We start from the raw sequence: 55,609 nt of genomic DNA, 5'->3' as shown, positions 1-55,609 counted from the left end.
ACGACGCTCGGCCAGTGTCAGTCAAGGCAGCGCGCGGCGACCAACGCCGGAGGCGCGACGCCGATTGGACTCGATAAACCTACTGAACTGGAGTATCGGAGTTGGCAGCGACATGGCGCCGGGGGCGGAGCCTGCCCGGCGCCGCCCCCGACGAGGGAGAAGTATTGCAGCCTTCAGTGTTGCTAAGTTGAGCCCGATACGTATCCAGCTAGGGGCAATAGTTTAGCTATTTAGTTTGCCATTAGCTCTATGTCAATTGGCTTGATCAGTCGGTGAATGGTCCCCAGGCGTGCCGTTTGAGTGCCGCCGGCTTCTTGCCCAATTTTCCGGCCCGCACCATGACGGCCAGGCTGTCCAGGATGATCCGGCTGCTCATCAATGCCGTCTGCTCCGCCCAGTCGTAAGGCGGTGAGCACTCCACCACCTCGATGCCGTCGAGGCCGGGCTCGGAGATCATCCGAATCAGGTTCAGCGCTTCGCGCGGCAGCAGGCCACCTGGCTCCGGCCAGCCGGTGCCGGGCACGAATCCGGCGTCGATCACGTCGATGTCGAAGGACAGGTAGACCGCCTTGGCGTCTTTCCATGCCGTTTCCAGCGCGATTTCGGCGACCTTTTCGAGTCCGACGCGTTCGATGTCACCGACCGTGATGACGGTGCTGCCGCGCTGGCGGCCCACCTGGACACCGGCGCGCGGGGCCTGCCAGCCGCCGATCCCGACCTGCACCAGATTGGTGGCCGGGGCGTTCTTGATGTTGGTCGCGTGGAACCACGGCGTGGTGTGCATCCGCTCGTCGAGATCGGTCTCCTGGGTGTCGACGTGCCGGTCGAAGTGAATGATGCCGACGTTGCCGTCCAGGTAAGGCGCCAGGCCCCGCACGGTCGGGAAGCCGATCGAGTGGTCACCGCCGAGCACGACGGGGAACACACCCCGGGAAACCACATGGGCCATGGCCTGGCTGATCTGATCGAACGACTTCTCGATGTTGGCGGGAATGGTCAGCACGTCGCCGATGTCGACGATGTTGAGCTGTTCGCGCAGGTCTACACCGAGTTCGTAGCAGTAGGTACCGAACAGATTGGTAGACCGACGAATTCCGGTAGGCCCGAAACGAGTTCCGGGACGGTAGGTGGTCCCGGCATCCAGCGGCGCTCCGAAGACGGCCACCTCGGCATCGGCGACGTCATTCACGTCCTCGAGGAACGGCGCCTTGAGGAAGGTGCCGCGTTCGCCGGCGAAGTGCGGCAATTCGCCGCGCGCGAAGGTCGACAGCGTGCGGTCGTTGATGGTCGGGGCGGCTTCCAGCCCGTGGGAGAGACAGCGGTCGATTTCCTCGCGCAGCCGTCGGGTGGGCAGCTCGGCTTCGGCCTCCTGCGCCCACTTGCCCTCGCGGTTGGGGATGTCGGCCTGTCCAGCGAACGGATTGAACACAGGTACTTCCTCTCGTCGATTCACGGCGGAGGATGCCCTGGTTACCGGCCTTCAATCAGGTTATCTACCAGGTTGTTTCGGTGAGCCGGCGCGCCAGGCATCCAGTACTCACCGTCTTGTCGCTGTCCGGGTACGGCGAACTCGTCCGGGCGGCCCCGGGTGGCGCGCCTGGCTTTCAAGTTACCGACCAGCGCGCCGACCGCAAGCCAGATCGGCCTGAGTCTGGTTGGAGGTCGCTGTGAGTTTCCTTGGCGCTTCCGTGGCAATGCGCCGCTCCGGGATGCCCGCACCGGCCCCCGCGTGGCAGTATCGGCGAACATGCGTCTGACGCCGCACGAGCAGGAGCGACTGCTGTTGTCCTACGCCGCCGAACTGGCCCGTCGTCGACGGGCGCGGGGGCTGCGGCTGAATCACCCCGAGGCAGTTGCTGTGGTCACCGACCACATTCTGGAAGGAGCACGCGACGGCCGCACGGTGGCCGAACTGATGGCCAGCGGCCGCGATGTGCTCAGCCGCGACGACGTGATGGAGGGAGTACCCGAGATGCTCGATGACGTCCAGGTGGAAGCGACGTTCCCGGACGGCACCAAACTGGTCACCGTCCACCACCCGATCACATGATTCCCGGCGAGATCCTTTATGGCACCGGGGATATCGACATCAACCAGGGCGCGCGGCGCATCGAGATCGAGATCGTCAACACCGGTGACCGCCCGGTCCAGGTGGGCAGCCACGTCCACCTGCCCCAGGCCAACGCGGCGTTGTCCTTCGACCGCGCAACGGCGTTCGGCCACCGGCTGGACGTCCCGGCGGCCACCGCGGTGCGCTTCGAGCCCGGAGTACCGCAACGCGTCTCGCTGGTGCCGGTGGGCGGCCGGCGCGAGGTGCACGGGCTGACGCTGGATCCCCCTGGCCGGTTGGACCCGGCATGACGAGACTGTCCAGGGAGCGCTACGCGCAGTTGTTCGGGCCGACGACCGGGGACCGGATCAGGCTGGCCGACACCGACCTGTTGGTGGAGATCACCGAAGATCGCAGCGGGGGACCGGGGTTGGCCGGCGACGAGGCAGTGTTCGGCGGCGGCAAGGTGCTGCGGGAGTCGATGGGCCAGGGCCGGACCACTCGGGCTCAGGGCGCACCCGATACCGTCATCACCGGCGCGGTGATCATCGACTACTGGGGAATCATCAAGGCCGACATTGGGATTCGCGACGGACACATCGTCGGCATCGGAAAGGCCGGCAACCCGGACATCATGGCAGGCGTCCACCGGGACCTGGTGGTCGGGCCGTCCACCGAGATCATCGGCGGCAACGGCCGAATCGTCACCGCGGGCGCGATCGACTGCCACGTGCACCTGATCTGCCCGCAACTGATGGCTGAGGCGCTCGGCTCCGGCATCACCACGATCATCGGCGGCGGGACCGGCCCGGCCGAGGGCAGCAAGGCCACCACCGTGACACCGGGATACTGGCATCTGGCCACGATGCTCGAGGCGCTCGACGGCTGGCCGGTGAACTTTGCGCTGCTGGGCAAAGGCAACACCGTCAACCCGGAGGGGTTGTGGGAGCAATTACGCGGCGGCGCATCGGGTTTCAAGCTGCACGAGGACTGGGGTTCCACCCCGGCGGCCATCGACGCGTGCCTGACCGTCGCCGACGCCGCGGGAGTGCAGGTCGCGCTGCACACCGACACGCTCAACGAGATGGGGTTCGTCGAGAACACGCTGGCGGCCATCGCCGGCCGGTCGATCCACACCTACCACACCGAGGGGGCCGGCGGCGGGCACGCGCCGGACATCATGACGGTTGCGGCGCATCCGAACGTGTTGCCCAGCTCCACCAACCCGACCCGGCCGCACACCGTCAACACCCTCGACGAGCACCTCGACATGCTGATGGTGTGCCATCACCTCAATCCCGCGGTGCCCGAGGATCTGGCGTTCGCGGAGAGCCGGATCCGGCCCTCGACGATGGCGGCCGAGGACCTGCTGCACGATCTGGGCGCAATCTCCATGATCGGCAGCGATTCCCAGGCGATGGGCCGCATCGGCGAGGTAGTGCTGCGGACATGGCAGACCGCGCACGTGATGAAGCGCCGCCGCGGCGCGCTGCCGGGCGACGGCGCCGCCGATAACCTGCGGGCGCGGCGCTACGTCGCCAAATACACCATCTGCCCGGCGGTGGCGCACGGCATGGACCACCTCGTCGGCTCGGTGGAAGTCGGCAAGTTGGCGGACCTGGTGCTCTGGGAGCCGGCGTTCTTCGGGGTGCGCCCGCACGCGGTGGTCAAGGGCGGGGTAATCGCCTGGGCCGCAATGGGTGACGCGAACGCGTCCATCCCGACGCCGCAACCGGTTTTGCCGCGTCCGATGTTCGGCGCGGCCCCGGTCACCGCGGCCGCATCGTCGGTCCACTTCGTCGCGCCGGCTGCCATCGAAGCCGGGCTGGCCGACCGGCTCAGGGTCAACCGGCCACTGGTGCCGGTGGCCGATGTGCGCGCGGTCGGGAAGGCCGACCTGCCGCTCAACGACGCGATGCCGGGCATCGAGGTGGACCCGGACACGTTCACCGTCCGCATCGACGGCGAGGTGTGGCAGCCCGAGCCACCCGCCGAACTTCCGATGGCGCAACGGTATTTCCTGTTCTGATGGCATCACTCGCGACGCTCCTCGCACTCGCCGACTCCCGGCTGCCCACCGGAGCACACGTGCACTCCGGGGGCCTGGAAGAGGCGGTCACCCGCGGGCTGGCGACCGATCTGCGCACCCTGGAGGCCTTCCTCACCAGGCGGATCCGCACCCACGGTTTGGTCACCGCGTCGCTGGCCGTCGCGGTCCAGCGCGGCGAGCTGTCACCCGAGGACGGCGACCGCGAAACCGACGCCCGCACCCCGTCTCCCGCGGCCCGGGAGGCTTCCCGCAAGCAGGGACGCGGCTTGGCCCGGCTGGCACGATTGGTCTGGCCCGACCCCGGCTGGGACCGGCTCGGCCGGCAACCGCACCTCGCGGTCGCCGCAGGACGGGTCGGTGCGCTGTGCGACCTGCCCGCCGAGCACAACGCGCTGCACATCATCTACACGACGATGACCGGGTCGGCGACCGCCGCGCAGCGACTACTGGCCCTCGACCCGGCCGAAGTGGCCGCGCTGACGATCCGGCTGTCCGCTCTGTGCGAGCACACCGCGACCGAGGCGACCCGTGGACTGGCCGAACTCTCCGACCCATTGCTGGACACGCTGGCACAACAGCACGCGCAACGCGAGCGACCCCTGTTCGCCTCCTGAAAGGTCAACCATGCCAACGCATTCCCACACCCACAGCCACACCGACCGGCCCAGAAGGGTCCGCCGTCCCGGCGAGCCGCTGCGCATCGGCATCGGCGGGCCGGTCGGCTCGGGAAAGACCGCACTCGTGGCGGCGCTATGCCGCCAGCTGCGCGAGGAACTGTCCGTGGCGGTGCTGACCAACGACATCTACACCACCGAGGATGCCGACTTCCTGCGCCGGCACGCCGTACTGCCCGACGACCGCATCGCGGCGGTGCAGACAGGAGGCTGCCCGCACACCGCCATCCGCGACGACATCACCGCCAACCTCGACGCGATCGACGACTTGCAGGCTGCCCACGAATCGCTGGACCTGATTCTGGTGGAGTCCGGCGGGGACAACCTGACGGCCACCTTCTCCTCGGGCCTGGTCGACGTGCAGATCTTCGTCATCGACGTGGCCGGCGGCGACAAGGTGCCGCGCAAGGGGGGACCCGGCGTCACCTACTCGGATCTGTTGGTGGTCAACAAAACTGACCTGGCGCCGCTGGTAGGCGCCGACCTCGCGGTGATGGCCCGCGACGCCGACGCAGTGCGGGCCGGACGTCCCACGGTTCTGCAGTCGTTGACCGACGACCCGGCGGCCGGCCAGGTGCTGACCTGGGTTCGCGACCAACTGGCGGCCGCCCGCTGATGCGGTCACGGGTGTTGCTGGTCGCGTCACGGGATCGCTTACCGCGCCTGCAATGGCAGGGTGGCATCCAGGCCAGGTGCACGAATGCCCATACGGTGCACCTGATTTCGACAGCCGCCATCCCGCTGGGCGGCGACACCATCGACATCCGGGTGATCGTCGAGAACGGTGCCCGGCTCCGGTTGCGCAGCGCCGCCGCCACCGTGGCGCTGCCCGGCGCGGAGACCGACACCTCGCACGCATGCTGGGAGATCGACGTGGCAGGGGAGCTCGACGTGGACCTGCAGCCCACCGTCGTCGCCGCCACGGCCCGGCACCTGTCGGCGGTGACCCTGCGCCTGCACGAGGAGGGCCGGGTGCGCTTCAAAGAGCGGGTGCAGATCGGCAGATGCAACGAGGACCGGGGCTTCTGGTCCGGATCCATCCACGCCGACCGGCATTCCCAACCCATGCTGCGCCACCGGGTGGAACTCGGCGCGGGTTCGCTGACCGACGACGCGCTGGCCGCGCCCCGCGCGATGACCAGCGAATTACGCTATCCCGCAACCGACTCCACCGTAGACGCAAGTTCGACGGTATTGGCGCTGGCGAGCGGCGGAACACTGACCACCTGGCAGGCCGACCGCCTGACCGGCTAGCTGGCTTTTCGTGCGACGGCCCCGGAACTGTGCGCCTCGGCGGCCGCCTCGGCAAGTTGTTCCAGGCGCGTTCGCGCGAACGCCTGCTGGTCGGTGATGGTCAGCTGGCCGCGCCGGGTGCTCAGGAAGGTCACGATCCACGACAGCAACGTGGCGACCTTGGTCTTGAAACCGACGAGGTAGACCAGGTGCAGCACCAGCCACATCAGCCACGCGATGAACCCGCTGAATTCGAGCGGACCGATCTTGGCGACCGCGGAGAACCGCGACACCGTAGCCATCGAGCCTTTGTCGAAGTACTGGAACGGCTCCCGCTCGGCCGGGTCAGCGCCCTTGAGTTCGGCCTTGATGTTGTTGGCGACGTACTTGCCACCCTGGATGGCGCCCTGCGCGACGCCGGGCACGCCTTCGACCGCGGCCATGTCGCCGACCACAAAGACGTTGGGATGGCCCGGGATGGACAGGTCGGGGAGCACCTGCACCCGGCCGGCCCGGTCCAGTTCGACGTCGGACTGCTCGGCGAGGTCGCGGCCCAGCCGGCTGGCAGCCACGCCGGCCGACCACACCTTGCACGCCGACTCGATCCGCCGCTCGGTGCCGTCGGCGTCCTTGACCGTGATGCCGTTGCGATCTACGTCGGTGACCATCGCACCCAGTTGGATCTCCACGCCCAGCTTCTCCAGCCGCGCGGCGGCCCGCTCACCCAGCTTCTCACCGAACGGCGGCAACACGGCCGGCGCGGCATCGAGCAGGATCACCCGTGCCCGCGTCGAATCAATATGCCGGAAGGCGCCTTTCAGGGTGTGCTCGGCCAATTCGGCGATCTGCCCGGCCATTTCGACACCGGTGGGACCGGCGCCGACGACGGTGAAGGTGAGCAGCTTGGCTCGTCGTTCCGGGTCGCTGGACCGTTCCGCCTGTTCGAAAGCGCTCAGGATCCGGCCGCGCAGTTCCAGGGCGTCGTCGATGGTCTTCATGCCGGGGGCGAATTCGGCGAACTGGTCGTTGCCGAAGTAGGACTGGCCGGCTCCGGCCGCGACGATCAGGCTGTCGTACGGACTCTCGTAGGTGTGGCCGAGCAACTCCGAGACGACGACTTTGCGAGCCAGGTCGATGTGCGTGACATTGCCCAGCAGCACCTGAACATTGCGCTGCTTGCGCAGGATGACACGGGTGGTCGGCGCGATCTCGCCCTCGGAAATGATCCCGGTGGCCACCTGATACAGCAAAGGCTGGAACAGGTGGTGCGTGGTGCGGGCGATCAACTTGATGTCGACGTCGGCATGCTTGAGCTTCTTTGCCGCGGTGAGTCCGCCGAAACCCGATCCGATGATCACGACACGATGCCGTTGACGCGGTTCAGCTGTGGGTTCTTGTTGGGGGCTCATCTCTCGCTGCTCCTGACGGGATCTCCTTGGACGGGCGACTGCAGTTAGCTAATACCCAAAGCCTAGTCAACCCACCCGCACAAACCCAACCACGAGCCTGTGTAATTAGCCACACTCAGCGAATTGCGTTCTGTGGCCTGGCTTTCGCTAGCCGCCGAGCACGGGGCGCAGCGCCTCGGCGACGCTGGTGATGACCCCCGGGATGTGACCGCCGGGAATGTTGATGATGGCGCCATCGAGGCCGGCGGAGAGTACTTTGGCCTCCACCTGGTCGGCTATCGCGGCGGGGCTGCCGATCGCCATGCGGGCCGTCAGATTCTCAGGCAGTTGTTCGGGTTTCGCGTTCTCGTCAACCATCGCCGTCAGCATCATGCTGGTCTCCAGCGTGGCCGGGTCCCGGCCCACCTCCGCGCAGCGCGCCTTGACGGCGTCCATCTTCCGGGGCAGTTCGTCGAACGCCGCGACGATGTTCAGATGGTCGGCGTAACGCGCGGCGATACCGAACGTCTTCTTCTCGCCCCCACCCCCGATCAGCACCGGAATGCGTTCCCGGTAACGCGGTTCGGCCATCGCCGACTCGGCGGAGTACCACTGCCCGGAGAACGTCGGCCGCTCGCCCCTGATCATCGGGTCGATGATCTGCATGGCCTCCTCGAGCCGGTTGAAACGGTCGGTGAAGGTGCCGAACTCGAATCCCAGTTGCCGGTGTTCGAGTTCGAACCAGCCGGCCCCGATACCCAGCACCGCACGGCCGGCGCTGACCACATCCAGGGTGGTGATCACCTTGGCCAGCAGAGTCGGGTTGCGATAGGTGTTGCCGGTCACCAGCGTGCCGAGTTGCATCCGCTCGGTTGCGGTGGCCAGCGCGCCCAGCGCCGTATACGCCTCCAGCATCGGCTGATCCGGGGTGCCCAGCATCGGCAGTTGGTAGAAGTGGTCCATCACGAAAAGCGAGTCGTAGCCGGCTGCTTCGGCTTCACGCGCTTGCGCGATGACGGTGGGGAACAGGTTCGCTACGCCGGTTCCGTACGAGAAATTGGGGATCTGGAATCCAAGCCGAATAGCCACGGTGTCTACCGTAGCGTCCGGCCGCAGACCCGGTTCAGGCGAACTGAGCGAGCGCGCCGTGGCTGACGTGCAGCGTCTGGCCGGTGATGTGGCGGGCCGCCGGAGTGGTCAGGAACAGCGACAGCCGCGCGACCTCCGCCGCGACCGGTGCCGGTGTGCGCGACAGGCCGTCGTACCCGGCCTGGACGCTGCGGCCGGTTGCGACGGCGTTGACCGTGATGCCGCGGGTGCCGTAGACCTCGGCCTGCCCGGTGACCCAGCTGGACACGGCCGCCTTGATCGAGGCGTCGACGCTGCCGGCGGGCGGGTTCTCGGCCAGCACGGTGATGATGTGGCCGCCGGAGCGCAGGTGATCGCCCACGCACTGCACCGTCAGGACGGCGGACAGCAGGGTCGCATCCAGCGTCCGGCGCCATGCGGTGGCCGTGTCGGACAGCGAATAGGTGCGCGGGTCACCGGCGTCCCAGGTGGGAGCGGGGATGTTGACGATGGTGTCGAGGTGGTGCGGGAACAGCGCGCGGGCCTCCTGGAGGCTGGCCGGGTCGGTGGTGTCGCAGACGATCGCGTCGACGTCGAGTTCCTTGGCGACGACCTCGAGGTCGCTGCCGCGGGCGCCTACCAAAGTGACCTTGTGCCCGTCGTCACGGAAACTCTCGGCTACCGCACGTCCCAGATCGGTGTCTCCACCGGTGACCACAACCTCCACTGCCACGACCTCCTCGTGCTATGGCGTCAGCGCGGTCCATGTTACTGGACAGTAGCTATTCGACGAAACCACGCGCCGCGGCGACGCGCTGATCAATTGCATAACTATTCGACCGCGTCGTCGCGGCGCTAGGTTTGATCGGTGCGTCTTCGTCAGGTTCTGGCCGGTTTTGTGGCGGCGTTGCTGGTCGGCAGCCTGACGGCGTGTGGTTCGGGATCCCGGCAGGGGCAGGACTCGCATTCGATCGTGGTATTCGCCGCCGCTTCGCTGAAGCAGGTCTTCACCTCGATCGGCGAGCGGTTCAAGGCGGACAACCCGGGTACGACGGTGACGTTCAATTTCGCGGGATCCTCGGAGCTGGCGACGCAGCTGGCCCAGGGCGCCACCGCCGACGTCTTCGCCTCCGCGGACACCGCGCAGATGGACCGGGTGGCACAAGCGGGAATGCTGGCCGGTGCCGCGACCAATTTCGCGGCCAACACCCTGGTCATCGTCACGGCGCCGGGCAACCCGAAGAACGTCGGCTCCCTCGCCGACCTCACCCGTCCGGGGCTCAGCGTGGTGGTGTGCCAGCGCCCGGTGCCCTGCGGTTCGGCCACCCACCGCATCGAGGACGCCAGTGGAGTGCGGCTGCACCCGGTAAGCGAAGAACCGAGCGTCAGCGACGCACTGAATAAGGTGACCACCGGGCAGGCCGATGCCGCGCTGGTCTACGTCACCGACGCGTCGAACGCCGGAAGCAAGGTGACTACCGTCAAGTTTCCGGAGGCCGCGCAGGCGGTGAACGTCTACCCGATCGCGGTGCTCAAAAATGCCCCGCAGGCCGCGCTGGCGCAGAAGTTCCAGGCGGCGGTCACGGGTCCGGCCGGACGGGAAATCCTCGACCGAGCCGGCTTCGCCCAGCCCTGAATCTGATGCGCCCGCCCTCCCAACTGCCTCGCTGGGTCTATCTGCCGGCCGCGGTGGGGACGCTGTTCGTCGGCCTCCCGCTGCTGGCCGTCGCAATCAAGGTCGACTGGCCGCACTTCTGGTCGCTGGTCAGCAGTGAATCCGCGAAGACGGCGTTGCTGCTGAGCCTGAGAACCGCCGCGGCCAGCACGCTGCTGTGCGTGCTGGTCGGGGTTCCCATGGCACTCGTGCTGGCCCGCAGCGGACTGTGGCTGGTCCGAGCGCTGCGGCCGGTGATCCTGCTGCCCCTGGTACTGCCACCGGTGGTCGGCGGAATCGCGCTGCTCTATGCCTTCGGCCGGCTCGGGCTGATCGGGCGCTACCTCGAAGGGGCGGGCATCAGCATCGCCTTCACCACCACGGCGGTCGTGCTGGCGCAGACGTTCGTCTCGCTGCCGTTCCTGGTGATCTCCCTGGAAGGCGCGGCACGCAGCGCGGGGGCCGACTACGAAGTGGTGGCGGCGACGCTCGGAGCTCGGCCGACCGCGATCTGGTGGCGGGTCACCCTGCCGCTACTGGCGCCCGGCCTGGCCTCCGGAGCGGTGCTGGCGTTCGCCAGGTCGCTGGGGGAGTTCGGCGCGACGCTGACGTTCGCCGGGTCCCTGCAGGGCGTGACCCGCACCCTGCCGCTGGAGATCTACCTGCAGCGAGTCGGGGACCCGGACGCGGCGGTGGCTCTGTCGCTGCTGTTGGTGGCGGTGGCCGCCGTGGTGGTGCTGGGACTGGGTGCGGGCCGGATGACCGGGACCGACGCGCGATGAGTGAGCTGCACCTGCGCGCGGTGCTGGGCGACCGGGGACTTGACGTGGAGTTCTCGGTGGCCGCCGGCGAGGTGCTGGCCGTGCTCGGCCCCAACGGCGCGGGCAAGTCGACGGCTCTGCACGTCATCGCCGGGCTGCTGCGGCCGGACTCCGGTGTGGTGCGGCTGGGTTTGCGGGTGCTGACCGATACCTCGGCCGGGATACAGGTGGCCACCCATGACCGGCGGGTGGGGTTGTTGCTGCAAGACGCGCTGCTGTTTCCGCACCTGCGCGTGGCCGCCAACGTGGCATTCGGGCCGCGCAGTCGTCGTGACTTGCTCTCCTCCGGCCCAACGCGGGCCACGGCGTTGCGCTGGTTGCGGGAAGTCGGTGCCGAGGATCTGGCCGACCGCAGGCCGCGCCGGCTGTCCGGAGGTCAGGCCCAGCGCGTGGCCATCGCGCGGGCACTGGCCGCCGAACCGGAAGTGTTGCTGCTCGACGAACCGCTGACGGGGCTTGATGTAGCGGCGGCGGCGTCGATCCGCGCGGTGCTGCGCGACGTGGTCGGTCGCACCGGCTGCGCGGTCATCCTGATCACGCACGATCTGCTGGATGTGTTCGCCCTGGCCGATCGGGTGCTGGTGCTCGAGTCCGGAAAGGTCGCCGAGATCGGACCGGTCGCGGAGGTGCTGGCGGCGCCGAGGAGTCATTTCGCAGCCCGGATCGCAGGCGTGAACCTGGTCGGGGGGACCATCGGCCCCGATGGCGCGCTGTCCAGCCGGTCGGGGCAGCGCTGGCACGGGAGCGCCGAGGTACGGTTCGCGGCAGGTCAGCGGGCGGTTGCGGTGTTCGCGCCGGCCAGTGTGGCCGTCTATTCCGAGCCGCCGCACGGCAGTCCACGCAACACCGTCGAGGTGACGGTGGCGGAGCTGGACACTCGTGGCGCGGCGGTCCTGGTACGCGCGGGGGACCAGGCGGACGGAGCGCCCGGGCTGGCCGCCAGCATCACTGTCGAGGCCGCGGCAGAGCTGCAGCTCACCCCGGGAGACCGGGTGTGGTTCAGCGTCAAAGCCGCCGAGGTGTCACTGCATCCCGCACCCGAACGACGCGCGAGGTGCTGACTTTCTCGCAGACATACCTTTCGCGAAAGCCAGGCCTTCCTTGCTTCGGGCCGCTGACACGGTAGGTTCGTCGCCATGTACCAGGTGGACCCGAACCCGTCACGCCGCAAGGGATTAGTGGCGTCGCTGGCGATTGCCGCAGCGACCGCCGTCACCATCGCGTTGCCGGCAACTGCCCTCGCCGACCCCGAGCCGGTGCCGTCGCCGACTCCCACCGTCGCACCGCCTGCGTCGCCTACTCCGGCATCCCCGGCTCCGGCCGCGGGGGCCCCAGCGGCCACCCCCAGCCCCTCGGCCTCGCCCGCGCCCGGCGCCAGCCCGGCGCCGACCCCACAGCCTGCACCGGGTGACCCGAACGCGGCACCGCCGCCGGCCGACCCCAATGCACCGCCGCCGCCGGACCCAGACCTAGGACGGGTGACCAACGCCGTCGGCGGGTTCAGCTTCATCGTGCCGCCCGGCTGGGTTGAGTCCGACGCGTCCCACCTGGACTACGGCTCCGCGCTGCTCAGTAAGGCGGCTGGTGAGCCGCCGATGCCTGGACAGCCGCAGCCCGTGGCCAACGACACCCGCATCGTGTTGGGCCGGCTGGACCAGAAGCTCTACGCGAGCGCCGAGGCCACCAACCCCAAGGCCGCCGTGCGGCTGGGATCGGACATGGGCGAGTTCTTCATGCCGTACCCCGGCACCCGGGTGAACCAGGAGACCGTGCCGCTCAACGCCAACGGTGTCTCGGGTAGCGCGTCGTACTACGAAGTGAAATTCAGCGACACCAGCAAGCCGAATGGCCAGATCTGGACCGGCGTGGTCGGCACCCCGGCCGGCGCGACGCCTGCCGCCGGACCGCCGCAGCGGTGGTTCGTGGTGTGGCTGGGCACGTCGAACAACCCGGTGGACAAGAATGCGGCCAAGGCGCTGGCCGAGTCGATCCGGCCTTGGGCGCCTCCGGCCGGTCCGCCGCCGGAAGCGGTCCCGGGTGCTCCGGCGCCTGCGCCGGCAGTGCCCGCCGAGCCGGGTGCGCCGGCCCCGGCGCCGGCCCCCGCTCAGGCTCCGGCCGCCGGAACTCCGGCATCCACCCAGCCGCGCGGTAATCAACCGGCATGACCGGCGTTGTTTGAGCGTCGGCACCAAATCGACACTCCATTTGTTACGCGGAGGGCGTATACCGATAGCACGGTCCGGTGATTGAGCTGGGCCTGCCAGCGGAGAGGAACCCCTGATGGACGTCGTCGCAAGCACCGAATTTCTCGCTCGCTCAACCACACTGACCAGCGTGGGCTGGATCGGCTACATCATCATCGGCGCGCTGGCGGGCTGGATCGCCGGCAAGATCGTCAAAGGCGCTGGATCAGGCATTCTCATGAACATCGTGATCGGCATCGTCGGTGCCTTGATCGGCGGTTTCCTGCTCAGCTTCGCGTTCGACACCGCGTCGGGCGGCTGGTGGTTCACCTTCTTCACCGCGATCCTGGGTTCGGTGATCCTGCTCTGGCTCGTGGGCATGGTGCAGCGGCGCTGAATTCGCGGTTTACCGCACCCGCACCGGGTATTACTGCGAGGTCCCCTCGACAAGTTAATACCCGAAGGAGCTGGTCATGATCCTGCACATCATCGGAATGATCGTTCTTGGGCTGATCGTCGGGCTGATTGCGCGACTCATCGTGCCAGGAAGGCAGCCGATGGGCTGGATTGCCACGGCACTGCTCGGCATCGTCGGCGCGTATGTCGGCGGCACCCTGGGCAGCGTCGTCTTCCCGCCGCACCAGTTCACCATCACTCCGCCCATCAACCACTCGTTCCTCGGAGCGCTGGTCGGCGCGGTGCTTCTCCTGCTGATCTACAAATTCGCCACGTCGCGCACCCGGACTCTGTAGCGGCGGGGCCCGTCGCGGCATGATGGGCTGATGGCCGCCCGAACTATGACCGCGTGGCAGGTACGTCAGCCCGGGCCGATGACGAGCATGCCGCTGGAACGGGTCACGACCGAGGTCCCGCGGCCGGGTCCGGCCGAATTGCTGGTTGCGGTCTTGGCGTGCGGGGTCTGCCGCACCGACCTGCACGTCACCGAAGGCGACCTTCCTGTCCACCGGGAGCGGGTAACTCCGGGCCACGAGGTGGTCGGGGAGGTCGTCGAGGTCGGTGCCGGTGCCGGCGACGAGTTCCGCGTCGGCGACCGGGTAGGGATCGCCTGGCTACGCCACACCTGTGGGGTGTGCAAGTACTGCCGCCGGGGCGACGAGAACCTGTGCCCGCAGTCCCGTTACACCGGCTGGGACGCCGACGGTGGTTATGCCGAATTCACCACGGTGCCCGCGGCTTTCGCACATCCTTTGCCGGCCGGATACAGCAACAGCGAGCTGGCGCCGTTGCTGTGCGCCGGCATCATCGGCTATCGGTCGCTGTTGCGGGCCGAGCTACCCGCCGGTGGCCGGCTGGGCTTGTACGGTTTCGGCGGCAGCGCCCACATCACCGCGCAGGTCGCGCTGGCCCAGGGCGCGGAGGTGCACGTGATGACCCGAGGTGCCCGGGCTCGTGAGCTGGCGCTGGAGCTGGGGGCGGCTTCGGCGCAGGGCGCCGCCGATCCGCCGCCGGTGCCGCTGGACGCGGCGATCTTGTTCGCGCCGGTCGGTGACCTGGTGTTACCGGCGATGGAAGCCCTCGACCGTGGGGGGACGCTGGCGGTCGCGGGAATTCATCTCAGCGACATCCCGACGCTGAACTACCAGAGACATCTGTTCCAGGAGCGTCAGGTCCGGTCGGTGACGTCCAACACCAGGGCCGACGCCCGCGCGTTCCTGGACTTCGCCGCATCGCATCACATCGAGGTCACCACTCCGGAATACCCGCTGGCGGAGGCTGATCGCGCCCTGACCGACCTGAGCACCGGCGAGATCGCGGGTGCCGCGGTGCTGCTGGTGTAGGTCGGGCCCTAGGCCGACAGGTGCCAGACCAGCGCTGCGGCCAGGGCGCCGACGCCGTTCAGCGACCAGTGCAGCGCGATGGGCGCGATCAGGCTGCCGCTGCGCCGGCGGAGCCAGCTGAAAACGAACCCGGCAGCGCCGGTGGCCAGCACGGCCATCGTCACGCCGGCCAGCATGCCGAAGACTCCGCCGCCGAACAGCCGGGTAAATCCGACGTTGTTGCTGGTCAACCCCAGCGAAGTGGCGATGTGCCACAGGCCGAACAGCAGCGACCCGGCCAGCGCCACTCCGCGGAAACCCCAGGCCCGGTGCAGCGCTCCGTGCAGCACGCCGCGAAACACCAGTTCCTCGGGAATGACCGTCTGCAAGGGGATGATGACCATCGAGGCAATCAAGGCGCCGGAAATGGTCGCGTAGTGGTTGTTCAGGAACATCGGGCGAGTAACCGGTAGGGCCACGCCGACCGCGATCACCGACACCACCAGCGCCACCGCGGCCAGCGCGTAGAACAGCCCGGACTTCCAGTGTTCGCGGCCGAGACCCAGGTCCGCCCACTCCAGCCCGCGCCACCGGACCAGGACCACCAGGCCGATCGCCGCCAGCGGGACCGTCGCGATGCTCGCCCACGCCGTGGTGAAGTGGGCGACCAGGTTGGTCAGCACCAGGACGCCGACCACCACGGCGATGTCGGCATGGAGGCGCAGCCGGTTCGCGGTGGGCAGGGCTTGGGTTTGGTCGGGCATCCCCGCGAGTCTACCTGCGGGTCCGCTGCGCGACCTCGGCTTTGATTTCAGCTGAGAGCGCACCGGCCACCGCCAGCCGGGGCAGCAATTCGGGCTCCGACATCCGAGCCCGGAACACCAGCCCGACCGTCACGTCGTGGTCGGGACGATGCTCGACGGTGATCTCATCGCCCGCACGGACCGGCCCCGGGGAGATGACGCGCAGGTAAGCGCCCGGGATGCCGGCCTGGGTGAAGGTTTTTATCCAGCCGCGCTGCTCGAGCATCGCCGCAAAGGTCCGGCACGGCGTCCGCGGCGCCGAGACTTCCAGGACCGGACCGTCGGTGCCTATTCGCCAACGTTCGCCGATCCGCGCTCCGGTGACGTCGACGCCTTCGGTGGTGAGGTTTTCGCCGAACATGCCGTCGGTGAGAGTGCGGTTCAGCTGGGCTTCCCAGTCGTCCAGGTCTTCTCGCGCGTAGACGTAGACGGCCTGATCGTCGCCGCCATGGAACTTGGGGTTGCCGATCGCGTCACCGGCCAGGCCGCTGCCCGTCTTGCCCGGCGCCTGAACCATGACGGCCCCGGCGGTGGAGACCTTGTAGATGCCGGTCACCTTCGACCGCCCTCGCGGGTCGGGATTCGGCCGGGCCGCAGCGACGTTGACAGATCGCACATTCGGCATCTGGTCAGGGTAACCGGGTGTCGAGACAGCGACCTGCGGTCCGCCTTCATCCCGCGCTTATCCCGCGCTTGTCACAGCCAAGATGGTCCGGGCAACCAGGCCAGGGTCGTCCACCATGGGCACGTGCCCGACGCCGGGCAGGGTCGTGAACGACGCCTGGGGTACCCGCTCGCGGGCAACCTTGTCGCACAACGGGACTGGAACGATTGCGTCGTTTCCCGACCAGGCGATGGTCACCGGGCAGGGCAGGGGATTCAACGGCGCGATCTGCTCATCGGAACCGAGAAAATCGTCGACGTCGACAATGCAGCCGATGATGTCGTCGATGGCATCAACGCTCTGCACCGTGGAGATTCGATCCGCGTGGCACGCGGCGTCCCGCAAGCCGAGGCGACGCACTGTCGCCGACTTCATCGCGAGGGCGACGACAGGTCGCAGTGGACGGGCAACGCGCCCTATCGCCACGAACTTGTGAATCTGCTTCAGCACGTGGGCTTGTGCCCTGTCCCCGGACGACCAGAAGCCGGCCGGGGCGAACGCACACACGGTTGCCGCACGACCACGCCGGGCCAACTCGATGGCCATCCAGCCGCCCAACGAGAGACCGACGACATGTGGTCGTTCAAGACCATGCTCATCGAGGTAACGCTCGGCGTCGTCAACCAGATCGCTGACCGTAGCCGGGCGCGGCGGAGCCGGTGACCCGCCGCGGTGCCCGGCAGTGGTGAACGTGTGCACGCGGTGCTGGTCGGACAGCAGCGGTACGACGTCCTGCCAACCGTTGCCCGACATGAGGATGCCGTGCATCAGGACTACGGGAGACTTGTCGGGCGACATGCGGCCAAGTGTGACACCTACTTGCGTATCGCGCGGGAGGGATTGACCAACCGGAATTGGTCCGCGTCAGGATCAGCCTGTTGCGGTGTCAGGCGTTTGCCGGCGGGCACACCAACGACCCAGAACTGTCACCGATGTCTTGAGAGATGACACCGAGTCGTGTCGGCGGCATCGGGTAGACTCGAACACATGTTCGATAGATTGCCGTGCCTTCCGTGTGGGTTGGCGGAATATGACGGCTACCTGGCGGAGGTGGTGGCCCATCGGCGGGCGCTGCTGGAACAGACCGAGGAGTCGGTGGGGTGGGTGGCGCGTATTGGTGGGGCGGCGCGGGTGGTCAATCAGGGTGCGGCCGCGGAGTTGGTGGCGGTGGGGGCGTTGTTCGCCCACCGCTTGGTGCCTGGCGGGGAGCGGGGGCAGTGGGCGATCGACACGGTCAAGGCGGTGGCCGGGGAGGTGGCGGCGGGGCTGCGGATCAGCCAGGGCCGCGCGGAGACCAAGGTGCGCTATGCCCGGGCGATGCGGGAGCGCCTGCCGGAGGTCGCGGCGGTGTTCTGCGCCGGCGACATCGACTATGAGGCATTCACGACGATCGTGTACCGCACCGATCTGATCGAAGACCGTGACGTGCTGGCAGCCGTCGATGCCACGGTCGCCGCGCGGGTGACGCGCTGGCCCTCGTTAAGCCGGGGGAGGCTCTCGGCGAAGGTCGATGCGATCGTGGCCCGCGCCGATGCCGATGCGCTGCGCCGCCGCACCGAGGCCCGGGCCGAGCGGGAAGTGTGGATCAGCCCGCCCCAGGACGGGGTGGCGCAGATCGAGGGACGCCTGCGCGCCACCGATGCTAAGGCCATCGATGCGCGGCTCTCAGCGCTGGCGGCCACCGTGTGCCCCAACGACCCACGCACCACCGCCCAGCGCCGCGCCGACGCCCTGGGGGCCTTGGCCGCCGGCGCCACCCGGCTGGGCTGTGAATGCGCGCGCCCGGACTGCACCGCCGCCGGGAAAAAGCCGGCCAGCCCGGTGGTGATCCATGTGATCGCCGAAGCCGCCACCCTGGCCGGGCGCAGCGACAGCCCCGCGTGTCTGCTCGGTGGGCAGGACCTAATCACCCCCGACCTGCTGGCCGAGTTGGCGTTGACGGCCAAACAGGTGCCGCTGATCCACCCCGGCTACGCCGCACCCGAACCCCACTACCACCCCTCGCCGGCGCTGGCCGATTTCGTGCGGGCCCGGGATCTGACGTGCCGCTGGCCCGGCTGCGACGTGCCGGCCACCCACTGCGACCTCGACCACACCACCCCCTGGGCCCAGGGCGGGCCCACCCACGCCGGCAACATCAAGTGCTACTGCCGCACCCATCATCTGATGAAAACCTTCTGGGGCTGGACCGAGAAACAACTCGCCGACGGCACCCTGATCCTCACCAGCCCCGGCGGGGACACCCACGTCACCACCCCCGGCAGCGCGCTGCTGTTTCCCAGCCTGTGTCACGCGGTGGGCGGCATGCCCGCCCCCGAAGCCCAGACCCCACCCACCGACTACTGCGCCGAGCGCACCGCGATGATGCCCACCCGCCGCCGCACCCGCGTCCAGGCCCGCGCCGCCCGCGTGGCCGCCGAACGCCGCGCCAACCACCAAGCCCGCACCACCGCCACCGGCCCACCCGACAACGAACCCCCACCCTTCTAGGGCTTTGACTCAGCCTGCCAGGTCCACCCCGAGATCTGCGGGTCGTCCTCACCGTGCTCACGGGTGTAGTTGCGGGCCGACAAACGTGCATCGACCATCCGCTGGCGCAACCCGGCCGCGCTGCTGGCCAGTCCGTCCACCCGATCGATCACATCCATCACCAGATGAAACCGGTCCAGGTCGTTCAGCATCACCATGTCGAAAGGCGTTGTGGTGGTACCGCGCTCCTTGAAGCCGCGTACGTGCGTGTGGTGGTGTCCGGCGCGCCGGTACGTCAGGCGATGGATCAGCCAGGGATAGCCGTGATAGGCGAAGATGACCGGCTTGTCCCGGGTGAACAGGGCGTCGTATTCGTTGTCGGGCAAGCCATGTGGGTGTTCCGAATCCGGCTGCAGCCGCATCAGGTCCACCACGTTGACGACCCGGACCGCCAGGTCCGGCAATTCTCGCCGCAAAATGTCAGCCGCCGCAAGGATTTCCAGCGTCGGGATGTCACCGGCACAGGCCAGCACCACATCGGGCTCACCGGCGGCGGTGCTGGCCCACGGCCAGATTCCCAGGCCGCGGGTGCAGTGCAGCACCGCCTCGTCCATCGAAAGGTAGGACAGCGCCGGCTGCTTGCCCGCGACGATGACGTTGATGTAGTTGCGGCTGCGCAGGCAGTGGTCGGCCACCGACAGCAGCGTGTTGCCGTCCGGCGGCAGGTACACGCGGGTCAACTCGGCGCGTTTGTTGGCGACCAGGTCGATGAAACCGGGATCCTGATGGGATGCGCCATTGTGGTCCTGACGCCACACATGCGAGCTGAGTAGGTAGTTCAACGACGCGATCGGCCGCCGCCACGGCAGGTCCAGAGTCGTGGCCAACCATTTCGCATGCTGATTGAGCATCGAGTCGACGATGTGCACGAACGCCTCGTAGCAGTTGAACAGCCCGTGCCTGCCGGTCAGCAGGTAGCCCTCCAGCCAGCCCTGGCACAAGTGCTCGGACAGCACCTCCATCACACGCCCGTCAGGAGCGAGGTGGTCGTCGTCGGGCTCTGTGCGCGAAACCCACACCCGATCGGTAGCCCCGAACACCGCATCCAGCCGGTTGGAGGCTGTCTCGTCGGGACCCATCAGCCGGAACCGGTCGGGGTTCCGCTTGATCACGTCACGCAGAAACGTGCCGAGCACGCGGGTGGCCTCGTGCGTAGCGGCCGCGGGTCGCTCCACCGGCACCGCGTAGTCGCGGAAGTCCGGCAGGTCGAGATCGTGCAGCAGTACCCCGCCGTTGGCGTGCGGATTGGCGCTCATCCGGCGATCACCCTGTGGTGCAACCGCTTTCAGCTCAGGCCGCAGCCTGCCTTCGCCGTCGAACAACTCTTCGGGGCGGTAGCTGCGCAGCCACTCTTCCAGCTGCGCGCGATGCTCGGGGTTCTCGTGTGTGGCCGCCAGCGGTACCTGATGTGAGCGCCAGGTGCCCTCCACGTGGCGACCGTCGACCTCTTTGGGACCGGTCCAGCCTTTCGGCGTGCGCAGCACGATCATCGGCCACACGGGTCGCTCACCCGGTGAGCCGGACCGCGCGGCACGCTGAATCGCCGCAATGTCGTCGAACGCATCGTCCAGGGCGGCGGCCAGCTGCCGGTGCACACTCTCCGGGTCGTCCCCGGCCACCGTGATCGGCCGGTAGCCGTAGCCGCGCATCAGCGACTCGAGCTCGGCCTCCGGGATACGCGCCAGCACCGTCGGGTTGGCGATCTTGTAGCCGTTGAGGTGCAGGATCGGTAGCACCGCGCCGTCGACGGCAGGATTGAGGAATTTGTTGGAATGCCAGCTCGCGGCCAGCGGCCCGGTCTCCGCCTCACCGTCGCCCACCACGCAGGCGACCACCAGATCCGGATTGTCGAACGCCGCGCCGTAGGCGTGGACCAGCGCGTAGCCGAGTTCGCCGCCCTCGTGGATCGAGCCCGGCGTCTGGGCGGCCACATGGCTGGGGATGCCGCCGGGGAAGGAGAACTGGCGGAACAGCTTGCGCAGGCCCTCCGTGTTTTCCTCGATGCTGGTGTACACCTCGCTGTAGGTGCCTTCGAGGTAGGCGTTGGCCACCAGACCGGGTCCGCCATGCCCGGGCCCGGTGATGTAGATGACGTTGGCATCGCGGTTGCGGATGACGCGGTTCAGGTGGGCGTAGATGAGGTTGAGCCCGGGCGTGGTGCCCCAGTGGCCGAGCAGCCGGGGTTTGACGTGCTCGGCGGCCAGCGGCTCGGCGAGTAGGGGATTGTCCAGCAGATAGATCTGACCGACCGAGAGGTAGTTCGCGGCTCGCCAGTAGGCGTGGATCAGGGCGCACTCGTCGTCGGAAAGTCTCATGGGGCTCATCTACCCGATTGTCGAGCCCTCAAATGAACTCCGTCTTACGGACTCATTCCTCGCCGCGGGCGCGGGCCTCGTAAGCGCGCCGTTTCTCCACGTCGATCTGGTCGGTGAAGACGTGGTCGCCGCCGATCAGGCGGTTGAGCGCCTCGGCGGCGCGGCGCGGCCAGAACTTCTGGGAGGTGACCATGGCGCCGGCGATCTTCGTGATCCGCACCCGTGGCTTGGGCTGTGCTATCAGGCCGACGACGGCGTCGGCGATCTCGGCCGGCTCGGCGTTGCGGAAGCCCTTCATCCCGGACGTACCCGCGACGAGTTCGGTGTTGACGAACGTGGGCAGCACCGACGAGAAGTGCACGCCGGCCGAGCGGTACTCCAGCCTGGCCGAGTCGGTGAACCCGAGCACCGCGTGCTTGCTGGCGACATAGGTGGCCAGCCCGACGATGTGCATTTCGCCGGCCAGGGACGCGATGTTGATGACATGGCCCCGGCCGCGGGGGACCATGCGTTGGGCGGCCAGCTTGCTGCCCAGGATGACGCCATAAACGTTGATGTCCAGGATGCGCCGGGTGACGGCATCGGGCTCGTCGATGATCCGGCCTACGGGCATGATGCCGGCGTTGTTGACCAGGACGTCGATCGGCCCGAGCTGGCGTTCGACCTGATCCAGAAACTCGGCGAACGAATTCGCGTCCGTGACATCGAGTTTGCCGTACACCTCCAGACCGAGGTCGGCGCCGGACTCTTTGACCGTCGCCTCGTCGATATCGCCGATGGCGACTTTGGCACCCAGCTTGTGCAGTGCCGTCGCCGTCGCCAACCCGATGCCCCGTGCGCCGCCGGTGACCACAATGACCTTGCCGCCGACCTTTGCGGCACGCCCCAACCCGACCGATCCCGAATCTGTCATGCCAGACACGTTAGGCGGTGGATACTGCAACCATGACGGAGGTGCGCGACGCCGTCCCGGCCGACGCCCCTCAGGTGGCCGGCGTACACGTGCGATCGTGGCGGTGGGCCTACCGGGGCCTGATCGACCAGGACTATCTGGACGGCCTCACGCCGCAGGCGTGGGTCCGCAGGTACGACTTCGGCCGGATGGGCTTGCGGGTACCGTCCACTCTGGTCGCCGTCCGGCATACCACTATCCATGGGTTTGCCAGTGTGGGACTGTGCCGCGACGACGATCTCGCCGATCATGGTGAGCTGATGGCGATCTACGTGGAGCCGGGCTCGCTGAGCAGCGGTGTCGGCTATGTGCTGATCGGTGCCGCCCGGGAGCGATTGGCGGCCCGCGGCTTCGCCGGCGCCGCCCTGTGGGTGCTGCGCGGCAACACCAGGGCGCGACGGTTCTATGAGCGCGACGGCTGGCTTCCCGACGGCGCGCGGCGCACCCGGGTCTACGGCGGCACGCCGGTGGAGGAGGCGCGGTACCGCCGCACACTGGCTTGACTACGGTGATGCCATGCCGGAGAAGCTCCTCGAGGCGGTCCGTGTCCTGGACCTGTCGGTAGGCGACTCCGACACGGTCACCCGGCTGCTGGCCGATCTGGGGGCAGACGTTCTCAAGGTGGAACCGCCCGGCGGCAGCCCGGCGCGCACAAGCTTGCCGACGCTGGCCGGTGCCGCCATCCCGTTCGCCGTGCACAACGCCAACAAACGCGCCACGGTGCTGGACCCCGGCGACGAGGCTGACCGCCGGCGATTACACGAGCTGGCCGCCGCGGCGGACATCCTCGTCGACACCGGCTGCGCCACCGACTACGGAACGTCCGGGGCCGAACTGGCCGACCGTCACCCGCACCTGGTGGTGCTGTCGGTCAGCGATTTCGGCGCGACAGGCCCGCGCTCGTCCTGGCGGGCCACCGACGCGGTGCTGTATGCGATGTCGGGGTCGCTGTCCCGCACCGGCCCTACCGTCGGCGCTCCGGTGCTACCACCGACCGGGATCGCCGCGGCGACGGCGGCGGCGCAGGCCGCGTGGGCCGCCCTGGCCGCTTACTACAACAGATTACGTTGTGGCACAGGCGATTACATCGACTTCTCCCGGTTCGACGCGGTGGTCATGGCACTCGACCCGGCGTTCGGCTCGCACGGTCAGGCCGCTGCCGGTGTCCGCAGCGGCAGCCGGTGGCGGGGTCGCCCCAGAAATCAGGACGCATATCCCATCTATCCGTGCCAGGACGGCTACGTCCGGCTGTGCGTGATGGCGCCGCGCCAATGGCGTGGGCTGCGACGCTGGCTTGGGGAGCCGGCGGACTTCCAGGACCCGAAATACGAGGCGATCGGCGCGAGATTCGCGGCGTGGCCGCAGATCAGTGCGCTGGTGGAGGCATTGTTCGCCGGAAAGACCATGAAGGAGCTGGTGACCGCGGGGCAGGCCCACGGGGTGCCCATCGCCGCGGTGCTCACTCCCGCCAGGATCCTCGAGTCCGAGCATTTCAACGAGGTGGGCGCGATCACCGACGCCGAACTCGTGCCGGGCGTGCACACCCGGGTGCCCACCGGCTATTTCGTCGTCGACGGCGAACACTGCGGCTTCCGGACACCGGCGCCTGCGGTCGGCCATGACGAACCGCGTTGGTTGGCCGATCCGGCGCCAGTACCGCCGCCGGTGGGCCCGATCGGCGGCTACCCGTTGCAGGGGCTGCGGATCCTCGACCTCGGAATCATCGTCGCGGGCGGCGAACTGGGCCGGCTGTTCGGCGACCTGGGCGCCGACGTCATCAAGGTGGAATCGGCCGAGTACCCGGACGGTCTGCGGCAGGTCAGGGCCGGCGACGCGATGAGCGAATCCTTCGCCTGGACCCACCGAAATCACCGCGCCCTGGGCATCGACCTACGCAGCGCCACCGGCAGGGAGATCTTCGGCCGTCTGGTCGCAGGGGCCGACGCGGTATTCGCCAACTTCAAGCCGGGAACCCTTGCCTCCCTTGGGTTTGACTACGACACTCTGGCCGCGCTCAATCCTCGGATCGTGCTCGCGGGTAGCAGCGCGTTCGGGAACACGGGCCCGTGGAGCACCCGATTGGGTTACGGCCCCCTGGTGCGCGCGACGACGGGCGCCACCCGGGTGTGGACTTCCGACGACGCCGCCACCGAGGGTGCCCGGCACGCGTTCTACGACGCGACGACGATCTTCCCCGACCACGTGGTGGGCCGTATTGCCGCCACCCTGGCTTTGGCCGCGCTGATCCGCCGCGACCGCGCGGGTCACGGCGCCCACGTGCACGTCTCTCAGGCCGAGGTCGTCGTCAACCAACTCGACACGCTGTTCGTCACCGAGGCCGCGCAGGCCGCCCACGTCGCCGAGGTCCGCAACGACACCAGCGTGCATGCCGTCTGCCCGTGCGCCGGCGACGACGAATGGTGCGTCGTGTCGATCGGCACCGACAGTGAATGGCAATCCGTGGCAGCGCTTTTGGGTGGATCCGACCGCGCCGGGCTCGTAGCGGCACTTAAACAGTGGACCAGCACCCGAACCCCGCAGCAGGCAGCTCAGGCACTGCAGGACGCCGGGCTGGCCGCGGGCCCGATGAACCGGCCGCCCGACATCCTGGAGGATCCGCAACTGCTGCACCGAAACCTGTTCAGCGACATGACTCATCCGCTCATCGCGCGCACGCTGCCAGCCGAAACCGGTCCGGCTCCGTTTCGCCACATCCCGCCGGCCCCGCAACGTCCAGCGCCGCAGCCGGGCCGGGACACCCGGGCGATCTGTCAACAGTTGCTCGGCATGAGCCCTCACGAAGTACAGCGGTGGATCGATGAAGGCGTACTGTTCGCAGCGGAGGAACCGGAGGCAGGCCCGTGACATCTTCAACCGCACAGTTTTTCGTGGACGGCCAGTTCCGCGCCGCCGACCACGCCGAACCGGTGGTGGAGGCGGCGACCGGCGAGCCACTAGGCGCCGGCGCCGTCGTCAGCGAATCCGACCTCGACGCGGCGGTCGCCGCCGCGCGCCGGGCCCTGCCGGACTGGCGTAACAGTTCACCCGAGCATCGTGGCGGGTTGCTCAACGCGATGGCCGAGGCACTCAAGGCCCGAGCCAAGCCGACCAGCGAGCTGGTCACCCGCGAGAACGGCATGCCGATCCGGCTGTCGCGCGGTGCCAACGGCGCCTTCCCGCCCCTACTGCTGCGGTATTACGCCCAACTGGTCACCGAAGTTCCGGTCGAAGAGATCCGGCCGAGCGTGATCGGACACACGATTGTTCGCCGCGAGGCCGTCGGGGTGGTCGGCGCGATCGTGCCGTGGAACTACCCGCAGGCACTGGCCGCGATGAAGGTGGCGCCGGCACTGGCCGCGGGATGCACCGTCGTACTCAAAGCCTCACCCGAAACCGCTTTGGACGCTCTGGTTTTCGCTGAGGCGGCGGTCGAGGCGGGGTTGCCGGCCGGGGTGCTCAACGTGGTGTCGGGTGGGCCGGCCGTCGGTGCCGGCCTGGTGTCGCACCCCGGCATCGACAAGGTCGCGTTCACCGGTTCGACGGCCACCGGGCGCCTGGTCGCCGAGACCTGCGGCCGCCTGATGCGGCCGGTCACCCTCGAGTTGGGCGGCAAGTCCGCGGCGATCATCCTCGACGACGCCGACCTGGACGCCACCATGCGCGGACTGCGCAACGCTTCCTTCGTGAACAACGGGCAGACCTGCCACCTCAGCTCGCGGATCCTGGCGCCGAGATCCCGCTACGACGAGATCGTCGACGCCGTCGCGGCGCTGGCCGAGAGCATGGCCGTGGGCGACCCACTGGATCCGGGCACCGAGATCGGTCCCATGGTCAGCTCGCGGCAACGCGAGCGTGTGCTGAGCTACATCGAGGTCGGCAAGAACAGTGGCGCGCGACTGGTCGCCGGCGGGTCGATTCCCAGGGAGCAACCGCGCGGCTGGTTCGTGGCGCCGACGGTGTTCGCTGACGTCGACAATTCCGACCAGCTGGCGCGCGAAGAGATCTTCGGCCCGGTCCTGACCATCAGCGCCTACGACAACGACGACGAGGCGGTGGCGCTGGCCAACGACACCGAGTTCGGTCTGGCCGGCACCGTGTGGTCCACCGACGTCGACCGGGCGACCATGGTCGCGCGGGCCGTGCACACCGGCACCATCGGCGTCAACGACTACGCGCTGGACGTGCGGGCTCCGTTCGGCGGTGTCAAGGCCAGCGGGATGGGCCGCGAGCTGGGCCCCGAGGGCCTGGAGGCCTACCGGACGCTCAAGTCGATCTACCGGACGGGTACGGCCTGACCCCGCCGCCCCTTCCGCCCAGCGTGAAGCTGGTTTCACACTCGCGTCCCACCGTGAAGATGGCTTCACGTTCGGGGACCATTGAGTACGGCCTGACCCCGCCGCGATAGGTTCGAGCTATGCCCGTGGACCCCAGGACTCCGGTGCTGATCGGCTACGGCCAGGTCAACCACCGCGACGACCCAGACCCCAACGAACCGTCCATCGAGCCGGTCGACCTGATGGTCACTGCCACCCGGCGCGCTGCGGAAGCCGCCGTCGTCGAGGCGGTCGACTCGATCCGCGTTGTGCACATGCTGTCGGCGCACTACCGCAACCCGGGGCAACTGCTCGGCGAACGCCTGGGCCTGACCAAGTTCACCGCGAGCTACAGCAGCGTGGGAGGCAACACGCCGCAGTCGCTGGTCAACCAGGCCTGCCTGGACATCCAGCAAGGCCGCGCAGGCGTCGTGCTGATCTCGGCGGCCGAAACCTGGCGCACCCGCAACGCGCTGAAGAAGCAGGGCCGCCGGCTGGTGTGGACCGAGCAGGACAATTCCGTTCCGATGCCCGAGGTCGCCGGCGACGACGTGCCGATGGCCGGTGACGCCGAGATCAAGATCAAGCTGGACCGGCCCGCCTTCGTCTATCCGCTGTTCGAACAGTCGCTGCGGATCGCCGCCGGTGAGTCCGTCGAAGAGCACGGCAAGCGGGTCAGCGAGCTGTGGGCGCGGTTCAGCGCCGTGGCGGCGGACAACCCACACGCGTGGATCCGCCGCCCCCACACCGCCGAGGAGATCCGGCAGCCCAGCCCGCAGAACCGGATGATCAGCTGGCCGTACACCAAGCTGATGAACTCCAACAACATGGTCGATCAGGGCGCCTCGCTGATCCTGACGTCGGTCGAACAGGCCAGGAAGCTGCAGGTGCCCGAAGACCGCTGGGTCTACCCGCAAGCCGGCACCGACGCCCACGACACCTCGGCGATCGCCGAGCGCGGCGAACTGCACCGGTCCCCGGCGATCCGGATCGGCGGACGCAGGGCACTGGAACTGGCCGGTCTTTCGATCGACGACGTCGACTACGTGGACCTGTACTCCTGCTTCCCGTCGGCCGTCCAGGTCGCGGCGGCCGAACTGGGCCTGGCCACCGACGATCCCGCCCGTCCGCTCACCGTCACCGGCGGCCTTACCTTTGCCGGCGGCCCATGGAGCAACTACGTCACGCACTCCATCGCGACCATGGCCGAACTGCTCACCGCCAACCCGGGACGGCGCGGCCTGATCACCGCGAACGGCGGCTACCTGACCAAGCACAGTTTCGGTGTGTACAGCACCGAACCCGGCGCCGATGAATTTCGTTGGGAGGACGTTCAATCCGCGGTGGATTCCGAACCCACCACTGTCGGTCTGGTGGATTGGGAAGGCACCGGCACCGTCGAATCGTGGACCACGCCGTTCGACCGGGAAGGACAGCCGGAAAAAGCGTTTTTGGCTGTCCGCACGCCCGACGACGCGCGCGTCCTTGCGGTGATCACCGATCCCGCTGCCGCGACAGACACCGTGCACGACGACATCGCCGGCGCCAAGGTCTCCGTCGCCGCGGACGGCACCGCGAAACTGCACTAACCGAGCGGGTCACGGTACAGACTCAAAAGTGCGCAAGTCAGGCCCGCGTGCTTATTGTCGTTTGCATAACCCGGGAGGTGACGCCACGTGCACGTGCTGCTGACCGACGCCTCAGGCACTGTCGGGCGGCTGGTCGCGCGCCAGCTGGTCGCGGCCGGCCACACGGTCAGCGGCATCGCCCCCTACCCGCATGACTACCTGGACCCGCACGTCGAGTTCGCGTGCGCGCCTCTGGACGACCCGGTACTGATGCGATTGGCCGCCGAGGCCGACGCTGTGATCCATCTGGCCCCAGTCGATACCAGCGCCCCAGGCGGGGCCGGCATCACCGGTGTCGCGCACGTGGCGAACGCGGCGGCACGGGCGGGCGCCCGGCTGCTGTTTGTGTCTCAGGCCGCCGGGCGGCCCGAGCTCTACCGTCCGGCCGAGACACTGGTATCCACCGGTTGGGCGCCGAGCCTGGTCGTCCGCATTGCGCCACTGCTCGGCCGGCAGCTCGACTGGATGACCTGCCGCACCGTGGCCACGCTGATGCGCGCCAAGGTTTCCGCACGCCCCATCCGGGTGCTGCACATCGAGGATCTGGTCCGGTTCCTGGTCGAGGCGCTGGGCACCGACCGCTGCGGGGCGGTCGACCTGGCCACTCCGGACACCACCAACCTGATCACCGCATGGCGGGTGCTGCGATCCGTTGACCCCCGCCTGCGCCTGCACGGCGTCCGCGGCTGGGAGAACCTGGTCCCGGACTTGGATATCAGTGCTGCACAGGAGGATTGGAAGTTCGAATACGGCTGGCTGGCACTGGACGCGGTGGTGGACACCGGCCGCGGGCTGGTCGGGCGCAAGCTCGAAGCCAGAGGCGCGACCACCGGGGCGGGCCCGCTCCCGCTACCGGTCGAACCCCTGCCGCGGCCGGCCCAGGGCGACGAATCATTGCGCAGCGCCGCGCCCGAGGGGCTGGAGGGGGAGTTCGACGACCGCATCGACCCGCGCTTCCCGGTCTTCAGCACGGCCAGCCTCGCCGAGGCGCTGCCGGGCCCGCTGACGCCGATCACGCTCGATGTCCAGTGCAGCGGCCTGCGCGCCGCCGGTCAGGCCATGGGGCGGGTGCTGGCGCTGGGCGACGTGGTGGCGCAGGAGTGGGCCGAGCGGGCGATTGCGGTATTCGGCCATCGACCCTACGTCGGAGTCTCCGCCAATATCGTGGCCGCGGCCCAACTGCCCGGCTGGGACGAACACGCGGTGGCCCGGCGCACCCTCGGTGCCGAGCCGCCCGCCGCGGAGCTGCTGCCGTTCGGCCCCCCGGAACTGACCGGTGGCCCACGCGGCTCGGTCGCCAAGGCGGTCGTAACGGCGCGGTCGCTGGCTTTGCTGCGCCATCTCCGCGCCGACACCCAGGCCTACGTCGCCGCCGCCGGCCGCGAACATCTCGATGCCGAGGCGCTGGCCGCGCTGCCGGATGCGGCACTGGAAGTCCGAATCCGGTTGCTGCGCGACCGTATTCACCAGGGCTGGGTCCTGACTGGCCTGTGGGTCATCGACTCCGGGATCACCGCGGCGGCCCTGGAGCGTACCCGCGTGAGATCGGGTATCTCAGGGGTCGGCGTGATCATGGAGAGCGACCGCATCGCGGCCGAGACCAAGGCGTTGGCGGCGGTGCTGCGAGCCGACCCGCCGTTGTGCGCATTGGCCACCGAAGGCAACGTCGGCAGCATCCGCGCGTTGTCCCCGGCGGCGGCCGCCGCACTCGACGCGGCCGTCGCCGCCCTCGGGCACCGGGGCCGCGGGGAAGCCGAACTGGCCAATCCGACGTTCGGGGACGACCCCGGGTTACTGCTGACGGTGGCCGCCGAAGCCGCCGCCGGGCCCGAGGCGCCGCAAGCTCCGAGTTCGCTGGCGCAGCGACTGGCCGACAGCGCCCGCAACTCGCGCGAGCTCGCCCACGACACCACCATCCGTTTCACCCATGAACTTCGAATGGCATTGCGCGAGTTAGGATCTCGTTGGGCTTCGGCAGACCTGATCGATTCCGTGGACGACACGTACTACCTGTTGTGCGACGAGCTCATCACCATGCCGGTCGACGCCCGGCTTCGGATCAAACGCCGGCGTGCCGAACGGGAACGTCTACAGGCGCAGCATCCGCCCGACATCATCGGCCGGGATCAAGCGGGGTCCGGGACCGGATCTGCTCCTTGATGTCGTCGAGCACGTCCCAGATGTTGACGGTCATGCCGGCCAGCACCCGGTCCTCGTCGTCGAGCCAGTAAGCGACGAATTCCCGGCCGGCGACGTCGCCACGCAACACCACCTTCTCGGAGCCCGACGCGTATCCGGCGTATTCCATGCCGAGGTCGTACTGGTCGGTGAAGAAGTAGGGCAGCTCGTCGTATTCGCTTGGGCTGCCCAGCATTCCCGCCACCGCCACGGCAGGTTGCTTGAGCGCGTTGGCCCAGTGCTCCGTGCGGATCCGCACGCCGTAAAAGGGATGCTCGGCGGCGGCGATGTCGCCCACGGCGAAGATATCGGCATCGCTGGTGCGCAGCGAAGCGTCGACCCGCACCCCACCGTCGGCCATCGCGAGCCCGGCCTGTTCGGCCAACTCGACATTGGGTTCGGCACCCACGGCGACCAGCACCGCATCGGCGGCGACGGTGGATCCGTCGGACAGTGCCAGGCCGGTGGCCTTGCCGTCCCGGACGGTGATCCGGTCGGCCCGGGCTTTTAGCCGCAGCAGCACACCGTGGTCTCGGTGCAGGTCGGCGAAGACCGCACCGACCTCGGCGCCCAGTGCGGTCAACAGTGGCTGTTCCGCGGATTCGACGACGGTGACGTCCACGCCGCGCCGGCGGGCGGCGGCGGCGACTTCCAGGCCGATCCAGCCTGCGCCCAGCACGGCGAGTGCAGAGCCCTCGACGAGAACGGAATTCAGCGACACGGCGTCTGGGTAGTTGCGCAGGTAGTGCACTCCGTCGGCGTCATGACCGGGTATCGGAGGTCGGCGCGGCGCCGAACCGGTTGCCAGCAGTAGCTTTTCATACCGCAGCGTGACGCCGTCGTCGAAAGCGACAGTGTGCGCGGCGGCGTCCAGCGCATCCACCCGGGTGTTCAGCCTCAGGTCCACGCGACGATCCCGGTACCAGTCCGAGTTCTGCACCGTGAAATCGGCCAGCGACTTATCGCCTGCCAGAAAGCCTTTCGAGAGCGGCGGCCGTTCGTACGGCAGGTATTCCTCGTCCGCGAACAGCACGATCTGCCCGTCGAATTCGCTGTCACGCAGGGCTTGCACCGCTTTGGCCGCCGCTAGCCCACCGCCGACGATGACGAACACTGTCGAGGTCATGATCACTCCTCACCTGTTTTCGAGAATTTCCCGCACCGACAAGGCGTTTCGCACCGCGTGCCCGCCCAGGTCATTGTTGAAGTACATCCACACATCGCGGGCCTCGCCGGTCCACTCGGCGATGCGATCGGCCCAGCACCGCAGTTCGTCGCCCGGGTAGGAGCCGGTGTACATGGCGTCCCCGGCGGGGCCGTGCATGCGGACATACACCAGGTCGGTCGTGGCGCGGGGGATGCACGCCAGCCCGGGCCCGCTCATCACCACGTAGGCGGCACGATGGCGCTCCAGCAGCTCGAAGACCGCGGGATGGTTCCACGACGGGTGCCTCAGCTCCACGGCGGTCCGGATGGACGGCGGCACACCGGCCAGGAAGGAGTCGAGCCGCGCGTCGTCGCGCTGCTGGTCCGGGCGCAATTGCACCAGCAGCACCCCGTGCCGGTCACCCAGCAACTCCCAGCAGCGCTCGAACCGCTCGATCCACGGTCCGGCGGTGGCGAGCCGCCGGTAGTGAGTGAGACCCCGATGCGCCTTCACCGACATGGTGAAGCCGGGCGGCAGCTGATCGCGCCAACCGGCGAACGTCGAGTCCTTGGGCCAACGATAGAAACTGGCGTTCAGCTCGACCGTGTCGAAGACCTCGGCGTACCGGTGCAACCGCCGCGCGGAGGGGAGGCCCGCCGGATACAGCACGCCCGCCCAGTGGTCGTAGGACCACCCGGAAGTGCCGATCCGCACGGTCATCGAACCGTCAACCGGTTAGCTGCAGGCGCACGTCGTCATCCAGCGAGGCACGCACCAGTGCCGCCGCCAACCGCGCGTTGGTGCGCGGCGCGAAGGCCGAAAGCTTGGCCGGGTCAGTGGGAAGCCGCAGCGTTCTGGCGGCGGCGGTGGCGCGGTCGTCGAAGTGCGGGCGCACCCAGGTCCAGACGTCTTGCACCTCGCGCAGGAAGATGTCCGCCCCGGTGTCACCAATGCCCTTGAACTCCTTGAGCATTCGGGCCGCGCGCTGCGGGTCGTGGCCACATCGGCCGGCGATCCGGCGCAGGTCGCCGCCGAAGTCGTCGCGCACGTGCTCGGCGATATCAGTCAGCCGGGTGGCGGAGCTTTCGTCGTAACGGACGTAGTGGGCGCGGCCGAACGCGTCGATCATGGTGCGCCGGTCGGCCGCCAGCACAGCCTTCGGCGTACGCAGGCCTGCCTTGAAGAGTTCTTGCGCGGCGCTCGTGGCGATCGCGGCGTCGATCGGCTTGCTGGCCAGCATGCACAGCACCAGCAGCTGAAACAGCGGCATCGGTTTGTCGGCGAGCCGGATACCGGCCTGCTCCGCGTAGGTGGTGCCGGCCAGCTTGAGCAGCCGCGCTACCCGCTGCTCTGCAGCGTCCATACCGGCGGCGTACCCGCATCGGCAACGGGCAAACGCCGGCCGTCACTTCGGCGGCAGGCTGCGCGCATGATCGGCGCCGCGGGTTACCCAAATGCGAAGTTGGCGTTTGGTTTTCACGCCTTCAGGGGCCACGCGGAGCCAGCCGCGGGTTTCCCGCCCGGCCATCACCATGGGGCTGACGTGCTCGTGTCCGAGCAGCTTGTCGGTGTCTTCCCGCGGGACGCGGACCAGCAGGCCGCCCTGACTGCTGACAGCCACCGCCATGTTTCCGCCGATCAGAAACGCCAGCCCACCGAACATCCGCATCTCGTCGGTCGGCTCGGGAGCCAGCAACTCACGGATCCGGTCGGCGAGGACGGCGTCGTAGGCCACGGCCCGTCAGTCCAGGTCCACTCGGATGGTCAGCAGATCGGTGCCCATCAGGCGCACGACGGCACTGTTGAGCCGAGGCAGATTTCCCAACCGCCGCAAAGGGTCGTCCTCGGGCATCAGGTGCGCGGTCCCGGCGCGCCATTCGCCGTCGATGCGCACCCGGACGGCCGGGTTGGCCTTGAGGTTGCGGACGTAGTCCGAATGTTCGCCGTGCTCGGACACCAACCAGAATTGGTTGTCCACCACGGCGCCGCCCACCGCCGTGAGCCGGGGCTGCCCGGACTTACGGCCCGTCGTTTCCAGCATCGTGACCGGCAGCTTGCGGGCCACCGGATTGACGACCAGCCGTTGTACTCGGTGCACGAACTGCCGTTTAAGGCTCACAATGGTGATTTTGCCACCGGGACCCCGAGCGCGCGCAGCACCCACTCCGGGGAGACGTCGAACGACAACTTCCGCCGCGGAATCGTGCTCAGCACGGGTTCGGGGATCGCGGTTTTGTAGGTGAGAGTCAATCGGCCCGAGAACGCGGGGTCGATCTGGCTGATGTCCGTCTCCAATTCCAAGCCCTCCGCCGAGAAAGCGGCATGGACAGCGCCCTCACCCGCCGCATCCCAGCGCACGTCGATGGCGCGCCCCGCGAGCCTCGGCACCGTTGAGATGGTGCCCACCACCCGCTGCGAGGTGATCGCCAAAGCACCGACGTAGCTGCGGATATTGCCCTGGGAAACCTTGCCGGGCACCGAGCCGGTGAATCGGAAGGTGACGGGGACGAACTCGGCCAGATGGATCAGATTCTCGGTGTCGACTTGTGCCCGCAGGTCTGCGGGCAGCTTGCCGACTCCGAAGAACTTGCGAAAAAACAATGCCATGGCTGGACCTTAAGGCTCCGCACCGCGGAAATTTCACACCAGTTTCGAGGGAGAGACACGAAAACAGCCGCCTCGATTGAGGCGGCTGTTTTCGTTAGTGCTCGCTAGGTGTTGATCGCGACGAAACCAGTGGTGGTGTAGACGCCCCACGCTCCCAGTTCAGCGTTGAACACGACTGGCAGCGCCACGTCGGTTCCCGGCGCGATCCAGGTAGCGGGAAGGCCGTACCGACCCGGGTCGTTGTACTGCCCCGGCGGCGGGAATCCGTTCTGCCCGGGCGGAAGCGGGCTGCCCGGCCCGTTGCAGTTGACACCCGGTCCACCGCTACAGATCGGCTGACCCGGAATGTAGCCCGGTCCCGGCTGCTGCCCGGGCACGTTCGGCCCCGGCACATTCGGTCCCGGGATGTTCGGGCCGGGCACGTTCGGTCCGGGTCCACCCGGGCCGGACGGGTCGGCCTGCGCGAAACCGGCACCGATTCCGAGCGCGGCCGATCCGAGTGCCCCGGTCATCGCGGCAGTGGCTGCAATCCTGTTGAGCTTCATGTGAACTCCTTGTCCTGCGGTGAAACTGCCACGCGGGCAGCGCAACAGCGTTGACGTGTTGTTCAGTTGTTTCCCCCACCGCCCTGTGAGTTACCCGGCGCAGGACGGTGAAAACGTCTTGGCGCGGATTTTTTTCAGGAAGCTCCCAGCCACTTGACAGACTTCAGGCTGCGACCGTGGCCGCGTGTGCCGCGGGTTCCAGGGCCTGCGCGACGATCGCCGCGACATCCGTCATCGGCCGCACGTCGAGCACCTCGAGCACTTCGGCCGGCACGTCGTCCAGATCCGGCTCGTTGCGCGCCGGAATGAACACCGTCGAGAGCCCGGCACGCTGGGCGGCCAGCAACTTCTGCTTGACACCGCCGATCGGCAGCACCCGGCCGTTGAGCGTGACCTCGCCGGTCATCCCGACATCCGAGCGAACCTGGCGCCCGGTGGCCATCGAGACCAGGGCGGTCACCATGGTCACTCCGGCCGACGGACCGTCCTTGGGCACCGCGCCGGCCGGCACGTGCACGTGGATGCGGCGGTCGAGCAGCTTCGGGTCGACACCCAACTCAACGGCGTGCGAGCGCACGTAGGACAGCGCGATCTGCGCCGACTCCTTCATGACGTCACCCAGTTGACCGGTCAATTGCAGACCCGGCTCACCATCGGTGGCGCCGGCCTCGATGTACAGGACATCGCCACCCAGGCCGGTGACGGCCAGGCCGGTGGCCACCCCGGGCACCGCGGTGCGCTCGGCTGATTCCGGCGTGAAGCGCGGGCGGCCCAGGTAGCCGACCAGATCCGGCTCGTCGACGGTGATCGGCTCACTGTCGGCCGCGAGCTTCGTGGTCACCTTGCGCAACGCCTTGGCCAGCAGCCGTTCGAACTGCCGGACTCCCGGCTCGCGGGTGTAGTCCGCCGCGATCTTGCGCAGCGCCTCGTCGGTGACCGTGACCTCGTCCTCGGTCAGCGCCGCCCGATCCCGCTGTCGGGGGAGCAGGTAGTCGCGGGCGATGGCGACCTTGTCATCCTCGGTGTACCCGTCGATCTGCACCAACTCCATGCGGTCCAGCAGCGCCGACGGGATGTTCTCGATCACGTTGGCGGTAGCCAGGAACACCACGTCGGACAGGTCCAGGTCCAGATCCAGATAGTGGTCGCGGAAGGTGTGGTTCTGCGCCGGGTCGAGGACCTCGAGCAGCGCCGCACTCGGGTCGCCCCGGTAGTCGGAGCCGACCTTGTCGATTTCGTCCAGCAGCACAACGGGATTCATCGAACCCGCTTCACCGATGGCCCGCACGACGCGGCCGGGCAGCGCGCCCACATAGGTGCGCCGGTGCCCGCGGATCTCCGCCTCGTCGCGGACGCCACCGAGGGCGACGCGCACGAACTTGCGTCCCAGAGCACGCGCCACGCTCTCGCCCAGCGAGGTCTTGCCGACCCCGGGGGGACCGGCCAGCACCATCACCGCGCCGGAGCCACGGCCGCCCACCAGCTGCAGACCACGTTGGGCACGGCGGGTGCGCACGGCGAGGTATTCGACGATGCGGTCCTTGACGTCGTCCAGCCCGTGGTGGTCGGCGTCCAGAATGGCCCGCGCGCCGGTGAGGTCCGTCGAGTCCTCAGTGCGGACGTTCCAGGGCAGGTCGAGCACGGTGTCCAGCCAGGTGCGGATCCAACCGCTTTCCGGGCTCTGGTCGCTGGCTCGCTCCAGCTTGCCGACCTCGCGCAGCGCGGCCTCGCGCACCTTCTCGGGCAGCTCGGCTGCCTCGACGCGGGCACGGTAGTCCTCAGATCCGTCCGGCTCGTCCTCACCGAGTTCTTTGCGGATTGCGGCCAGCTGTTGGCGCAGCAGGAACTCTTTCTGCGTCTTCTCCATGCCTTCGCGGACGTCTTCGGCGATCTTGTCGTTGACCTCGGTCTCGGCCAGGTGCTCGCCGGTCCACTCGATCAGGACGCGCAGCCGCTCGGCGACATCCACGGTCTCCAGCAATTGCCGCTTCTGCACATCGCTGAGGTATGAGGCGTATCCCGAGGTGTCCGCCAGCGCGGACGGGTCGGTCAGGCTGTTGACGTAGTCGACGATCTGCCAGGCTTCGCGGCGTTGCAGGATCGCCAGCAATACCTTTTTGTATTCGGCTGCCAGCGCCTTGACCTCGTCGGTCACCTCGGTCTCGGCGACCTCGGTCACCTCGACCCACAGCGCCGCGCCGGGTCCCGATGCGCCCGCGCCGATCTGTGCGCGATTCTCACCTCGCACGACGGCGGCACTGCCGCCACCGGGCATCCGTCCCACCTGCAGGATCTTCGCGATCACCCCGTGCGAGGGGTACCGGTCGTCCAACCGGGGCGCGATCAGTAACTGCCCCGAATCGCTTGCCCGTGCAGCGTCTATTGCCGCTCGTGCGGCGTCGTCCAGTGCAATCGGCACCACCATCCCGGGCAAAACGATGGTGTCGGTAACGAACAGCACGGGAACCGATGTGGCTTCAGCCATCAATCCTCCAAAAGTTGAGTCTGCTTCGCTAAACCCAGGCGGGCGCCGATTTGTTCCTAATGCGGGGCCGTACCGCGCGATAATCGGGTGGTGCCGCTCACACCTGACCCCGAGATCCTCGAATCGGCAGCGAGAGAGCTCGGCCCGAAGGCTGCGGTCACCTTCCTGGTCGGCGACGACGCGGTGACCTATTCCGTCGCCGATAAGACCATCCGCGTCGATGCGACACCGGCGGACAGCCCCGTGGTGGTTCGCCTGTCCCGGCAGGCCTGGGCCGACCTGGTGGGTCAGGTTCGCACCGCCATCAACCTGCTGCTCAGCAATGAACTCGTTTTCGAGCGGGGAGGATTCGAGCAGCTGGCCGACTGGGACCCGATCCTGCGGTACCTGCACGCCGGGGTACCGCCGTACGACCCGGCCCGCGCCGATTTTCACGGCCGCGACCCGGCCGCCACCTTCACCCTCGACGCCGATGACGCCGAACTGGCCGCCCAGCTGCGGACCATGGGTTATCTGCACGTCAAGTCGGTGTTCAGTGCCGAGGAAATGCGGGCGGCCAACCACGAGGTGGGCCGGCTGGCGGCACAAGCCCGGCCAGGAGACGACGAGTCCTGGTGGGTGACCGCCGGCGAAGGGGTGAGCGTGCTGTGCCGGTTGGTGTATGCGACGTTGCGCTCACCGGCGCTTGCCGCGCTGGAAGATGATCCGCGGGTGCGCAGGCTCGGCACCCTGATCGACCCCGCGCTGCGCGCGGCTCCCGATCGGATGGAAGGCAGCGCGGTGCTGCTCAAAGTGCCGGGCAAAACCAGTGGGCTGTCCAACATTCCGTGGCACCAGGACTGCGGTATGGGTGGCCACGCGATCATGTGCCCGGCGGTCAGCGTCGGTATCCAGCTCACCGGGTCGGACTCTTCGACCGGCAACTTGCAGGTGGTACCCGGCAGTCACGGCCAGGCCATCCATTACCGGTGGGAGCAGCGCCTCGATCGGGTTCCGGTGGTCAGCATCGACACCGCGCCGGGTGACGTCACCGTGCACATTCAGGACCTGATGCACGCCTCACCTGAGCCGACCGGCGCCGGTGGGCGGCGCACCATGTATGTCACGCACTATCCGCCGGCGCTGTTCGACCACGTCGGGCCGGGTCAGGCCTTCAACGACCTGGTTCGCAACCGCGTTATCGCGGCGCCAGTCGTCTCAGCTGAGTGACGTGCCTGGGCGAAAGTTCTTGCAGGCAGGTCACACCCAGCAAACCCATGGTGCGGATGATCCCGCTCTGCAGAATGTCGATCGCCCGCCGGACACCCGCTTCACCACCGGCCATCAACCCATATAGGTAGGCGCGCCCGACCAGCGTGCAGCGCGCCCCCAGGGCGATCGCCGCGACGATGTCGGCGCCGGACATGATGCCGGTGTCTACCAGGATCTCGGTGTCGCCGCCCAGTTCGCGGGCCACCGCGGGCAGGAGATGGAACGGCACCGGCGCCCGATCGAGTTGGCGCCCACCGTGATTGGACAAGACGATCCCGTCCACGCCCCGGTCGACGACAGCGCGGGCGTCGTCGAGCGTCTGAATGCCCTTGACGACGAGCTTGCCCGGCCACCTCGACTTGATCCAGGCCAGGTCGTCGAAGGTGACGCTCGGGTCGAACATGGTGTTCAGGTATTCGCCGACGGTGCCCGACCACCGGTCAAGGGACGCAAACGACAGCGGTTCGGTGGTCAGCAGGTCGAACCACCAGTGCGGATGCGGCACGGCATCCAGCACGGTGCGCACCGTCAACGCCGGTGGGATCGACATTCCGTTGCGCACATCACGCAACCTGGCTCCGGCCACCGGAACGTCCACCGTCACCAGCATGGTGTCGAAGCCTGCGTCGGCCGCCCGCCGCACCAGCTCCATCGACCGCTCGCGATCACGCCACATGTAGAGCTGAAACCACTTGCGTCCCTGCGGGGCGGCGGCCACCAGGTCTTCGATGGCGGTAGTCCCCAGCGTGGACAGCGAGAACGGAATGCCGGCCGAGGCCGCGGCCCGGGCCCCGGCGATCTCACCCGCGGTGTGCATCAAACGGGTGAATCCGGTCGGTGCGATCCCGAACGGCAGGGCCACCGGTTGGCCCAGCACGTCCCAACCTGCCGTCACATCGGTCACGTCGCGCAGAATGGTCGGATGAAACTCTATGTCGCGGAACGCTTGTCGAGCCCGCGCGATGGACAGCTCGTCCTCGGCGGCGCCGTCGGTGTAGTCGAAGGCCGCCTTCGGGGTGCGCCGCTTGGCGATACGGCGGAGGTCCTCGATGGTCAGCGCGGCGTCCAACCGCCGTCTGGTGCGATCGAACTGGGGCTTCTTGAATTGCAGCAACGGAGCCAGGTCCCGCACTCTGGGCACCTGCCGCTTGACCGTCATCGCTTCATCTAACCAGTGTGCGACCGTGGAGAGATGTCTGATTTGCAGCGCTTCGTGGACGCGCAGGACCGGGTGTACGACAACGTGCTGGACGAACTGCGGGCCGGGCGCAAACGCAGTCACTGGATGTGGTTCGTGTTCCCGCAGATTCGCGGACTGGGCAGCAGCCCTACCGCCCAGCACTACGGAATCGCCTCACTCGAGGAAGCCCGGGCCTACCTGGACCACCCGGTGCTGGGGCCACGACTGCGCGAGTGCGTGGCTCTGGTCAACGCGGTCGAAGGCCGCTCGGCGGAGCAGGTCTTCGGTTGGCCCGACGACCTCAAGCTGCGTTCGTCGGTGACGCTGTTCGCCCACGCCACCGATGACAATGGGGACTTCCTGGCGTTGCTCGACGAGTACTACGGCGGGGAGCAGGATCCGCTGACGCTGGAGCGCTTGGGCTAGGGACGCAGAATCCGCCAGCCGTGCGGTTCGATCTCCACGGTGTCGACGACCTCGTCCGGAGGCGCCGTCGAGCCGGCGATCAGGCGGGCGCGCGGCGTGCCGAGCTTCGGTAGCGACAGCCGCAGCGGCCCGTCGTCGATGTTGAGGGCGACCAGCAGCGCGTCCTGGCCGCTGCGGGTTTCGTAAACGTAATGCTTGTTTTCCAGGCGCACGGCGCTTGTCGTCGCCCGGTGCAACCAGGGGTGGCGGCGGCGCAATCCGACCAGGTACTGGTAGAGAGCCCAGACTTCGGCTCCGGATTGGTCCAAAGAGATTGGGGGAGCAGGAAACTCGGGACGTACCGCGTCGTCACCGCCGTACCTTTCTTCCTTGACTCCGCGGAAACCGAATTCGTCGCCGGCATAGATGGTGGGCACCCCGCCGATCGTCAGCAGGATCACCAGCGCGTGGGCCGGGTGAGCGGGGTTTTCGAGGCGGCTGGCGATCCGGGTGACGTCGTGGTTGCCGATGAATGTCTGCGGCACAAAGGTTTCCAGAAAGTCGTTGTGCCGCTGCAGCGCATGGTCCAGCTCGAAGAAATTGCCGTCGTTGAGACTGCTCCAGACGGCCTTCCACAGCTCGTACTGGGTGGCGGAGTCGAACCGCGCCGACTCGACGACCGCGGCGTAGTCGCCGTGGATCAACTCGCCGACGAACCACGCGTCTGGGTGGCGCTCGCGGACCTTGGGCAGCACCTGCGCCCAGAACCGTTGCGGCACGGTGTAAGCCGCATCAAGACGCCAACCGTCGGCACCGCGCTCGAGCCAGTGTGACATGACGTCGATGACGTAGTCGGCGACCGCCGGGTCTTTGTGGTTCAGGGTGATCAACTCAGCATGGCCCTCGAAGTTGTCGCCACTGAACCAGTGCGCCGATTCCGGGTCGCCATAGCGCGCGAAGTCCGCACCGACGTGATTGAAGACGCCGTCCAGCAGCACGCGCAGGCCCCGTTGCCGGGCCTGCTCGATGAGATAGGCGAAGTCGGCGTCGTCACCTAGGCGCGGGTCGATCCGGAAGTGATCGGTGGTGTCGTAGCCATGGGTGCGCGAGTGAAAGATCGGTCCCAGTGCGACGCCGGATGCGCCGAGCGCGATCGCGTGGTCGAACCAGTCGACGAGCCGGCGCAGCCGGTGTTCCCCGGGTCCGGCGGGGCTTCCGAAGGGTAGGCCCCGACGAAGCCCAGGGGATACACCTGCCACCAGATCGAGTGCTCGATCCAGGAGGGTCCGGTCACCTTGGTGATCAGCCGACTGCCGCCAATGTCTGGGCCGCGCTTATTGCCTGTGCCACACCGGAAACGATAGCGGCGACCTTGAGCGCCTCGAGAATGGCCTCGCGGCCCACTCCCGACTCGCGCAACGTGTGCTCGTGGGCAACCACGCAGTGACCGCACCCGTTGATCGAGGACACCGCGAAGCTCCAGAGCTCGAAGTTGGCCTTGTCCACACCGGGATTGCCGATGATGTTCATCCGCAGCCCCGCGCGCAGATCGTCGTAGGCCCCTTCCAGAAAGCCGCGGCCCCGGTAGAACACGTTGTTCATTCCCATGATGGACGCGGCTCCCAGGGCGGCGTTGTAGGCCTGCTCAGAGAGTGTGTCGGCCGCTTCGGCGCCGATCTCGCCCAGCACTTGGGCGTTGCGGCTCGCCGCGGCACACGCCAGCAGCGTGCCCCACAACTGCTCTTCGTTCAGCACCGTCGTGCGGACGATGGAGCCGAGGTTGAGCTTGAGGTCCTTGGCGTATTCGGGCAGGGCGGCTTTGAGATTCTCGACGCTCATCAGGCCTCCTTACGCCGAAGCCTTCAGCAGCTCGCCGGCGTCGATCGTCGGGTCACCCTTGCGCCAGTTGCACGCGCACAACTCATCCGACTGCAGCGCGTCCAGCACCCGCAGCACCTCGTCGACGTTACGCCCCACGGAACCGGCCGTGGCAGAGACGAATTGGATCTCGTTGTTCGGGTCGACGATGAAGGTGACGCGGTCGGCGACTCCGTCGGCGTTGAGCACCCCGGTGGCCTGGGACAGTTCCCGCTTGATGTCAGACAGCATCGGGAAAGGCAGCTTCTTGAGATCCTCGTGCTGCGCCCGCCATTGGAAGTGCACGAACTCGCTGTCGATCGAGACGCCCAGCACCTGCGCGTCGCGGTCCTCGAACTCGTCGTTCAGCTTGCCGAAGGCGGCGATCTCGGTGGGGCACACGAAGGTGAAGTCCTTGGGCCAGAAGAACACGATGCGCCACTTGCCCGGGTGATCGTCACTGGTGATGGTGGTGAAGTAGTCGCCCGGCTGCTGCGCGTCGACCTTGGACAGGTCACCGCCGATGAGTGCGGTCAACTGGTATGCCGGGAATTGCTGGCCAATCGTCAACAAAGACATATCGCTCCTTATCTGGATTCATTCAAGATTAGATGCTCTGCGACCATGGTGCCCCGGGTTCGCTTTGAAGTAAAGGTGATTTGTCGCACTACACTGATAGGTATGCCCGATAAGAGTTTTCAACCCACCCTGGCCGGCCTGCGGGCCTTCGTGGCGGTCGCGCAGAAACAGCATTTCGGCAGCGCCGCAACGACTCTCGGCGTCAGCCAATCGACGTTATCGCAGGCGCTCGCGACGCTCGAGACCGGGCTGGGCACCAACCTCGTCGAGCGTTCCACCCGCCGGGTTCGCATCACGGCCGAAGGCGAACAGCTACTGCCGCTGGCCCGCGCTGTCGTCGACGCGGCCGAATCGTTCACCCGCGCTGCCGCCGGTGCCGGCGATCCGCTGGCCGGCACGATCCGGCTCGGCCTGATCCCGACGGTGGCGCCCTACGTGCTGCCCGCCGTTCTGGCCGGGCTGCCGCGGCGCCTGCCCGACCTGACACTGCGGGTCGTCGAGGACAAGACCGAGCGCCTGCTCGGCCTGCTGCGCGACGGCGCGCTGGACGCGGCGCTGATCGCGCTGCCCGCCGACTCGGCGGGTCTCACCGCCATTGCCATGTACGACGAGGATTTCGTCTTGGCACTGCCTCCCGGACATGCACTGTCGGGCCGGCAGCGGGTGCCCGCCGCGGTGCTGGCGGAGTTGCCGCTGCTACTGCTGGATGAGGGCCACTGTCTGCGCGACCAGGCGCTGGACGCGTGCCGGGAGGCCGGGGTGCGGGCCGAGCCGGTTGACACCCGGGCGGCTTCGCTGGCGACGGCCGTGCAGTGCGTGGCCGGAGGATTGGGCGTGACACTGATCCCGCAGACCGCCGTCGCGGTCGAAACCGCGCGCAGCAGTGTCGGTCTCGCCCGGTTCGCCGCACCGCGCCCGCACCGGCGGATCGGTCTGGTGTTTCGTTCCACATCCGGCCGCGACGAGTCCTATCGGCGGCTGGCCGGGATCATCGCCGAACTGATCAGGGGTTAGGTTCGCCTGATGGAGAAAGTCATCGCTGTGCTGCGGCGGGCCGAATACGACGACGACTGGTGCGCGCGCCTTCGTGGACCGGTGGCCACCGAACTGTCGGAACTGGGCCTGCCCGGGCTGACGGTGAACGTCCGCGACAGCGCGGTGCGCGACTCGCTGATGACGTTGACGACTCTGGATCCGCCGGTTGCCGCCGTGGTGAGCGTGTGGACGCAGCAATGCTACGGCGAGCAGATGTCGGCGGCCCTTCGGGTACTGGCCGCCGAATGCGGGCAACTTGCGGCCTACCTGGTCACCGAGTCGGTTCCGATGCCGGGGCCGGTGGTCGAATCACGGCACCGCACACCGGGTTTGGCGAATGTCGCGCTGCTGCGGCGGCCGCCGGACCTGGATCAGGCGACCTGGCTCGACCGGTGGCAACTGAACCATACCCAGGTGGCCATCGAGACCCAGTCCACCTTCGGCTACACCCAGAACTGGGTGGTGCGGGCGCTCACCCCGGACGCTCCGGGAATCTCGGCCATCGTCGAGGAGTTGTTCCCACTGGAGGCGGTCTCCGACTTGAAAGCGTTTTTCGGCGCCGACGACGACGACGACCTGCAGCACCGGGTGGGCCGGATGGTGGCCAGCACTTCGGCCTTCGGCGCCAACCAGAACATCGACACGGTGCCCACCAGTCGTTACGTGGTCAGGACGCCGTTCCGGGAAGGGTGAAGCAGATGACGACAGTTCAGGATGCGGTGGCGCTGGCGGCGTCCGAAAGTGGACTCGCGGTGATATCCACGGTCCGCGCCGACTGCAGCGTGCAGGCGTCGCTGGTGAATGTCGGACTCCTGCCCCACCCGGCCGGGGGAGAGCCCGTGCTCGGGTTCACCACCTACGGCAAGGTCAAGCTGGCCAACCTGAGGGCACGGCCACAGCTGGCGGTCACGTTCCGCAACGGGTGGCAATGGGCCACCGTCGAAGGCCGCGCGGAATTGGCCGGCCCCGACGACGCGCAGACCTGGCTGTCCGATCCCGACCAGTTGAGACTGTTGCTCCGCGACGTTTTCACGGCGGCCGGTGGCACCCACGACGATTGGGACGAGTACGACCGTGTCATGGCCGAGGAGCGGCGTGCCGTGGTGCTGATCAGTCCGACCCGCGTGTACAGCAACCGATAGGCTTCCTGTTCGTGACGCTGCTGATCGAAGACGACAACCGGGTCCGCACTCTCACCTTGAACCGGCCTGAGGCCCTCAACGCGTTCAACGAAGCCCTGTACGACGCCACCGCCCAGGCACTGCTGGATGCCGCCGCGGATCCCGAGGTCGCCGTCGTGCTGCTGACCGGCGCGGGCCGCGCATTCAGCGCCGGTACCGACCTGGCCGACATGCAGGCGATGATTTCCGACCCCGCCTTCACGCCCGGAAAGTACGGTTTCCGGGGCCTGATCGAGGCGCTCAGCGCCTTTCCGAAGCCGCTGATCTGCGCCGTCAACGGCATCGGGCTGGGTATCGGGACCACCGTCCTCGGCTATGCCGACCTCGCCTTCATGTCGACGACCGCACGGTTGAAGTGCCCGTTCACCAGCTTGGGCGTGGCACCCGAAGCGGCGTCTTCCTATCTGCTGCCGCAGTTGATCGGCCGGCAGAACGCAGCGTGGCTGTTGATGTCCTCGGAGTGGGTGGACGCCCAGGAGGCGCTGAGGATGGGACTGGTGTGGCGGGTCTGTGAGCCCGACGAGCTACTGTCCGAGGCCCGCCGGCACGCCGACGTCCTTGCCGCGCGGCCGATTTCGAGCCTGATGGCGGTCAAGCACACGATGGTCGAACCGACCCGTCCGGAGATCGCGGCCGCGACGGCACGGGAAAATGCGCATTTCGCCGAACTGATGGGCGCGCAGGCCAACGCTGCGGCGCTCGCGGAATTCGGGAACCGGCGGCGCTAGGCGGATGAAGCGGGCTGTAGTTCAGCCTGATTGACGCGGGCGGCGGAGATGATGGCCCGCAGCGTGCGCCGGCAACGCCCACAGTCGCCTCCGGCCCCGCACAATGCGGCGACTTCCTTGGAGGTCGACGCGCCCCGTGCGACGGCTTCACACACCGTTTGATTGGTGGCTCCGACGCACAAGCACACGTACATCAGCAGACACCACCCGCAGCTGCGGAGTAAGCGTAGTGTGTGCTCATATTAGTGGAGTCTAACCTAAGTCAGTTAGCCGAGTCTAACCTAAGTTAAAACCGGTGATCATGATTGCGCCGCGGCGGGACGCGCCGACGGCGCAGTTAAGCGTGGGCTCACTTGCCTTTACTGCACTAGATTGAAATCGGCACCCGACGGTGCCGCACTACCCCGCACGGCGTGCTCCAGCCCGGCGCGCCCGCGCGGATCGACTGACAGCCTTCACACCGTAGGAGTGACCATGCAAGGCGATCCAGACGTGCTGCGACTGCTCAACGAGCAGCTGACCAGCGAGCTCACGGCCATCAACCAGTACTTCCTGCACTCGAAAATGCAGGACAACTGGGGATTCACCGAACTTGCTTCGCACACGCGCGCGGAATCGTTCGACGAGATGCGGCACGCCGAGGCGATCACCGATCGCATCCTGTTGCTCGACGGGCTGCCGAATTACCAGCGCATCTTCTCCCTACGCATCGGCCAGACGTTGCGCGAGCAATTCGAGGCCGACCTCGCAATCGAATACGAAGTGCTGAACCGACTCAAGCCGGGCATCATCATGTGCCGCGAGAAGCAGGACAGCACCAGCGCAATTCTGCTGGAAGGGATTGTGGCTGATGAGGAATCGCATGTGGACTACCTCGAGACCCAGCTGGAGTTGATGGACAAGCTCGGCGAGGAGCTCTACTCGGCCCAGTGCGTCTCCCGTCCGCCGAAATAACCATTACGGCTCGCCGGCGCCGCACGCTGGATTGAATCAGCCCGATCGGGGGCATTCACACAGCTGCCGCCCTGCCCGCACCGCTACGTGGCACGGGTGCGCTTCAGCCTGCGCGCCGACCGAAAGACGGTAATGACGACCACGACAGTTGCCGCGCCTGCCGATACCGGGTCCGGCAGCGCGATGATCACCCCTGGGCGGCGCAACTTCATCTTCGCCGCCATCGTGCTCGGGATGCTGCTCGCGGCCCTCGATCAGACGATCGTCGCCACCGCGCTGCCGACCATCGTCGCCGACCTCGGCGATGCCGGTCGTCAATCGTGGGTGGTCACCAGTTACCTGCTGGCCTCGACGATCGTCACCGCGCTGGTCGGCAAACTCGGCGACCTGTACGGCCGCAAACGGGTTTTCGAAGTCGCCGTGCTGTTCTTCGTCGCGGGATCGGTGCTGTGCGGGCTGGCGCAGTCCATGACCATGCTGGTGGGATCGAGAGCCCTGCAGGGCATCGGCGGCGGCGCCATCACCGTCACGGCCAGCGCGCTGATCGGCGAGGTGGTCCCGCTGCGCGAGCGCGGCCGCTACCAGGGCATCCTGGGCGCGGTATTCGGTGTCACCACGGTCGTGGGCCCATTGCTCGGCGGTTATTTCACCGACTACCTGACCTGGCGCTGGGCGTTCTGGATCAACCTGCCGGTCTCGCTGGTGGTGATCTGCGTGGCCACCGCGGCGATCCCGGCGCTGAAAGCGTCCACCAAACCCGTGGTCGACTACGCCGGCATCGTCTTCATCGGGCTGAGCGCCGCCGGCCTGACCCTGGCCACCAGCTGGGGCGGCACCGTCTACGCGTGGGGCTCGCCGACCATCATCGGGTTGTTCGTCGGCGCGGCCGTCGCCCTGGGTGTGTTCGTATGGGTGGAGAACCGTGCGACCGCGCCGATTCTGCCGATCCGGTTATTCGCCAGTCCGGTTTTCACCGTGTGCTGTGCACTGTCGTTCGTCGTCGGGTTCGCGATGCTGGGCGCGATGACGTTCCTGCCGACCTTCATGCAGTACGTCAATGGTGTCTCGGCCACCACGTCGGGCCTGCGCACGTTGCCGATGGTGGTCGGCATGCTGATCACCTCGACGGGTAGCGGCAGCATCGTCGGCCGCACCGGGCGCTACAAGATCTTCCCCGTCGTCGGCACCGCGCTGATGACGGTCGCTTTCGTCTTGATGTCCACCATGGACAAGTCGACCTCTGCGCTGCTGCAGTCGGTCTATCTGCTCATCCTGGGCGCCGGCATCGGACTGTCCATGCAGGTGCTGGTGCTCATCGTGCAGAACACCTCCGATTTCGAGGACCTCGGGGTAGCTACCTCCGGGGTGAGTTTCTTCCGCACCATCGGCAGCTCATTCGGGGCGGCCATTTTCGGCTCTCTGTTCGTGAACTTCCTCAGCTCGAGACTGGCCACCGCCCTCGCCACGACCGGCGCTCCGCGGGACGCGGTGAGCTCGCCGGCCGCGCTGCACCGGCAACCGGCTGCCGTGGCCGCGCCAATCGTGCATGCCTATTCCGATTCGTTGTCCCAGGTTTTCCTGTGCGCGGCGCCGGTCGCCGCGGTCGGTTTCGTGCTGGCGCTGTTCTTGCGCGAAGTGCCGTTGCGTGACATCCACAACAGCGCGGTCGACCTCGGTGACGGGTTCGGTATGCCGAGCACCGATACGCCGGAACAGTTGTTGGAGAACGCAATTGCGCGCATGCTGCGCGGCGAGCCCGGGGTTCGGCTGCGAAGCATCGCGATGCGGCCGGACTGCCGGCTCGACGTCGCCGCGCTGTGGGCGCTGCTGCGGGTCAACCGCTACACGCAATTCTTCGGCTCCGCCCGGCTCACCGATATCGGCGACAATCTGCAGATACCCTTCGAGGTGCTGGAACCCACCTTCAACCGGCTGGTCGCCGCGGGATACGTGATGCGCGACGGGGACCGGCTGTGGCTCACCCCCGCCGGCGTGGAGCAGGTGCAGTACGTGTATTCGCTGCTGCTGGCCTGGATCATCGACAAGCTGTCCCGGTCACCCGGTTTCGCCGTCCGCCCCGATCGCGCACAGGTAGAGGACGCACTGGGCCGGGTCGCGTATCGCGTTATCGCACAGCGGGATTGGAATGAAGACACCGCGACGGAGGCTATTGCGAGTCGCTGACCGGATGCCAGCTGCCGGGCAGCAGCGGCATCCGCGGGCCATCGCTCATCCCAGGACCGGCCAGCGTGGTCAACCCGGCAGCGGCGCCGGCGGTTTCATCGGTCACGGTGCCCGCGAAACCCATCGGCTGCGCACCCCGCTCGGAGGCCTCGGTGGTCGGCGGCCCTTCCCACTGCGGGTCGACGTCGACATCCATATCCAGGAACTCGTCGCCGAACCCACGGCTTTTGGCGGCCTTGCGGCGACGCGCCCGAGCCTGCTCCCGAGCCGCGGCAGCGGCCGCCTGGGCGGCGCTGTCGGGCTCTGACGCCTGCCTTTTCGCTGCGTTACTCGCCTTCGCGCTGAGCCCGGAACCGAATCCGATCGCGGGCGGAGCCGCGGCGTAGGGCGGCGCGAAACCGGCCCCACCCCCGGCGGGCGGCGCCGGCGCCGAAGGGGAGGGCGGCGGGGCTCCCGCGGTGCTGCTGGGCGCGGGCGCCGGCGCCGACGCCGGTGCCGCGGCCGGTGCGGTCACCGACGACAGCCCCACCGCCGGCAACGGAGGCGGCGTACCTATCGGTACCGGCGCCGGCACTACGACCGGTGGCGGCAGAGCGGCCAGCCCGGCCAATCCGGCCAGGCCGCCCACCGAAGCCAGCGGGGCGGCAGCCACCGGGAGGGCCGCGGCAAGCGCAGCCGGCTGGCTGGTCAAGGTGAAGACCTCAGCCAGATGGGTCGGCCAGTCGAAGAGCTCCAGGCTGACCAGGTATTGGACGGCCAGTACCGGGTTGGTCTGCAGATAGACGAAGAACTGTTGAAAGTCCTCGCCCAGCTCCAATGTCCGGGCTACCCAGAAGGCCGCCACGGTCGGATCCGTGTAGTAGTCGTATTCGAGCCCGTTCAGCGTGCCGTCGAGCGGATTCCAGTCATAGCCGAAGTTGCGAAGGATGTTGGCGACGAAGTCATCCAGGGCGTTGTCGACCAGCGGGTCGTGGGCGATCGTGTCGTTCCCGATACCGAACTGCTGAAGGATCGCGTCGAGTTGCGGATTGTTGATGAGGTTCTCGAATTGCGTGAACGGATTGAGCTGGGGGTTGCTCATGAAGTCCTGGTAGGCCTGCAGCGGGTTCTGCAGGATCTGCGGCGCCGGGTCGGCCGGCGGCGCCGCCGCCAGTGCTGTATCGGATGCGGCCTGGTAGCCACTCATGACGGCCGCGGCCTGAGTCCACATGCGGGCGTAGTCGGCCTCATTGAGCGTGATCGGGATGGTGTTGATACCGAAGAAGTTGGTCGCCAGCAGCGCCCCGTGCACAGCGTGATTGGCGGCCAGCTCGGCCATCGTCGGCATCGTGGCCAGCGCCGTCAGGTAGGCGCCGGCCACCGCCTCTTCACGCGCCGCGTTGTCAGCACTGATCTGGCCGGCCCGTGTCAACCATTCCACGTAGGGCAGGTGCGCCGCCGCGTAGGCCTGCGCGCTGGGTCCCGCCCAGACCCCGCCCTGCACGGCAGCCAGCATCGCGACGAGTTCGTCTGCGACGCTGGCGTATTCGGTGCTGAGTGCCGACCACGCCGACGCGGCGGCGAGGAGCGGGCCCGGCCCCGGGCCGCTGCTCAACAGCGCCGAGTGCACCTCGGGCGGCGCGGCCATCCACCCGTTGAAACCCGTCATGACGTGGTCCCACCAGGCCTTCTATGAGAATGACATGTTTTGAACATGATTTTCATTTGCACCAAAGTAGCTCCTTGGTGGTGTTCAGTTCAAGAGCGGATCGGCCGGGCGTACCATCTCGCCATGAGCCGAATCGGAAGTTTCGCGGACGACGACGTTGCCGGCTGGGTCCTCAAGTCCCCTGAACTCGGCGGCGCCATGGCCAATTTCAGCCGAGCGGTCTACACCAGCAATCGGCTTCCGTTGCGCACCCGTGAGATTGCGCGTGCGGTGATTGCCGACAACAACGAATGCATCGTGTGCGCCAACACCCGCGACGCCGACGGCCCGGCGGCCGGAGTCGACGAAGATCTGTACCACCACGCCACGGAGTGGCGGACCTGGCCGGGATACAGCGAGCAGGAGCGGCTGGCGGCCGAGTTCGCGCACCGCTTCTCCACCGACCACACCGAACTGCGCGACGACGAGGACTTCTGGGCCCGCGCCGCCGAACATTTCTCCGATGAACTGCTGGCCGACCTGGCGATCTCGTGTGCCCTGTGGGTGGGTATGGGCCGGGTACTGCGCACCCTGGACATCGGTCAGGCGTGCAAGCTGACGCTGCCCAGCCGGGCCTGACCCAGGCGGACATCAGCCGGAACCGCCGAATGGCTGCCATGACCGCCACTCCGCTTGCTGGTGCGGCTATCGCCCAGCTTGAGGCCGAGGGCGTCGACACCGTCATCGGCACCGTGGTGAACCCCGCCGGGCTCACCCTGGCCAAGACCGTCCCGATCCGCCGGACGAACACGTTCGCCGATCCCGGCCTGGGTGCCAGTCCGACGTGGCATGCCTTCGCCATCGACCAGACCGGCATCGCGTTCACCGACGACGTCACCGTGGTGGGGGACCAGCGCCTGCGCATCGACCTTTCCGCATTGCGCATCATCGGCGACGGGCTGGCATGGGCACCCGCCGGATTCTTCGAACAGGACGGCACTCCCGTCCCGGCCTGCGGCCGGGGGACCCTGGGCCGCATCGAGGCCGCGTTGGCCGACGCCGGCATCGAGGCCGCGGTCGGTCACGAAATCGAGTTCCTGCTGGTGGATTCCGGCGGCGGCCGGCTGCCTGCCACGCTGTGGGCGCAGTACGGCCTGGCCGGAGTCCTCGAACACGAGGCATTCGTTCGGGATGTGATCGCCGGTGCGACCTCCGCCGGAGTCGTGATCGAGCAGTTCCATCCCGAGTACGGACCCAATCAGTTCGAGCTCTCGCTGGCGCCCCAGCCGCCGGTGGCCGCGGCCGACCAGCTGGTGCTGATGCGGATCATCATCGGCCGGGCCGCCCGCCGCCATGGTATGCGGATCAGCCTGTCGCCGGTGCCGTTCGCCGGGAGTGTGGGATCGGGTGCACATCAACACTTTTCACTGGTCACCCCGGAGGGTCCGCTGTTCTCCGGAGGCACCGGCCCCGGTGGCATGACAATGGCGGGACAGGCAGCGGTCGCGGGGGTGCTGCGTGGGCTGCCGCAGGCGCAGGGCATTCTGTCCGGGTCGATCGTGTCCGGCCTGCGCATGCGGCCAGGCAATTGGGCCGGCGCCTACGCCTGCTGGGGCATCGAGAACCGGGAGGCCGCAGTGCGATTCATCGAAGGTGGCCCCGGAAATCCGCACGGCGCCAACGTTGAAGTGAAGATCATCGACCCCTCGGCCAACCCCTACCTGGCTACCGCGGCGATACTGGCCCTGGCACTCGACGGCATCACCGGCCGCGCGACGTTGCCGCCGGAGACGACGGTGGACCCCGAACAGCTTTCCGAAGCGGAACGGGACGACGCCGGAACCCGGCTGCTGCCCGACGATCAGGTGCAAGCCATTGCGGCATTGGATGACTCGGCGCTGATGCGTAAACTGCTGGGTGATCCGGTGGTCGACACGGTGACCGCGGTGCGGCGGATGGAGCACGACCGGTACGCGGCCCTCGAACCCGCGGCGCTCGCCGACAAGTTCCGGATGGCCTGGAGCCTATGACCCCGGATTCCGCTCTGGCACAACATATTCGTCGGGTAGCGCTGATCGACCAGCACGCGCATGGGTGTTGGTCGTCAGCCGGTGACCGGCGGCGTTTCGAGAACGCGCTCAACGAAGCCAACACGCAGCCCCTCGCCGATTTCGACTCCGGCTTCGACACCCAACTCGGTTTCGCGGTGCGCAACCACTGCGCCGCCGTCCTAGGCCTACCCAGACATGTTGATCCGCAGGAATACTGGGAGCGCCGTAGCCAGTTCAGCGAGTCCGACCTGGCGCGGCGGTTCCTGCCGGCTGCCGGGGTGAGCAACTGGCTGATCGACACCGGATTCGCGGGCGGGGTCACCGATGTCGCGGCCTTCGGTGAGCTGTCCGGTCGCCGCGCCTACGAAGTGGTGCGGCTGGAACAAGTGGCCGAGGAGGCGGCACAGGCCGACGGCGATTACGCGGCGGCCTTCGAGGAAACCCTGGTCCGCCGCGCCGCCGGCGCGGTCGGCACCAAATCGATCCTTGCCTACCGTGGCGGGTTCGACGGTGACCTCAGTGAGCCGTCCGCGGCCGAAGTCAGGACCGCCGCGCAACGCTGGCGCGACGCAGGCGGCGTCCGGTTGCAGGACCGGGTGCTGTTGCGGTTCGGGTTGTATCAGGCGTTGCGGCTGGGCAAACCGCTGCAGTTCCACGTGGGCCTCGGCGATCGCGACTGCGACCTGCACAAGACCGACCCGCTGTATCTGCTTGACTTCCTGCGCAACTCAGGGGATACCCCTATCGTGTTGCTGCACTGCTATCCCTACGAACGTCAGGCCGGTTACCTGGCCCAGGCCTTCAACAACGTGTACATCGACGGTGGGCTGACCGTGAACCAGCTGGGCGCCCGGGCGCCGGCGTTCGTCGCGCGAATCCTCGAACTCGCGCCGTTCCGCAAGATTCTGTACTCCTCGGACGGGTACGGGCCTGCCGAACTCCATTATCTGGGATCCGCGTTGTGGCGCACCGCAATCGGTCGCGTGCTGCACGGCTTCGTGGACGCCGGCGACTGGAGCGAGGCGGACGCCATCCGGGTGGTCGACCTGATCGCCCACCACAACGCCGCCCGCGTTTACCGTCTCGCCAGCGGCGACCCTCGCGGCCCGACCACCTGGTGAGCAATAGCTACACCAGGGCGCTGGCGTCGAAGATCCAGGACGTGTCGCCGCCCGCGAGGTTTTCGAAGTGCTGCGGCGGCGCGAAGGCCACCAGGCTGTTCATGTCCCAATAGTCTTTCCACACAGCGATTTTGCCGTCGACGACCTTGTGCACCGTGACGAACCTGAGGACGCCCTGCTCACCGGTCTGGAAGGTCCAGGTCTCGGAGTGCTCGTAGATGACGTCGGAGCCGTTGGACACCAACACCCCGTCGTGATTTTCGTATCCGGCCAGGTGTTCCAGCCCGATCTTCAGCCGCGTCACGATGTTCGCCGGACCACGAGCCGACACGGCCGGGACCGGCATGTCGACGTAGAGGCAGTCGTCGGACAGGAATGTCGGCACCGCATCCCAGTCCCGCCGCGAGAGCGCTTGCCACATTCCGGTCACGACATTCTCGGCGGTGATCATTTCTGTCATACCCGTCAATTAACTCGGCCGCCGCTCGGGTGTCAACCACAGCGCGGCGGCGTGCGGGCCTGACTATCGCGTGGCCATCGAGCGGGCCGGTCCGAGTTGCACCGGCAGGGTGGACCAGCCGCGCAGCACCCGCGTGCTGCGCCGGCTCCCGCTACCTGCGATCCGGACGTCGGGGAAACGTTCGAAGAAGGTGCGCAACCCGACTTCGCCCTCGGCTCGCGCCAGCGCCGCACCGAGGCAGAAGTGGCGTCCCGTCGAGAATGCGAGATGCCTTCCCGCATTAGCCCTTTCGACATCGAAGCGGTGCGGGTCGGCGAACACGGCGGGGTCCCGGTTGGCGGCGGCCAGATAGACGACCACCACCTCGCCACGGTAGATCGGCATCCCCGCCACCTCGACGTCGCGCCCGGCCACCCGAGCGGTCAGCTGCACGGGCGAGTCGAGCCGCAGGATCTCCTCCACCGCGTTGGGCCACAACTCGGGCCGCTCCCGCAGCTTGTCCAGCTGGTCGGGATGGTCGAGCAGCATCCGAATTCCGTTGCCCAACAGGTTGACTGTGGTCTCGAAGCCGGCGACCAGGACCAGTCCTGCGACTGCCTGCAATTCGATGTCGTCGAGATAGCTGTCCTCGCTGCCGCTCTGGGCGGTCTGAATCAATTGACTCATCAGGTCGTCACCCGGGTTGCGTTGCAGCTCACGCAGATGCTGCACCAGCCACGCGTTGAATCCCGCCGTACCCCGCTGCACGCGGACGTACTGCCGCCAGGGCAACCCGATGTCCAGACTCGGGGCGGCCAACTCGCCGAACTCCAGCACGCGCCGGCGGTCGTACTCCGGCACCCCGAGAATCTCGCTGATGACGGTGATCGGTAGCTGGGAGCAATACCGGCCGACGATGTCGACCCCACCGGGCCGGTCGGAGAGCCGATCGAGCAGTTCGTCCGCCGTCTGCTGAACCCGGTCGCGCAGCGCATTCACCGCCCGCGAGGTGAACACCGCCGAGACAGTCTTGCGGTAGCGGGTGTGATCGGGCGGTTCGACCGCCAGCAGCGACGGCGGCCGCAGCGGGTGCAGGCGGTGGTCACGGGTACGAAGTTCCAACCAGCGCAACGGTTTCGGCAGACTATCGCCGAAGTTGACGACGTGGAAATCGTCGGAGCGAAGGAAATCGTGGGCGAGTCGGTGGTCGACCGTCATCAGGTTCGCCCGGTTGCGCACCAATCCGCCGCGGCGTCGTACTTCGTCATAGAACGGCACCGGGTCGTCGGCGACAGCCGGGTCGGCGATCAACCTGGCTTGCAGGTCACCCCGCCGGACCGCGAGTTTGGCCACCCCGCGGACCACGCCGTGCATCGCGAACCAGTGCAGTCTGTCCTTCACCGGTCAGCACTCGGCGCTGATCTTGAAGTCCGTCGTGACGACCTTGTTCGGGTTGTTGCTGTTGATGCCGGATGCGCTGCCGGTGATGGTGTAGGCGTTCTTGTTGACGTCCACGTGCGCGTCGCCCACCCCGCCCTCGTAGTAGCTGCCGGTGAAGCCGTCGATGTTGCGGATCTTGACGAACTGCGGAATTACCCGGTCACCGCTGATCAACATCACCGCCTGAACCTGGCCGTCGCGATCGCGAATGTCGATGGTCCGATAGGCCTGCATCTGACTGCACGCCGGCGGGCGCGTGGTGTGGGCGGAGCCGTCGAGGGTCAGATGCGCGGCCTTGCGGGGCATGATCTGAGTGCCGCCGCAGCCGGACACGGTGAGTGCCAATGCGATTCCTGCCGTTACCACCATCCGGTTCTGCACCAGGACATTATTGCTGCTTCGGGTCCAGCCTGGGCAATGCTTTGACGATGCGATTTCGGACGAACTCCGGACTTATCCCCTTGAGCCGGTCGATCCAGCGGATGCTGCCGGGCACATACCAGTGCAGCCGC

Annotated in this window: 56 protein-coding genes, 1 pseudogene and 1 riboswitch (1 of these 58 running past the window's edge); of the genes and pseudogenes, 30 read left to right on the top strand and 27 right to left on the bottom strand. The window is 67.8% G+C overall.

The genetic code is table 11. The annotated features are described in order from the left end of the window. Positions 1–265 precede the first annotated feature (265 nt). Positions 266–1,429 carry an agmatinase family protein gene (locus tag ACNQS7_RS03300; RefSeq protein ID WP_418011415.1) on the bottom strand — a complete coding sequence of 388 codons (1,164 nt, stop codon included), beginning with the start codon at positions 1,427–1,429 and terminating at the stop codon, positions 266–268. Between the two features lie 105 nt (positions 1,430–1,534). Beyond that, a riboswitch (guanidine-III (ykkC-III) riboswitch) is annotated at positions 1,535–1,598 on the bottom strand. Between the two features lie 149 nt (positions 1,599–1,747). Here ACNQS7_RS03300 and ACNQS7_RS03295 point away from each other — a divergent pair. From ACNQS7_RS03295 to ACNQS7_RS03270, 6 genes are read left to right on the top strand one after another with little or no spacing between them, the layout of a single operon-like run. Beyond that, positions 1,748–2,050, top strand: coding sequence for an urease subunit gamma (locus ACNQS7_RS03295; protein ID WP_418011414.1), 303 nt, complete (start codon positions 1,748–1,750; stop codon positions 2,048–2,050). Further along, positions 2,047–2,361 (top strand): urease subunit beta, encoded by a 315-nt coding sequence (locus ACNQS7_RS03290; protein WP_418011413.1) that lies wholly within the window; start codon positions 2,047–2,049, stop codon positions 2,359–2,361. Before ACNQS7_RS03295 ends, ACNQS7_RS03290 begins: the two co-directional genes overlap by 4 nt. Then, positions 2,358–4,079 (top strand): urease subunit alpha, encoded by a 1,722-nt coding sequence (locus tag ACNQS7_RS03285; protein WP_418011412.1) that lies wholly within the window; start codon positions 2,358–2,360, stop codon positions 4,077–4,079. Before ACNQS7_RS03290 ends, ACNQS7_RS03285 begins: the two co-directional genes overlap by 4 nt. Further along, positions 4,079–4,714 carry an urease accessory protein UreF gene (locus ACNQS7_RS03280; RefSeq protein ID WP_418011411.1) on the top strand — a complete coding sequence of 212 codons (636 nt, stop codon included), beginning with the start codon at positions 4,079–4,081 and terminating at the stop codon, positions 4,712–4,714. The genes ACNQS7_RS03285 and ACNQS7_RS03280 overlap by 1 nt, the downstream gene beginning before the upstream one ends. A 10-nt stretch (positions 4,715–4,724) precedes the next feature. Then, positions 4,725–5,390, top strand: a complete 666-nt coding sequence (gene ureG / locus ACNQS7_RS03275; RefSeq protein ID WP_418011410.1) for an urease accessory protein UreG — start codon at positions 4,725–4,727, stop codon at positions 5,388–5,390. Next, positions 5,390–6,028, top strand: a complete 639-nt coding sequence (locus tag ACNQS7_RS03270) for an urease accessory protein UreD (protein ID WP_418011409.1) — start codon at positions 5,390–5,392, stop codon at positions 6,026–6,028. Before ureG ends, ACNQS7_RS03270 begins: the two co-directional genes overlap by 1 nt. On the opposite strand, the gene ACNQS7_RS03265 is transcribed toward ACNQS7_RS03270, so the two are convergent. The 3 genes from ACNQS7_RS03265 to ACNQS7_RS03255 all read right to left on the bottom strand — a co-directional run bounded on the left by ACNQS7_RS03265 (position 6,025) and on the right by ACNQS7_RS03255 (position 9,196). After that, on the bottom strand, positions 6,025–7,416 hold the full coding sequence (locus tag ACNQS7_RS03265; protein ID WP_418011408.1) for an NAD(P)/FAD-dependent oxidoreductase: 1,392 nt from the start codon (positions 7,414–7,416) through the stop codon (positions 6,025–6,027). The two genes, ACNQS7_RS03270 and ACNQS7_RS03265, sit on opposite strands and share 4 nt — an antisense overlap. Positions 7,417–7,563: 147 nt before the next feature. Beyond that, positions 7,564–8,484: an LLM class F420-dependent oxidoreductase gene (locus ACNQS7_RS03260; protein WP_418011407.1), complete on the bottom strand. Its 921-nt coding sequence runs from the start codon at positions 8,482–8,484 to the stop codon at positions 7,564–7,566. Positions 8,485–8,518: 34 nt separating this feature from the next. Next, positions 8,519–9,196, bottom strand: a complete 678-nt coding sequence (locus ACNQS7_RS03255) for an SDR family oxidoreductase (protein WP_418011406.1) — start codon at positions 9,194–9,196, stop codon at positions 8,519–8,521. 135 nt (positions 9,197–9,331) lie between these two features. Between ACNQS7_RS03255 and modA the strand changes: the two genes are divergently transcribed. The 7 genes from modA (at position 9,332) to ACNQS7_RS03220 (ending at position 14,920) form a co-directional block, all read left to right on the top strand. Next, complete coding sequence (gene modA / locus ACNQS7_RS03250; protein ID WP_418011405.1) at positions 9,332–10,099, top strand: molybdate ABC transporter substrate-binding protein; 768 nt, start codon at positions 9,332–9,334, stop codon at positions 10,097–10,099. 5 nt (positions 10,100–10,104) lie between these two features. Further along, complete coding sequence (locus ACNQS7_RS03245; protein ID WP_418011404.1) at positions 10,105–10,899, top strand: ABC transporter permease; 795 nt, start codon at positions 10,105–10,107, stop codon at positions 10,897–10,899. Next, positions 10,896–11,999: a sulfate/molybdate ABC transporter ATP-binding protein gene (locus tag ACNQS7_RS03240; protein WP_418011403.1), complete on the top strand. Its 1,104-nt coding sequence runs from the start codon at positions 10,896–10,898 to the stop codon at positions 11,997–11,999. The genes ACNQS7_RS03245 and ACNQS7_RS03240 overlap by 4 nt, the downstream gene beginning before the upstream one ends. Positions 12,000–12,074: 75 nt before the next feature. Continuing rightward, positions 12,075–13,103, top strand: coding sequence for an alanine and proline-rich secreted protein Apa (locus tag ACNQS7_RS03235; RefSeq protein WP_418011402.1), 1,029 nt, complete (start codon positions 12,075–12,077; stop codon positions 13,101–13,103). A 115-nt stretch (positions 13,104–13,218) separates the two neighbouring features. Beyond that, positions 13,219–13,518 carry a GlsB/YeaQ/YmgE family stress response membrane protein gene (locus ACNQS7_RS03230; RefSeq protein WP_055576795.1) on the top strand — a complete coding sequence of 100 codons (300 nt, stop codon included), beginning with the start codon at positions 13,219–13,221 and terminating at the stop codon, positions 13,516–13,518. Positions 13,519–13,594: 76 nt separating this feature from the next. After that, positions 13,595–13,873 carry a GlsB/YeaQ/YmgE family stress response membrane protein gene (locus tag ACNQS7_RS03225; protein ID WP_055576796.1) on the top strand — a complete coding sequence of 93 codons (279 nt, stop codon included), beginning with the start codon at positions 13,595–13,597 and terminating at the stop codon, positions 13,871–13,873. A gap of 30 nt (positions 13,874–13,903) precedes the next feature. Next, a complete protein-coding gene (locus ACNQS7_RS03220) occupies positions 13,904–14,920 on the top strand; it encodes a zinc-binding alcohol dehydrogenase family protein (protein ID WP_418011401.1) in 1,017 nt (338 codons plus the stop codon). Between the two features lie 8 nt (positions 14,921–14,928). Here ACNQS7_RS03220 and ACNQS7_RS03215 read toward each other — a convergent pair whose 3' ends face one another. The 3 genes from ACNQS7_RS03215 to ACNQS7_RS03205 are packed head-to-tail and all read right to left on the bottom strand — an operon-like array spanning position 14,929 to position 17,164. Further along, positions 14,929–15,663 (bottom strand): CPBP family intramembrane glutamic endopeptidase, encoded by a 735-nt coding sequence (locus ACNQS7_RS03215; RefSeq protein ID WP_418011400.1) that lies wholly within the window; start codon positions 15,661–15,663, stop codon positions 14,929–14,931. Positions 15,664–15,673: 10 nt separating this feature from the next. Continuing rightward, positions 15,674–16,327 carry an MOSC domain-containing protein gene (locus ACNQS7_RS03210; protein WP_418011399.1) on the bottom strand — a complete coding sequence of 218 codons (654 nt, stop codon included), beginning with the start codon at positions 16,325–16,327 and terminating at the stop codon, positions 15,674–15,676. A gap of 57 nt (positions 16,328–16,384) precedes the next feature. Then, positions 16,385–17,164, bottom strand: a complete 780-nt coding sequence (locus ACNQS7_RS03205) for an alpha/beta fold hydrolase (protein ID WP_418011398.1) — start codon at positions 17,162–17,164, stop codon at positions 16,385–16,387. A gap of 189 nt (positions 17,165–17,353) precedes the next feature. Between ACNQS7_RS03205 and ACNQS7_RS03200 the strand changes: the two genes are divergently transcribed. Then, positions 17,354–18,856, top strand: coding sequence for an HNH endonuclease signature motif containing protein (locus tag ACNQS7_RS03200; RefSeq protein ID WP_418011397.1), 1,503 nt, complete (start codon positions 17,354–17,356; stop codon positions 18,854–18,856). Here ACNQS7_RS03200 and ACNQS7_RS03195 read toward each other — a convergent pair. Then, a complete protein-coding gene (locus ACNQS7_RS03195) occupies positions 18,853–21,219 on the bottom strand; it encodes a phosphoketolase (RefSeq protein WP_418011396.1) in 2,367 nt (788 codons plus the stop codon). The two genes, ACNQS7_RS03200 and ACNQS7_RS03195, sit on opposite strands and share 4 nt — an antisense overlap. Before the next feature lie 43 nt (positions 21,220–21,262). Further along, positions 21,263–22,123 (bottom strand): SDR family oxidoreductase, encoded by an 861-nt coding sequence (locus ACNQS7_RS03190; protein WP_310766571.1) that lies wholly within the window; start codon positions 22,121–22,123, stop codon positions 21,263–21,265. Between the two features lie 32 nt (positions 22,124–22,155). Here ACNQS7_RS03190 and ACNQS7_RS03185 point away from each other — a divergent pair, with 32 nt between their 5' ends. The 5 genes from ACNQS7_RS03185 to ACNQS7_RS03165 all read left to right on the top strand — a co-directional run bounded on the left by ACNQS7_RS03185 (position 22,156) and on the right by ACNQS7_RS03165 (position 30,263). Next, positions 22,156–22,665, top strand: a complete 510-nt coding sequence (locus tag ACNQS7_RS03185; RefSeq protein ID WP_418011395.1) for a GNAT family N-acetyltransferase — start codon at positions 22,156–22,158, stop codon at positions 22,663–22,665. A 13-nt stretch (positions 22,666–22,678) separates the two neighbouring features. Then, a complete protein-coding gene (locus tag ACNQS7_RS03180) occupies positions 22,679–25,027 on the top strand; it encodes a CoA transferase (protein WP_418011394.1) in 2,349 nt (782 codons plus the stop codon). Further along, positions 25,024–26,457 (top strand): aldehyde dehydrogenase, encoded by a 1,434-nt coding sequence (locus ACNQS7_RS03175; RefSeq protein ID WP_418011393.1) that lies wholly within the window; start codon positions 25,024–25,026, stop codon positions 26,455–26,457. The genes ACNQS7_RS03180 and ACNQS7_RS03175 overlap by 4 nt, the downstream gene beginning before the upstream one ends. A 119-nt stretch (positions 26,458–26,576) precedes the next feature. Continuing rightward, complete coding sequence (locus ACNQS7_RS03170; RefSeq protein ID WP_418011392.1) at positions 26,577–28,064, top strand: acetyl-CoA acetyltransferase; 1,488 nt, start codon at positions 26,577–26,579, stop codon at positions 28,062–28,064. An 87-nt stretch (positions 28,065–28,151) separates the two neighbouring features. Next, complete coding sequence (locus ACNQS7_RS03165; protein WP_418011391.1) at positions 28,152–30,263, top strand: hypothetical protein; 2,112 nt, start codon at positions 28,152–28,154, stop codon at positions 30,261–30,263. On the opposite strand, the gene ACNQS7_RS03160 is transcribed toward ACNQS7_RS03165, so the two are convergent. The 8 genes from ACNQS7_RS03160 to lon form a co-directional block, all read right to left on the bottom strand. Beyond that, positions 30,217–31,410 (bottom strand): NAD(P)/FAD-dependent oxidoreductase, encoded by a 1,194-nt coding sequence (locus ACNQS7_RS03160; protein WP_418015861.1) that lies wholly within the window; start codon positions 31,408–31,410, stop codon positions 30,217–30,219. The genes ACNQS7_RS03165 and ACNQS7_RS03160 overlap by 47 nt on opposite strands. Before the next feature lie 6 nt (positions 31,411–31,416). Continuing rightward, entirely contained in the window at positions 31,417–32,148 is a 732-nt protein-coding gene (locus tag ACNQS7_RS03155; protein ID WP_418011390.1) for a DUF72 domain-containing protein, read from the bottom strand. 7 nt (positions 32,149–32,155) lie between these two features. Continuing rightward, the gene (locus tag ACNQS7_RS03150; protein ID WP_418011389.1) at positions 32,156–32,791 is read right to left on the bottom strand and encodes an endonuclease; all 636 of its coding nucleotides are present in this window, start codon (positions 32,789–32,791) and stop codon (positions 32,156–32,158) included. Between the two features lie 42 nt (positions 32,792–32,833). After that, on the bottom strand, positions 32,834–33,163 hold the full coding sequence (locus ACNQS7_RS03145) for a TfoX/Sxy family protein (RefSeq protein WP_418011388.1): 330 nt from the start codon (positions 33,161–33,163) through the stop codon (positions 32,834–32,836). 6 nt (positions 33,164–33,169) lie between these two features. Next, positions 33,170–33,547 (bottom strand): nitroreductase family deazaflavin-dependent oxidoreductase, encoded by a 378-nt coding sequence (locus ACNQS7_RS03140; protein WP_418011387.1) that lies wholly within the window; start codon positions 33,545–33,547, stop codon positions 33,170–33,172. After that, on the bottom strand, positions 33,544–34,035 hold the full coding sequence (locus ACNQS7_RS03135; protein WP_418011386.1) for a hypothetical protein: 492 nt from the start codon (positions 34,033–34,035) through the stop codon (positions 33,544–33,546). The genes ACNQS7_RS03140 and ACNQS7_RS03135 overlap by 4 nt, the downstream gene beginning before the upstream one ends. Before the next feature lie 104 nt (positions 34,036–34,139). Further along, on the bottom strand, positions 34,140–34,580 hold the full coding sequence (locus ACNQS7_RS03130; RefSeq protein WP_418011385.1) for a hypothetical protein: 441 nt from the start codon (positions 34,578–34,580) through the stop codon (positions 34,140–34,142). 163 nt (positions 34,581–34,743) lie between these two features. Next, positions 34,744–37,065 (bottom strand): endopeptidase La, encoded by a 2,322-nt coding sequence (gene lon, locus ACNQS7_RS03125; protein ID WP_418011384.1) that lies wholly within the window; start codon positions 37,063–37,065, stop codon positions 34,744–34,746. Between the two features lie 90 nt (positions 37,066–37,155). On the opposite strand from lon, the gene ACNQS7_RS03120 reads away from it, so the two are divergent. Then, positions 37,156–38,274 carry a phytanoyl-CoA dioxygenase family protein gene (locus tag ACNQS7_RS03120; protein WP_418011383.1) on the top strand — a complete coding sequence of 373 codons (1,119 nt, stop codon included), beginning with the start codon at positions 37,156–37,158 and terminating at the stop codon, positions 38,272–38,274. On the opposite strand, the gene ACNQS7_RS03115 is transcribed toward ACNQS7_RS03120, so the two are convergent. After that, positions 38,243–39,475, bottom strand: coding sequence for an alpha-hydroxy acid oxidase (locus ACNQS7_RS03115; RefSeq protein ID WP_418011382.1), 1,233 nt, complete (start codon positions 39,473–39,475; stop codon positions 38,243–38,245). The two genes, ACNQS7_RS03120 and ACNQS7_RS03115, sit on opposite strands and share 32 nt — an antisense overlap. Before the next feature lie 33 nt (positions 39,476–39,508). On the opposite strand from ACNQS7_RS03115, the gene ACNQS7_RS03110 reads away from it, so the two are divergent. Next, positions 39,509–39,922: a DUF1810 domain-containing protein gene (locus ACNQS7_RS03110; RefSeq protein ID WP_418011381.1), complete on the top strand. Its 414-nt coding sequence runs from the start codon at positions 39,509–39,511 to the stop codon at positions 39,920–39,922. On the opposite strand, the pseudogene ACNQS7_RS03105 reads toward ACNQS7_RS03110, so the two are convergent. The 3 genes and pseudogenes from ACNQS7_RS03105 to ACNQS7_RS03095 form a co-directional block, all read right to left on the bottom strand. Further along, positions 39,919–41,207, bottom strand: a pseudogene (locus tag ACNQS7_RS03105) (alpha-amylase family protein). The gene ACNQS7_RS03110 and the pseudogene ACNQS7_RS03105 sit on opposite strands and share 4 nt — an antisense overlap. Beyond that, positions 41,204–41,740, bottom strand: a complete 537-nt coding sequence (locus ACNQS7_RS03100) for an alkyl hydroperoxide reductase (protein WP_418011380.1) — start codon at positions 41,738–41,740, stop codon at positions 41,204–41,206. The pseudogene ACNQS7_RS03105 and the gene ACNQS7_RS03100 overlap by 4 nt, the downstream one beginning before the upstream one ends. Before the next feature lie 9 nt (positions 41,741–41,749). Beyond that, complete coding sequence (locus ACNQS7_RS03095) at positions 41,750–42,337, bottom strand: peroxiredoxin (protein ID WP_055578943.1); 588 nt, start codon at positions 42,335–42,337, stop codon at positions 41,750–41,752. 102 nt (positions 42,338–42,439) lie between these two features. On the opposite strand from ACNQS7_RS03095, the gene ACNQS7_RS03090 reads away from it, so the two are divergent. Genes ACNQS7_RS03090 through ACNQS7_RS03075 form a run of 4 tightly spaced genes read left to right on the top strand, consistent with a single transcriptional unit; the run spans position 42,440 to position 45,281 of the window. Next, a complete protein-coding gene (locus ACNQS7_RS03090) occupies positions 42,440–43,351 on the top strand; it encodes a hydrogen peroxide-inducible genes activator (RefSeq protein WP_418011379.1) in 912 nt (303 codons plus the stop codon). Positions 43,352–43,360: 9 nt separating this feature from the next. Next, positions 43,361–44,065 carry a hypothetical protein gene (locus ACNQS7_RS03085; RefSeq protein WP_418011378.1) on the top strand — a complete coding sequence of 235 codons (705 nt, stop codon included), beginning with the start codon at positions 43,361–43,363 and terminating at the stop codon, positions 44,063–44,065. 5 nt (positions 44,066–44,070) lie between these two features. Beyond that, the gene (locus ACNQS7_RS03080; RefSeq protein ID WP_418011377.1) at positions 44,071–44,514 is read left to right on the top strand and encodes a TIGR03618 family F420-dependent PPOX class oxidoreductase; all 444 of its coding nucleotides are present in this window, start codon (positions 44,071–44,073) and stop codon (positions 44,512–44,514) included. Between the two features lie 11 nt (positions 44,515–44,525). Then, positions 44,526–45,281 carry an enoyl-CoA hydratase/isomerase family protein gene (locus ACNQS7_RS03075; protein ID WP_418011376.1) on the top strand — a complete coding sequence of 252 codons (756 nt, stop codon included), beginning with the start codon at positions 44,526–44,528 and terminating at the stop codon, positions 45,279–45,281. Here the strand turns inward: ACNQS7_RS03075 and ACNQS7_RS03070 are convergent. Beyond that, complete coding sequence (locus ACNQS7_RS03070; RefSeq protein WP_082658695.1) at positions 45,278–45,475, bottom strand: (2Fe-2S)-binding protein; 198 nt, start codon at positions 45,473–45,475, stop codon at positions 45,278–45,280. The two genes, ACNQS7_RS03075 and ACNQS7_RS03070, sit on opposite strands and share 4 nt — an antisense overlap. 280 nt (positions 45,476–45,755) lie before the next feature. Between ACNQS7_RS03070 and bfr the strand changes: the two genes are divergently transcribed. Then, complete coding sequence (gene bfr, locus ACNQS7_RS03065) at positions 45,756–46,235, top strand: bacterioferritin (RefSeq protein ID WP_055578964.1); 480 nt, start codon at positions 45,756–45,758, stop codon at positions 46,233–46,235. Positions 46,236–46,367: 132 nt separating this feature from the next. Beyond that, the gene (locus ACNQS7_RS03060; protein WP_418011375.1) at positions 46,368–48,419 is read left to right on the top strand and encodes an MDR family MFS transporter; all 2,052 of its coding nucleotides are present in this window, start codon (positions 46,368–46,370) and stop codon (positions 48,417–48,419) included. Here ACNQS7_RS03060 and ACNQS7_RS03055 read toward each other — a convergent pair. Next, on the bottom strand, positions 48,403–50,067 hold the full coding sequence (locus ACNQS7_RS03055) for a PPE family protein (RefSeq protein WP_418011374.1): 1,665 nt from the start codon (positions 50,065–50,067) through the stop codon (positions 48,403–48,405). The two genes, ACNQS7_RS03060 and ACNQS7_RS03055, sit on opposite strands and share 17 nt — an antisense overlap. A 123-nt stretch (positions 50,068–50,190) precedes the next feature. Between ACNQS7_RS03055 and ACNQS7_RS03050 the strand changes: the two genes are divergently transcribed. The 3 genes from ACNQS7_RS03050 to ACNQS7_RS03040 are packed head-to-tail and all read left to right on the top strand — an operon-like array spanning position 50,191 to position 53,218. After that, complete coding sequence (locus ACNQS7_RS03050; protein ID WP_055578938.1) at positions 50,191–50,685, top strand: carboxymuconolactone decarboxylase family protein; 495 nt, start codon at positions 50,191–50,193, stop codon at positions 50,683–50,685. A gap of 38 nt (positions 50,686–50,723) precedes the next feature. Then, positions 50,724–52,076: a glutamine synthetase gene (locus tag ACNQS7_RS03045; protein WP_418011373.1), complete on the top strand. Its 1,353-nt coding sequence runs from the start codon at positions 50,724–50,726 to the stop codon at positions 52,074–52,076. After that, positions 52,073–53,218 carry an amidohydrolase family protein gene (locus ACNQS7_RS03040; RefSeq protein ID WP_418011372.1) on the top strand — a complete coding sequence of 382 codons (1,146 nt, stop codon included), beginning with the start codon at positions 52,073–52,075 and terminating at the stop codon, positions 53,216–53,218. Before ACNQS7_RS03045 ends, ACNQS7_RS03040 begins: the two co-directional genes overlap by 4 nt. 7 nt (positions 53,219–53,225) lie before the next feature. Here ACNQS7_RS03040 and ACNQS7_RS03035 read toward each other — a convergent pair whose 3' ends face one another. The 4 genes from ACNQS7_RS03035 to ACNQS7_RS03020 form a co-directional block, all read right to left on the bottom strand. Then, the gene (locus ACNQS7_RS03035; protein ID WP_418015860.1) at positions 53,226–53,669 is read right to left on the bottom strand and encodes a limonene-1,2-epoxide hydrolase family protein; all 444 of its coding nucleotides are present in this window, start codon (positions 53,667–53,669) and stop codon (positions 53,226–53,228) included. A gap of 72 nt (positions 53,670–53,741) precedes the next feature. Further along, on the bottom strand, positions 53,742–55,058 hold the full coding sequence (locus ACNQS7_RS03030; protein ID WP_418011371.1) for a cytochrome P450: 1,317 nt from the start codon (positions 55,056–55,058) through the stop codon (positions 53,742–53,744). Positions 55,059–55,061: 3 nt separating this feature from the next. After that, entirely contained in the window at positions 55,062–55,478 is a 417-nt protein-coding gene (locus tag ACNQS7_RS03025) for a lipoprotein LpqH (RefSeq protein ID WP_055578934.1), read from the bottom strand. A 7-nt stretch (positions 55,479–55,485) separates the two neighbouring features. Then, on the bottom strand, positions 55,486–55,609 hold the 3' end of the coding sequence (locus tag ACNQS7_RS03020) for an SDR family oxidoreductase (protein WP_418011370.1). It continues 707 nt past the right edge of the window; the window shows 124 of its 831 coding nt (coding positions 708–831); its start codon lies beyond the right edge, outside the window; it ends in the stop codon at positions 55,486–55,488.

The organism is Mycobacterium sp. 23 (assembly GCF_048287075.1).
Taxonomy (GTDB): Bacteria; Actinomycetota; Actinomycetes; order Mycobacteriales; family Mycobacteriaceae; genus Mycobacterium; species Mycobacterium gordonae_B.
This window is presented reverse-complemented; position numbering and strand designations above follow the sequence as displayed.

Coding starts and splice junctions, on each gene's coding strand:
- ACNQS7_RS03170 (WP_418011392.1), top strand. CDS start 26,577: ATGCCCGTGGACCCCAGGACTCCGGTGCTGATCGGCTACGGCCAGGTC.
- ACNQS7_RS03095 (WP_055578943.1), bottom strand. CDS start 42,337: ATGTCTTTGTTGACGATTGGCCAGCAATTCCCGGCATACCAGTTGACC.
- ACNQS7_RS03210 (WP_418011399.1), bottom strand. CDS start 16,327: ATGCCGAATGTGCGATCTGTCAACGTCGCTGCGGCCCGGCCGAATCCC.
- ACNQS7_RS03270 (WP_418011409.1), top strand. CDS start 5,390: ATGCGGTCACGGGTGTTGCTGGTCGCGTCACGGGATCGCTTACCGCGC.
- bfr (WP_055578964.1), top strand. CDS start 45,756: ATGCAAGGCGATCCAGACGTGCTGCGACTGCTCAACGAGCAGCTGACC.
- ACNQS7_RS03155 (WP_418011390.1), bottom strand. CDS start 32,148: ATGACCGTGCGGATCGGCACTTCCGGGTGGTCCTACGACCACTGGGCG.
- ACNQS7_RS03180 (WP_418011394.1), top strand. CDS start 22,679: ATGCCGGAGAAGCTCCTCGAGGCGGTCCGTGTCCTGGACCTGTCGGTA.
- ACNQS7_RS03060 (WP_418011375.1), top strand. CDS start 46,368: ATGACGACCACGACAGTTGCCGCGCCTGCCGATACCGGGTCCGGCAGC.
- ACNQS7_RS03100 (WP_418011380.1), bottom strand. CDS start 41,740: ATGAGCGTCGAGAATCTCAAAGCCGCCCTGCCCGAATACGCCAAGGAC.
- lon (WP_418011384.1), bottom strand. CDS start 37,065: ATGGCTGAAGCCACATCGGTTCCCGTGCTGTTCGTTACCGACACCATC.
- ACNQS7_RS03110 (WP_418011381.1), top strand. CDS start 39,509: ATGTCTGATTTGCAGCGCTTCGTGGACGCGCAGGACCGGGTGTACGAC.
- ACNQS7_RS03040 (WP_418011372.1), top strand. CDS start 52,073: ATGACCCCGGATTCCGCTCTGGCACAACATATTCGTCGGGTAGCGCTG.
- ACNQS7_RS03205 (WP_418011398.1), bottom strand. CDS start 17,164: ATGTCGCCCGACAAGTCTCCCGTAGTCCTGATGCACGGCATCCTCATG.
- ACNQS7_RS03185 (WP_418011395.1), top strand. CDS start 22,156: ATGACGGAGGTGCGCGACGCCGTCCCGGCCGACGCCCCTCAGGTGGCC.
- ACNQS7_RS03230 (WP_055576795.1), top strand. CDS start 13,219: ATGGACGTCGTCGCAAGCACCGAATTTCTCGCTCGCTCAACCACACTG.
- ACNQS7_RS03265 (WP_418011408.1), bottom strand. CDS start 7,416: ATGAGCCCCCAACAAGAACCCACAGCTGAACCGCGTCAACGGCATCGT.
- ACNQS7_RS03070 (WP_082658695.1), bottom strand. CDS start 45,475: ATGTACGTGTGCTTGTGCGTCGGAGCCACCAATCAAACGGTGTGTGAA.
- ACNQS7_RS03190 (WP_310766571.1), bottom strand. CDS start 22,123: ATGACAGATTCGGGATCGGTCGGGTTGGGGCGTGCCGCAAAGGTCGGC.
- ACNQS7_RS03200 (WP_418011397.1), top strand. CDS start 17,354: ATGTTCGATAGATTGCCGTGCCTTCCGTGTGGGTTGGCGGAATATGAC.
- ACNQS7_RS03195 (WP_418011396.1), bottom strand. CDS start 21,219: ATGAGCCCCATGAGACTTTCCGACGACGAGTGCGCCCTGATCCACGCC.
- ACNQS7_RS03295 (WP_418011414.1), top strand. CDS start 1,748: ATGCGTCTGACGCCGCACGAGCAGGAGCGACTGCTGTTGTCCTACGCC.
- ureG (WP_418011410.1), top strand. CDS start 4,725: ATGCCAACGCATTCCCACACCCACAGCCACACCGACCGGCCCAGAAGG.
- ACNQS7_RS03285 (WP_418011412.1), top strand. CDS start 2,358: ATGACGAGACTGTCCAGGGAGCGCTACGCGCAGTTGTTCGGGCCGACG.
- ACNQS7_RS03035 (WP_418015860.1), bottom strand. CDS start 53,669: ATGATCACCGCCGAGAATGTCGTGACCGGAATGTGGCAAGCGCTCTCG.
- ACNQS7_RS03290 (WP_418011413.1), top strand. CDS start 2,047: ATGATTCCCGGCGAGATCCTTTATGGCACCGGGGATATCGACATCAAC.
- ACNQS7_RS03240 (WP_418011403.1), top strand. CDS start 10,896: ATGAGTGAGCTGCACCTGCGCGCGGTGCTGGGCGACCGGGGACTTGAC.
- ACNQS7_RS03280 (WP_418011411.1), top strand. CDS start 4,079: ATGGCATCACTCGCGACGCTCCTCGCACTCGCCGACTCCCGGCTGCCC.
- ACNQS7_RS03080 (WP_418011377.1), top strand. CDS start 44,071: ATGACGACAGTTCAGGATGCGGTGGCGCTGGCGGCGTCCGAAAGTGGA.
- ACNQS7_RS03115 (WP_418011382.1), bottom strand. CDS start 39,475: ATGACGGTCAAGCGGCAGGTGCCCAGAGTGCGGGACCTGGCTCCGTTG.
- ACNQS7_RS03085 (WP_418011378.1), top strand. CDS start 43,361: ATGGAGAAAGTCATCGCTGTGCTGCGGCGGGCCGAATACGACGACGAC.
- ACNQS7_RS03215 (WP_418011400.1), bottom strand. CDS start 15,663: ATGCCCGACCAAACCCAAGCCCTGCCCACCGCGAACCGGCTGCGCCTC.
- ACNQS7_RS03135 (WP_418011386.1), bottom strand. CDS start 34,035: ATGGCATTGTTTTTTCGCAAGTTCTTCGGAGTCGGCAAGCTGCCCGCA.
- ACNQS7_RS03225 (WP_055576796.1), top strand. CDS start 13,595: ATGATCCTGCACATCATCGGAATGATCGTTCTTGGGCTGATCGTCGGG.
- ACNQS7_RS03130 (WP_418011385.1), bottom strand. CDS start 34,580: ATGAAGCTCAACAGGATTGCAGCCACTGCCGCGATGACCGGGGCACTC.
- ACNQS7_RS03245 (WP_418011404.1), top strand. CDS start 10,105: ATGCGCCCGCCCTCCCAACTGCCTCGCTGGGTCTATCTGCCGGCCGCG.
- ACNQS7_RS03055 (WP_418011374.1), bottom strand. CDS start 50,067: ATGACGGGTTTCAACGGGTGGATGGCCGCGCCGCCCGAGGTGCACTCG.
- ACNQS7_RS03090 (WP_418011379.1), top strand. CDS start 42,440: ATGCCCGATAAGAGTTTTCAACCCACCCTGGCCGGCCTGCGGGCCTTC.
- ACNQS7_RS03045 (WP_418011373.1), top strand. CDS start 50,724: ATGACCGCCACTCCGCTTGCTGGTGCGGCTATCGCCCAGCTTGAGGCC.
- ACNQS7_RS03235 (WP_418011402.1), top strand. CDS start 12,075: ATGTACCAGGTGGACCCGAACCCGTCACGCCGCAAGGGATTAGTGGCG.
- ACNQS7_RS03220 (WP_418011401.1), top strand. CDS start 13,904: ATGGCCGCCCGAACTATGACCGCGTGGCAGGTACGTCAGCCCGGGCCG.
- ACNQS7_RS03150 (WP_418011389.1), bottom strand. CDS start 32,791: ATGGACGCTGCAGAGCAGCGGGTAGCGCGGCTGCTCAAGCTGGCCGGC.
- ACNQS7_RS03050 (WP_055578938.1), top strand. CDS start 50,191: ATGAGCCGAATCGGAAGTTTCGCGGACGACGACGTTGCCGGCTGGGTC.